The organism is Candidatus Palauibacter scopulicola, assembly GCF_947581915.1.
Lineage (GTDB): Bacteria > Gemmatimonadota > Gemmatimonadetes > Palauibacterales > Palauibacteraceae > Palauibacter > Palauibacter scopulicola.
The window spans coordinates 1-57,671 of sequence record NZ_CANPWG010000067.1; the positions used below are offsets into that span (position 1 = coordinate 1).

At 69.7% G+C, this 57,671-nt stretch carries 49 protein-coding genes, 5 tRNA genes and 1 pseudogene (1 of these 55 running past the window's edge); 20 read left to right on the top strand and 35 right to left on the bottom strand.

Annotated features, from left to right (window positions below; genetic code table 11):
* Window positions 1-316: pseudogene (locus tag RN743_RS14000) on the top strand (hypothetical protein); the annotation flags it as partial.
* Between the two features lie 257 nt (window positions 317-573).
* Here the strand turns inward: RN743_RS14000 and RN743_RS14005 are convergent.
* From RN743_RS14005 to RN743_RS14050, 10 genes are all read right to left on the bottom strand, one after another.
* Window positions 574-661, bottom strand: a tRNA-Ser gene (locus RN743_RS14005).
* Window positions 662-695: 34 nt separating this feature from the next.
* Window positions 696-781 (bottom strand) — tRNA-Ser (locus RN743_RS14010).
* A 34-nt stretch (window positions 782-815) separates the two neighbouring features.
* Window positions 816-888, bottom strand: a tRNA-Gln gene (locus tag RN743_RS14015).
* A gap of 104 nt (window positions 889-992) precedes the next feature.
* Window positions 993-1,244 carry a hypothetical protein gene (locus RN743_RS14020; RefSeq protein WP_310780744.1) on the bottom strand — a complete coding sequence of 84 codons (252 nt, stop codon included), beginning with the start codon at window positions 1,242-1,244 and terminating at the stop codon, window positions 993-995.
* 131 nt (window positions 1,245-1,375) lie between these two features.
* Window positions 1,376-2,383: a GntR family transcriptional regulator gene (locus tag RN743_RS14025; protein WP_310780746.1), complete on the bottom strand. Its 1,008-nt coding sequence runs from the start codon at window positions 2,381-2,383 to the stop codon at window positions 1,376-1,378.
* An 80-nt stretch (window positions 2,384-2,463) separates the two neighbouring features.
* Entirely contained in the window at window positions 2,464-4,239 is a 1,776-nt protein-coding gene (polX, locus tag RN743_RS14030; RefSeq protein WP_310780747.1) for a DNA polymerase/3'-5' exonuclease PolX, read from the bottom strand.
* Window positions 4,239-6,362: an NAD-dependent DNA ligase LigA gene (ligA, locus tag RN743_RS14035; protein ID WP_310780748.1), complete on the bottom strand. Its 2,124-nt coding sequence runs from the start codon at window positions 6,360-6,362 to the stop codon at window positions 4,239-4,241. Before ligA ends, polX begins: the two co-directional genes overlap by 1 nt.
* The gene (locus RN743_RS14040) at window positions 6,362-7,045 is read right to left on the bottom strand and encodes a hypothetical protein (RefSeq protein WP_310780750.1); all 684 of its coding nucleotides are present in this window, start codon (window positions 7,043-7,045) and stop codon (window positions 6,362-6,364) included. The genes ligA and RN743_RS14040 overlap by 1 nt, the downstream gene beginning before the upstream one ends.
* Entirely contained in the window at window positions 7,023-10,238 is a 3,216-nt protein-coding gene (locus RN743_RS14045) for a hypothetical protein (RefSeq protein WP_310780751.1), read from the bottom strand. The genes RN743_RS14040 and RN743_RS14045 overlap by 23 nt, the downstream gene beginning before the upstream one ends.
* 3 nt (window positions 10,239-10,241) lie before the next feature.
* Window positions 10,242-13,067, bottom strand: coding sequence for a prolyl oligopeptidase family serine peptidase (locus tag RN743_RS14050; protein ID WP_310780752.1), 2,826 nt, complete (start codon window positions 13,065-13,067; stop codon window positions 10,242-10,244).
* A gap of 245 nt (window positions 13,068-13,312) precedes the next feature.
* On the opposite strand from RN743_RS14050, the gene RN743_RS14055 reads away from it, so the two are divergent.
* From RN743_RS14055 to RN743_RS14070, 4 genes are all read left to right on the top strand, one after another.
* Window positions 13,313-13,567 (top strand): type II toxin-antitoxin system Phd/YefM family antitoxin, encoded by a 255-nt coding sequence (locus RN743_RS14055; protein WP_310780754.1) that lies wholly within the window; start codon window positions 13,313-13,315, stop codon window positions 13,565-13,567.
* Complete coding sequence (locus RN743_RS14060) at window positions 13,567-13,995, top strand: type II toxin-antitoxin system VapC family toxin (protein WP_310780755.1); 429 nt, start codon at window positions 13,567-13,569, stop codon at window positions 13,993-13,995. The genes RN743_RS14055 and RN743_RS14060 overlap by 1 nt, the downstream gene beginning before the upstream one ends.
* Window positions 13,996-14,105: 110 nt before the next feature.
* Window positions 14,106-14,366, top strand: a complete 261-nt coding sequence (locus tag RN743_RS14065; protein WP_310780757.1) for a type II toxin-antitoxin system VapB family antitoxin — start codon at window positions 14,106-14,108, stop codon at window positions 14,364-14,366.
* Entirely contained in the window at window positions 14,363-14,749 is a 387-nt protein-coding gene (locus tag RN743_RS14070) for a type II toxin-antitoxin system VapC family toxin (RefSeq protein WP_310780758.1), read from the top strand. Before RN743_RS14065 ends, RN743_RS14070 begins: the two co-directional genes overlap by 4 nt.
* On the opposite strand, the gene RN743_RS14075 is transcribed toward RN743_RS14070, so the two are convergent.
* The 3 genes from RN743_RS14075 to RN743_RS14085 are packed head-to-tail and all read right to left on the bottom strand — an operon-like array spanning window position 14,727 to window position 17,825.
* Window positions 14,727-15,425 carry a uracil-DNA glycosylase gene (locus tag RN743_RS14075; RefSeq protein WP_310780760.1) on the bottom strand — a complete coding sequence of 233 codons (699 nt, stop codon included), beginning with the start codon at window positions 15,423-15,425 and terminating at the stop codon, window positions 14,727-14,729. The two genes, RN743_RS14070 and RN743_RS14075, sit on opposite strands and share 23 nt — an antisense overlap.
* The gene (locus tag RN743_RS14080; RefSeq protein WP_310780762.1) at window positions 15,422-16,123 is read right to left on the bottom strand and encodes an HAD hydrolase-like protein; all 702 of its coding nucleotides are present in this window, start codon (window positions 16,121-16,123) and stop codon (window positions 15,422-15,424) included. Before RN743_RS14080 ends, RN743_RS14075 begins: the two co-directional genes overlap by 4 nt.
* Window positions 16,124-16,148: 25 nt before the next feature.
* On the bottom strand, window positions 16,149-17,825 hold the full coding sequence (locus RN743_RS14085) for a DUF885 family protein (RefSeq protein ID WP_310780763.1): 1,677 nt from the start codon (window positions 17,823-17,825) through the stop codon (window positions 16,149-16,151).
* A 137-nt stretch (window positions 17,826-17,962) separates the two neighbouring features.
* On the opposite strand from RN743_RS14085, the gene RN743_RS14090 reads away from it, so the two are divergent.
* Both RN743_RS14090 and RN743_RS14095 read left to right on the top strand, forming a co-directional pair.
* Complete coding sequence (locus RN743_RS14090) at window positions 17,963-18,289, top strand: hypothetical protein (protein WP_310780765.1); 327 nt, start codon at window positions 17,963-17,965, stop codon at window positions 18,287-18,289.
* Window positions 18,290-20,443: a TonB-dependent receptor gene (locus RN743_RS14095; RefSeq protein WP_310780766.1), complete on the top strand. Its 2,154-nt coding sequence runs from the start codon at window positions 18,290-18,292 to the stop codon at window positions 20,441-20,443.
* A gap of 24 nt (window positions 20,444-20,467) precedes the next feature.
* On the opposite strand, the gene RN743_RS16055 is transcribed toward RN743_RS14095, so the two are convergent.
* The 3 genes from RN743_RS16055 to RN743_RS14105 all read right to left on the bottom strand — a co-directional run bounded on the left by RN743_RS16055 (window position 20,468) and on the right by RN743_RS14105 (window position 21,437).
* Window positions 20,468-20,746: a S8 family serine peptidase gene (locus RN743_RS16055; protein WP_343219045.1), complete on the bottom strand. Its 279-nt coding sequence runs from the start codon at window positions 20,744-20,746 to the stop codon at window positions 20,468-20,470.
* A 76-nt stretch (window positions 20,747-20,822) separates the two neighbouring features.
* The gene (locus tag RN743_RS14100; protein WP_310780768.1) at window positions 20,823-21,101 is read right to left on the bottom strand and encodes a hypothetical protein; all 279 of its coding nucleotides are present in this window, start codon (window positions 21,099-21,101) and stop codon (window positions 20,823-20,825) included.
* 262 nt (window positions 21,102-21,363) lie between these two features.
* Window positions 21,364-21,437, bottom strand: a tRNA-Arg gene (locus RN743_RS14105).
* 50 nt (window positions 21,438-21,487) lie between these two features.
* Between RN743_RS14105 and RN743_RS14110 the strand changes: the two genes are divergently transcribed.
* On the top strand, window positions 21,488-22,819 hold the full coding sequence (locus RN743_RS14110; protein ID WP_310780769.1) for an amidohydrolase: 1,332 nt from the start codon (window positions 21,488-21,490) through the stop codon (window positions 22,817-22,819).
* A gap of 7 nt (window positions 22,820-22,826) precedes the next feature.
* Here the strand turns inward: RN743_RS14110 and RN743_RS14115 are convergent, their stop codons facing one another.
* From RN743_RS14115 to RN743_RS14155, 9 genes are all read right to left on the bottom strand, one after another.
* Window positions 22,827-24,032 (bottom strand): serine hydrolase, encoded by a 1,206-nt coding sequence (locus tag RN743_RS14115; RefSeq protein ID WP_310780770.1) that lies wholly within the window; start codon window positions 24,030-24,032, stop codon window positions 22,827-22,829.
* 23 nt (window positions 24,033-24,055) lie between these two features.
* Window positions 24,056-26,125 carry a bifunctional aldolase/short-chain dehydrogenase gene (locus tag RN743_RS14120; protein ID WP_310780772.1) on the bottom strand — a complete coding sequence of 690 codons (2,070 nt, stop codon included), beginning with the start codon at window positions 26,123-26,125 and terminating at the stop codon, window positions 24,056-24,058.
* A gap of 85 nt (window positions 26,126-26,210) precedes the next feature.
* Window positions 26,211-26,597, bottom strand: coding sequence for a type II toxin-antitoxin system VapC family toxin (locus RN743_RS14125; protein WP_310780773.1), 387 nt, complete (start codon window positions 26,595-26,597; stop codon window positions 26,211-26,213).
* Window positions 26,594-26,842 (bottom strand): hypothetical protein, encoded by a 249-nt coding sequence (locus tag RN743_RS14130; protein WP_310780774.1) that lies wholly within the window; start codon window positions 26,840-26,842, stop codon window positions 26,594-26,596. Before RN743_RS14130 ends, RN743_RS14125 begins: the two co-directional genes overlap by 4 nt.
* 90 nt (window positions 26,843-26,932) lie before the next feature.
* A complete protein-coding gene (locus RN743_RS14135) occupies window positions 26,933-28,987 on the bottom strand; it encodes a S9 family peptidase (protein ID WP_310780776.1) in 2,055 nt (684 codons plus the stop codon).
* Between the two features lie 101 nt (window positions 28,988-29,088).
* Window positions 29,089-30,201: a hypothetical protein gene (locus tag RN743_RS14140; protein WP_310780777.1), complete on the bottom strand. Its 1,113-nt coding sequence runs from the start codon at window positions 30,199-30,201 to the stop codon at window positions 29,089-29,091.
* Window positions 30,198-31,064, bottom strand: a complete 867-nt coding sequence (locus RN743_RS14145) for a carbohydrate-binding family 9-like protein (protein ID WP_310780778.1) — start codon at window positions 31,062-31,064, stop codon at window positions 30,198-30,200. The genes RN743_RS14140 and RN743_RS14145 overlap by 4 nt, the downstream gene beginning before the upstream one ends.
* A 6-nt stretch (window positions 31,065-31,070) precedes the next feature.
* The gene (locus tag RN743_RS14150) at window positions 31,071-31,556 is read right to left on the bottom strand and encodes a hypothetical protein (RefSeq protein ID WP_310780780.1); all 486 of its coding nucleotides are present in this window, start codon (window positions 31,554-31,556) and stop codon (window positions 31,071-31,073) included.
* 32 nt (window positions 31,557-31,588) lie between these two features.
* Window positions 31,589-32,071, bottom strand: coding sequence for a hypothetical protein (locus tag RN743_RS14155; RefSeq protein WP_310780782.1), 483 nt, complete (start codon window positions 32,069-32,071; stop codon window positions 31,589-31,591).
* 186 nt (window positions 32,072-32,257) lie between these two features.
* Between RN743_RS14155 and RN743_RS14160 the strand changes: the two genes are divergently transcribed.
* From RN743_RS14160 to RN743_RS14175, 4 genes are read left to right on the top strand one after another with little or no spacing between them, the layout of a single operon-like run.
* Window positions 32,258-34,213, top strand: a complete 1,956-nt coding sequence (locus tag RN743_RS14160) for a PQQ-binding-like beta-propeller repeat protein (protein WP_310780783.1) — start codon at window positions 32,258-32,260, stop codon at window positions 34,211-34,213.
* A 40-nt stretch (window positions 34,214-34,253) separates the two neighbouring features.
* On the top strand, window positions 34,254-35,462 hold the full coding sequence (locus tag RN743_RS14165) for an aminomethyltransferase family protein (protein ID WP_310780785.1): 1,209 nt from the start codon (window positions 34,254-34,256) through the stop codon (window positions 35,460-35,462).
* Entirely contained in the window at window positions 35,459-37,066 is a 1,608-nt protein-coding gene (locus RN743_RS14170) for an NAD(P)/FAD-dependent oxidoreductase (RefSeq protein ID WP_310780787.1), read from the top strand. The genes RN743_RS14165 and RN743_RS14170 overlap by 4 nt, the downstream gene beginning before the upstream one ends.
* A complete protein-coding gene (locus RN743_RS14175) occupies window positions 37,063-38,649 on the top strand; it encodes an NAD(P)/FAD-dependent oxidoreductase (protein ID WP_310780788.1) in 1,587 nt (528 codons plus the stop codon). The genes RN743_RS14170 and RN743_RS14175 overlap by 4 nt, the downstream gene beginning before the upstream one ends.
* A 95-nt stretch (window positions 38,650-38,744) precedes the next feature.
* On the opposite strand, the gene RN743_RS14180 is transcribed toward RN743_RS14175, so the two are convergent.
* Both RN743_RS14180 and RN743_RS14185 read right to left on the bottom strand, forming a co-directional pair.
* On the bottom strand, window positions 38,745-39,167 hold the full coding sequence (locus tag RN743_RS14180) for a bleomycin resistance family protein (protein WP_310780790.1): 423 nt from the start codon (window positions 39,165-39,167) through the stop codon (window positions 38,745-38,747).
* A gap of 2 nt (window positions 39,168-39,169) precedes the next feature.
* Window positions 39,170-40,150 carry a malate dehydrogenase gene (locus RN743_RS14185; RefSeq protein ID WP_310780791.1) on the bottom strand — a complete coding sequence of 327 codons (981 nt, stop codon included), beginning with the start codon at window positions 40,148-40,150 and terminating at the stop codon, window positions 39,170-39,172.
* A gap of 223 nt (window positions 40,151-40,373) precedes the next feature.
* Here RN743_RS14185 and RN743_RS14190 point away from each other — a divergent pair, with 223 nt between their 5' ends.
* The 6 genes from RN743_RS14190 (at window position 40,374) to RN743_RS14215 (ending at window position 47,397) form a co-directional block, all read left to right on the top strand.
* Complete coding sequence (locus RN743_RS14190; protein WP_310780793.1) at window positions 40,374-40,910, top strand: hypothetical protein; 537 nt, start codon at window positions 40,374-40,376, stop codon at window positions 40,908-40,910.
* 6 nt (window positions 40,911-40,916) lie between these two features.
* A complete protein-coding gene (locus RN743_RS14195) occupies window positions 40,917-42,413 on the top strand; it encodes a hypothetical protein (RefSeq protein WP_310780794.1) in 1,497 nt (498 codons plus the stop codon).
* Between the two features lie 164 nt (window positions 42,414-42,577).
* The gene (locus RN743_RS14200) at window positions 42,578-43,774 is read left to right on the top strand and encodes a Fic family protein (protein WP_310780796.1); all 1,197 of its coding nucleotides are present in this window, start codon (window positions 42,578-42,580) and stop codon (window positions 43,772-43,774) included.
* 136 nt (window positions 43,775-43,910) lie between these two features.
* Window positions 43,911-44,786, top strand: coding sequence for an ABC transporter ATP-binding protein (locus RN743_RS14205; protein WP_310780797.1), 876 nt, complete (start codon window positions 43,911-43,913; stop codon window positions 44,784-44,786).
* On the top strand, window positions 44,783-45,580 hold the full coding sequence (locus RN743_RS14210; RefSeq protein ID WP_310780799.1) for an ABC transporter permease: 798 nt from the start codon (window positions 44,783-44,785) through the stop codon (window positions 45,578-45,580). Before RN743_RS14205 ends, RN743_RS14210 begins: the two co-directional genes overlap by 4 nt.
* A complete protein-coding gene (locus RN743_RS14215; RefSeq protein WP_310780800.1) occupies window positions 45,577-47,397 on the top strand; it encodes a CIA30 family protein in 1,821 nt (606 codons plus the stop codon). Before RN743_RS14210 ends, RN743_RS14215 begins: the two co-directional genes overlap by 4 nt.
* A gap of 10 nt (window positions 47,398-47,407) precedes the next feature.
* On the opposite strand, the gene RN743_RS14220 is transcribed toward RN743_RS14215, so the two are convergent.
* On the bottom strand, window positions 47,408-48,874 hold the full coding sequence (locus RN743_RS14220) for an amidohydrolase family protein (protein WP_310780802.1): 1,467 nt from the start codon (window positions 48,872-48,874) through the stop codon (window positions 47,408-47,410).
* A 108-nt stretch (window positions 48,875-48,982) separates the two neighbouring features.
* On the opposite strand from RN743_RS14220, the gene RN743_RS14225 reads away from it, so the two are divergent.
* Entirely contained in the window at window positions 48,983-50,305 is a 1,323-nt protein-coding gene (locus tag RN743_RS14225; protein WP_310780803.1) for an amidohydrolase family protein, read from the top strand.
* An 18-nt stretch (window positions 50,306-50,323) separates the two neighbouring features.
* Here RN743_RS14225 and RN743_RS14230 read toward each other — a convergent pair whose 3' ends face one another.
* The 4 genes from RN743_RS14230 to RN743_RS14245 all read right to left on the bottom strand — a co-directional run bounded on the left by RN743_RS14230 (window position 50,324) and on the right by RN743_RS14245 (window position 53,982).
* Window positions 50,324-52,087, bottom strand: coding sequence for a solute carrier family 23 protein (locus tag RN743_RS14230; protein WP_310780804.1), 1,764 nt, complete (start codon window positions 52,085-52,087; stop codon window positions 50,324-50,326).
* Window positions 52,088-52,201: 114 nt separating this feature from the next.
* The gene (locus tag RN743_RS14235) at window positions 52,202-53,497 is read right to left on the bottom strand and encodes a type II toxin-antitoxin system HipA family toxin (protein ID WP_310780805.1); all 1,296 of its coding nucleotides are present in this window, start codon (window positions 53,495-53,497) and stop codon (window positions 52,202-52,204) included.
* On the bottom strand, window positions 53,494-53,751 hold the full coding sequence (locus RN743_RS14240) for a helix-turn-helix transcriptional regulator (RefSeq protein WP_310780807.1): 258 nt from the start codon (window positions 53,749-53,751) through the stop codon (window positions 53,494-53,496). Before RN743_RS14240 ends, RN743_RS14235 begins: the two co-directional genes overlap by 4 nt.
* A 158-nt stretch (window positions 53,752-53,909) precedes the next feature.
* A tRNA-Gly gene (locus tag RN743_RS14245) sits at window positions 53,910-53,982 on the bottom strand.
* A gap of 95 nt (window positions 53,983-54,077) precedes the next feature.
* On the opposite strand from RN743_RS14245, the gene RN743_RS14250 reads away from it, so the two are divergent.
* Window positions 54,078-54,434 (top strand): cupin domain-containing protein, encoded by a 357-nt coding sequence (locus tag RN743_RS14250; protein ID WP_310780808.1) that lies wholly within the window; start codon window positions 54,078-54,080, stop codon window positions 54,432-54,434.
* A gap of 54 nt (window positions 54,435-54,488) precedes the next feature.
* Here the strand turns inward: RN743_RS14250 and RN743_RS14255 are convergent, their stop codons facing one another.
* The 3 genes in view from RN743_RS14255 to RN743_RS14265 are tightly spaced (at most 22 nt apart) and all read right to left on the bottom strand, a layout consistent with a single transcriptional unit that may run on beyond the window.
* A complete protein-coding gene (locus RN743_RS14255; protein ID WP_310780810.1) occupies window positions 54,489-55,535 on the bottom strand; it encodes an alcohol dehydrogenase in 1,047 nt (348 codons plus the stop codon).
* A gap of 19 nt (window positions 55,536-55,554) precedes the next feature.
* Window positions 55,555-56,709, bottom strand: coding sequence for a DegT/DnrJ/EryC1/StrS family aminotransferase (locus RN743_RS14260; RefSeq protein WP_310780811.1), 1,155 nt, complete (start codon window positions 56,707-56,709; stop codon window positions 55,555-55,557).
* A gap of 22 nt (window positions 56,710-56,731) precedes the next feature.
* Window positions 56,732-57,671, bottom strand: partial view of a hypothetical protein gene (locus RN743_RS14265; protein WP_310780812.1) — the end only. It continues 2,318 nt past the right edge of the window; only the last 940 of its 3,258 coding nucleotides appear in the window; the start codon falls outside the window, past its right edge — the gene reads right to left on this strand; it ends in the stop codon at window positions 56,732-56,734.

Sequence of the window (57,671 nt, forward strand, 5' to 3'; positions counted from 1 at the left end):
CGGACGAGAACTAGCTAGCGTGCTGCCCTATCCCGGCTATTACGAGCCGAGACTCAAGCTTGCGGTGAAGATCGGCGGCGAAGCCCGTCTCGGATACGTCCAGGTGAGGCACTGGAAACGTTTCGCCAACGAAGCGGGGCTCCCCGTCTCGGAGGTGCTCGCGTTGTGCGACACCGTCGCCGTCGGCGTAGCCGACCGGTTGCATGGAATCGTCTTGGCCGCTCGCACGGAAGGCCTCGACGATGCGATCCTGGATCGCCTGGAGGAGAAGATTGGTGCGCGTGCGACGGCTTGCCTAACGATCTTGCGCGCGTGAGTCGTGGACAAGGCTAAACGGACGGGGTGGGATTGGCTTCCCGCCGCTCCGCGGCGCTCCCCGAGCTCGCGCCCTGCGGGCGCTCGGTTCGAACCCGCGCCGGGCGGGCATGTTCTTACTGCCTCGTGGGAACTGCTAAACGGACGGGGTGGGATTGGGTCGCCGCTGCGCGGCTCCCCGAGCTCGCGCCCTGCGGGCGCTCGGTTCGAACCCGCGCCGGGCGGGCATGTTCTTACTGCCTCGTGGGAACTGCTAAACGGACGGGGTGGGATTCGAACCCACGAGGCAGGGTTGCTGCCCACACGCTCTCCAGGCGTGCGCCTTAGTCCGCTCGGCCACCCGTCCGGAAGCCTCCGGGGGGAGGCCGGAAGCAGATAGGCGGAGGGGGTGGGATTCGAACCCACGAGACTCTTTCGAGTCAACGCCTTAGCAGGGCGCCGCCTTAAGCCACTCGGCCACCCCTCCGCAGGGTGCTGCTGTCAGGTTGCTGCTGTGCTGATTGGCCCGCCAGGACTCGAACCTGGAATCTTCTGGTCCAGAGCCAGACGTGTTGCCAATTCCACCACGGGCCAACGTCCCCAACATCCTGCGAGTTGGGCCGTCGATAATACTTGAGCCGGCGCGGCGCTTCAAGCGACCGATCCTCGAGCCGCGGCGGGTCCGCGGCAAAGGTGGGTCAGTCTTCGGAAACGGACGCTTCCCGGAGCTTGCGGAGGCGTTCCGCTTCGTCCGCCGCCGCCGCGATCGTTGGGAAGCCTTCTCCGGAACGGGGGGCGTCGCGGTCTCCCAACGGTACGGCGTACCAGCGGTCGGCCCGATCGTCGGGCCGATCCATGTAGTGGCCGCGTTCGAGTCGGAATCCATCGAGTTTGGCTCGGAAGCGGAGCGCTCTTACAACCACGCTGCGGTCGAATTTGGCTGGAGACACAATCACAACTCGGCGTCAGAGTCCATATCAGAGTCCATAGATGTATGGAACTGCTTACTCATAGTCCCGGCAACTCCCTGGCGGGGCGACGGCAGAACCTCGTTCAATCTAGGGGTGAAGGCGCGCATGGGCTACGGTTGCCCCGGGCGTGGCGGTTCGTACGAGGCGGAGCCGCCGCGGTCGCCCGCGCGCCGGTCCGTCCTGGACAGGTAGACGCGGAGCCGTTCGACCTCTTCCAGCGGGAGGAGCGTGATCGGCACCGCGGGAGCACTTCCGTGGGCATAGCGAGCCATCGGGACGAGCCGGTCGTGAAAGATGATCGTTGCCGCCGTCACGGCCCGGCGCACGGCCGGCGCGTCGCGGTCGGGGTCGAGGGCCTTGAAGCCGATTCCGAGCGCGAAGTCCCGGGCGGCGAGTTCCGCCGCGAACACGCGCACGGTCTCGCTCCGGGAGAGCAGCACGACGAATCCGCGGCGTATTCGGCGTCGGACGAGGTCACGTTCGCGGGTGCCCCCGGCGAGTGAAACGGGAACGCACTCGACGGTGCCGGACCGGCGCATGCGTGACTGCAGCTCGCGCCGCAGGATCACCGGCGAGTTTTCCGGTATCCCGCGCGCGGAGTCGACTGCCTGAACGATGAAGCCGCAGGCATGCTGGAGTTCCGCGGCGAGCACGGCCCGCAAGCCGGGTCGAGGTTCGCACAGCGTCACGAGGGGCGGCTTCGGGTTCCGGGCGCCATCCGGGCTACGGGCTCCGTCCACGATGCGCTCCAGCTCGTTGAGCAGCCGCCAGCGCGAGAGTCCCCCGGCGTGCGCGCGGCGCAGCAGGTCCAGCGCCGCGGTCCTCGGCGCCATCTCCACGGCCGGGGGCGGAGGGAGGGCGCGCGGGCGAATCGACACGCGCGGACGCTGTCCCTTCCCGACTTCGATGAGGTTTCTCCGGCGCAGCCGCGCGAACGCGGCGCCGACCGTCCCCCGGTTTATGCCGAGGCGCCGCGCCATGTCCCTGGCCGACGGAAGCCGGGCCCCGGGCCGGACGTGTCCATCGCGAATCCCGGCTTCCAGATCCGCCGCGAGTTGCCGGCGGAGCGGAATGTGGTGTTCCCGCGAGAAGGGTGAGAGTCCGCATCCACGCGTCATGTGTCCGAGTCTCCCTGCCGTGAGGTCCCACCTGTGGCTGCTTGTCGACGGGAGTATGGGGACGGGCTCTCAACGGGGAATCAACTCGCCCGTTTTCTCCCAAGGGCCGCCAGGAAATCGTCCACGCCACGCGTGTTGAGGACGTGTTCGGGGGTGAGCCATGCGCGGCGCGCCTGCTCGATGCCGTAGTGCGCCAGATCGAGGTCGTCCGGCCGGTGCGCGTCCGTCGCGACCACGACCGGCACGCCGAGTTCGCGGGCGCGCCAGAGGTGGCTGTCCTTCAGGTCCAGACGGTGGGGGTGGGAGTTGACTTCGACGGCGACGCCGAACTCGGCGCAGGCGTGCAGGATATCGTCGATGTCCACATCGATCGGACCGCGCCGGTTGATGAGCCGTCCCGTCGGATGCCCGAAGATCATCGAGCGGGGGTGCGCGAGCGCCTTCAGCACGCGCGCCGTCTGCCGCGCCCGGTCCAGCCCGAGGAAGGAATGGACCGAGATGATCACGACGTCGAGCCGCTCGAGCATCTCGTCCTCGAGGTCCAGCGATCCGTCGCGGAGGATGTCGACCTCCAGCCCGCGCAGGATCCGGATCTCGGGGTGGGCGGCCTGCACCTCCGCGATCTCGTCCCACTGGCGTCGAAGCTTGGCGGCATCGAGACCCTCGACCATCGCCAGCGCCTTCGAGTGGTCGGTGATCGCCATGTACTCGTAGCCGCGCGCCGCGCACGCCCGGACCATCTCCTCGAGTGAAGCGCGGCCATCGGACCACGTGCTGTGCATGTGGACGTCGCCGCGCAGGTCGGACGTCTCGACCAGGCGGGGCAGTTCCCCGGCATCGGAAGCTTGGAACTCTCCCCGGTCGCGACGCAGTTCCGGCGGCAGCCAGGAGAGATCGAGCGCCCGGTAGACCTCCTCTTCCGTCGCTCCCGCGACCATCTCTCCCTCGGAGGCGATGCCCCGCTCGCCAAGCGCATCGCCGAGGGACTCCTCGGGGATCGTGAACACGCCGTACTCGGACACGCGCAGCTTCCGTTCGAGCGCGCGGCGGCGCAGGCGGATGTTGTGTTCCTTCGACCCCGTGAAGTAGATGAGCGCGGCTCCCCAGCTCTCGGGCGGCACGACCCGCAGGTCGACCTGCAATCCGCTGCGGAGACGCACCGATGTCTTCGTCCCGCCGGCGCCGATCACGCTCTCCACGCCGGAGAACCCGACCAGGGCGTCGGAGGCGGCGCGCGCGTCGTCGGCGAGGACGAGGATGTCGATGTCGCCGACGGTTTCCTTCCGGCGCCGATAGCTCCCCGCGACTTCCAGGCGGGTGATGCCGGGCGTCGCCCGCAGGTGTTCGATCAGGGGCGGCAGGAGCTTGTCGACTTCCCCGAGGCGGAAGCGGGTCGTGCTCGTGCGATAGTTGCGAATGCCGCGGAGGATGCGGTCCTGCGTCTTGACGCCGAAACCGGGGAGTTCGGCCACGCGCCCCTCGCTCGCGACCTCCTCCAGGTCGTCGATCGATTCGACGCCCAGCTCGTCCCACAGCTTGCGCGCCTTCTTGGGACCGACCCCCGGCAGCCGCATCAACTCGACGAGTCCCGGGGGGATCTCGGCCGCCATTTCGTCGAGCATCGCGAGGCGCCCGCTCTCCACGAGTTCGCGGATGTTGTCCGCCATCCCCTTCCCGATCGACGGCAGCGCGGTGAGGTCGGCGCTTTGCTCGACGAGTTTGCGCAGGGGCGAGGCGTGCGCGTTGATCGTGCGCACCGCGTTGCGGTAGGCGCGGACGCGGAACGGGTTCGCCTGCTGGATCTCGAGCAGGTCGGCCACCTCGTTCAGGACGCGGACGATCTCGATGTTCTCCATCAGGGCGCGGTCTGGTCTGACGCGGTCGGGTCGGACGCTGGCTCGTCGGGCGCGGAGAGCGCGCCGGGTCCGCCGCTCAGGAGTGCGAGGAGGCCCGCTTCGTCCAGGATCTCCACGCCGAGGGTCTGCGCCCGCTCGAGCTTGCGGCCCGGGTTCTCGCCCGCGACGACGTAGCTCGTCTGCTTGCTCACGGATGACGTGACCTTCGCGCCCAGCGCCTCGAGCTTCTTCCCGGCCTCGGAGCGGCTCATGGAGTCGAGCCCCCCGGTGAGGACGATCCGGAGCCCGGCCAGGGTGTCGCCCGCGCGCGGCGGGGGCACGGGCTCGACGCGGGCGCGTAGTTCGTCCACAACCTTCGACACCTCGGGGCGGGCCAGGAAGGCGGTGATCTCCTCCGCCATCCGGGGCCCGATCCCGTCCACTTCCTGCAGCGCCTCCCCTTCCGCCGCGGCCTGTCCTTCTGCCGCGGCCTCCCCTTCTGCCGCCGCCTCCCCTTCCACTGCCGCCTCCCGGAACGCCTCGAAGGACAGAAAGTGCGAGGCGAGTTCCCGCGCCACGGTCACCCCGACTTCGGGGATGCCGAGGCCGTAGATGAAGCGGGCGAGTTCGGTCTTGCACGCGGCGTGGATCGCCCCGACGAGGTTCGTGGCGGACTTCTCGGCGAAGCCTTCCAGCTCCATCAGCGTCGCCGCATCCAGGTCGAACAGCTCCGGAACGCGGCCGATCACCCCCTTGCGGACGAGGAGGTTCGCGGTTTCCTCTCCCAACCCTTCGATGTCGAGGGCATGCCGCGACCCGAGGTGTTGAATCCGCCCGGCGAGCTGCGCGGGACAGGCGAACAGGTTGGGGCAGAAGGTGTACGGGCCGCGCGGCTCCAGGACGGCTTCGCACGAGGGACACTGGGTGGGCATGGCCCACGGCTCGGCGCGCTCGCGGCCCGGCTCCTCGATCCGCTCCAGCACCTGCGGAATCACATCTCCCGCCCGCTGCACCCGCACCCGGTCGCCCTCGCGAATGTCCTTGCGGGCGACCTCTTCGCGGTTGTGCAGGTTCGCCCGGCTCACGGTCACGCCGCCGAGTTCCACCGGGCGCATGAAGGCGATGGGCGTCACCACGCCGGTCCGCCCCACGCTGGGGAAGATATGAAGGAGGCGGGTGATCTCCTTCCGCGGGGGGAACTTGAAGGCGAAGGCCCAGCGGGGGTGGTGCGAGGTCTCGCCGACCTCGTCGCGCGCGGCGATGTCGTCGAGCTTGATGACGATGCCGTCGATCTCGTACTCGAGGTCGTCGCGGCACTCCTCGATCTCCGCCTGGAACGCGAGGATCTCTCCGACATCGGCCGCGGGCCGGCAGCGCTCGTTCACCGGCAGCCCCCACTCGCGCAGCGCTTCCAGCGTGGCCCGCTGCGTGGGGGGCGGGCGTCCGTCGACCGCGAGGATGTCGTAGACGTAGATGTCGAGCGGGCGCGCGGCGGTGATGCGCGGGTCGAGCTGCCGCAGCGATCCGGCCGCCGCGTTGCGCGGGTTCGCGAACGGAGCGCGGTCGCCTTCGAGGAGCCGGGCGTTCAGCGCCTCGAATTCGCCCACTCTCATGATGACCTCGGCCCGCAGCGACAGGAGCCGCGGCACCTCGCGATCCGCGGCCCGCAGGCGGAGCGGCACCGAGTGGATCGTGCGGATGTTCTCCGTCACGCCTTCGCCGCGCATGCCATCGCCCCGGGTCACGGCGCGCGACAGCCGGCCGGATTCGTAGACGAGTTCGATCGAGGCGCCGTCCAACTTCGGCTCGACGACGTATCCGATGTCGTCCCCGAGCGCCTTGCGCATCCGCTCGTCGAACCGCTCGAGCGGCTCCACATCGGCGGATGAATCGAGGCTGAGCATCGGCGCAGTGTGCTCGATGGTCTCGAAGGCGTCGAGGGGCTCCGCGCCCACGCGCTGGGTGGGCGAATCGGGCGTGACGAGTTCCGGGTGGGACGCCTCCAGCACCTTCAGTTCGCGGAACAGTTCGTCGAAGTGCTCGTCCGAGATCTCGGGCTGGTTGCGGACGTAGTAGAGATAGGCGTGGTGCCGCAGCTCCCTGCGCAGTTCCCGGGCCCGCCGCTCGGGCCCGCCGGGACTCATCAGAAGGTGACCCCCAGCAGGGCTCCGGCAATCAGGTGGCTGTCCTCGGCGGTCGTGAACGCGACGTACGGCCGGGCGTGAATGCTGCCGATCTCGACCGTGACGCCGCCGCGGATGACGGCGCTGACTTCCCTGTCCCCCTCCACGATGTCGTCGTAGAGCCGGTCGACCGAGTAGTTCTCGATGCTCACGGTCGCCGAAGGGATGATCGCGAGGCCGGAGCCCGGCGCGCCGAAGCGTTGCCCGACCGCCACGCCGACCCCGTAAACGGTCTCGCTCTTGTACGGGAGCTCGTCGAAGTTCCTCGACAGGACGCCTCCGACCCCCACGGTGGCGAGGGGACAGACCGACAGCACGGGCAGCGGGAGCTTGAGGGCGACGCTCGCGCGCGCGTCCTCGAACTCGAATTCCTGATCGAACTCGTCCGCGCCGGAGAACTTCACGTAATGACCTGTCGCGGCGACGAGACCCAGGTCGAACCCGGCCGCGCCCCCAAGGCCCGTGACGTCTTCGGATGACTCGCGCCACACGGCGCCCGAGCCGCTGAGGAACCCGTTGCCGCTGAATCCGAGGCACGCCTGCGCCTCGAGCGCGCCCGGCGCCGCGATTCCAGCCAGCGCCAGCCACGCCAGCTGACGCGGCGTGGCGGCCTTCGGGTTCCTATCGATCGGTTTCCTGTCCATCCCCTTCTCCGTCCCGGTTGGGCGGGGCGCCGACGCCCGCCAGATTCTGCAGCGCTTCGAGCGCATCCGCCGCGGCAGTCATCCGCGCGGACGCGGCCTCGACTGTCGCGCGAATCACCTCGAGCCGCCGCCGGTGGTCGTCGGAGGGGCCCGTCAGCGATCCAGTCGTGGAGGGACCGCCGTCGAACTTGCCTCTCAGGCCGGTCCACCAGTTGCGGATGTCGCCGTTGATCGAACGCCACTCGTCGGCGACCTCCTCGATCTCGCCCACAAGCTCCCGGGCGCGTTCGAGGTCCCCGACGGCCGCATCCTCCGTGCCTTCCAGCGCCTCGAGCGACTCGGAAGCCCGGCGCTCGATATCGTAGGCTTCGCTGCCCTGCCTGTAGGCCACCCCCTGGAGCTCGAAAAGAGCCATCGTGAACTCGTAACGCGCCAGGCGCTCCTCCGCGGACACCGGCAGTTCGGGATCGGGACGCACCTCCAGCGACTGCTCGCGCGTCTCGCCTCCCGCGGTCAGGCGTACCGTGAACGTCCCCGCCAGGACCAGCGGACCCTCGGGGCCCGCATCGAGGCTGGGCACCTCATACCGGGTGGTGTCGTGCGGCAGCGGATCGTGCCGCAGATCCCACGCGACCCGGTTGAGGCCGGCCGCCCCCGGGCCCTCGAGCCTCCGGACGTCACGGCCGGCGGCGTCCAGCACATCGATCGATACGCCGCCCGGCACCTCCGCGGCGAGCCGGTAGTCGACGTTCGCGCCGAACGCGGGGTTTTCGGCCCGGAACGTTCCCTGGCCCATCGACGGCACGTCGTTCCGGTACAGGAAGAGCGTGGCCGGACGCGGGGCGAACAGCTGCACGGCGCCGTCGCCGGTCGCGGCGGTGGCCGACCGCTGCGACAGCGGCGTGATGTCGTCGAGAATCCAGATGGCGCGGCCGTGCGTGCCGAGGACGACGTCGTTCTCGCGCGGGTGGATCTCGACGTCGTCGACCGGAACGGCGGGGAGGCCCGAGCCGAGCGCGGCCCACATCGCCCCCCGGTCCAGTGAGGCGAAGGCGCCGTTCTCCGCGCCGACGATCAGCAGGTCCGGATTCTCCGGGTGCTCGCGGATCACGTTCACGCTCGCCATGCCGCCGCCCGTCGCCCGGCCCGTGGCCGTCACGGCCGCTGCCCCGTTCAGCCCGTCCGCAAGCGACCGCCAGGTTTCGCCGAAGTCTTCCGTCGCGACCGCGAGGGGCCCGTAGTCGTCGTCCCAGTGCCCGTCCAGGCTCACGTATGCGCGCCCCGCCTCCGCGTGCGAGGCCTCGACCCAGCTCACGTAGTACGGGAACGGCAGCCCCGCCGCCGCGGTCACCCGGTCGGTCAGATCCTCCCAGTTCTCCCCGTCGTCCCGGCTCACGCGCACCGATCCGTCATCCGCTCCGATCCACAGCACCCCCGCCTCGACCGGCGACTCCGCCACGGCCGTGATCTCCCCGTACCCGGAGGCGCCATCGTGCTTCGAGAGCGTCGTCGAGTCCGGACGCACGCCCATCAGCTCGAGGCTGTCCTGGTGAATCTGCCGCGTGAGATCCTCCGTCGCGCGCCAGCTCTCCCCGCGGTTGTCCGAGATGAAGAGCCGGTTGCCGCCCAGGTAGACCCGGTTCGCGTCGTGCGGGGACACCAGGATCGGCGACTTCCAGTCGAAGCGATACTCGACCGTCGTGTCCGGCGGGAAGGGTTTGAGCGCCTTCCGGTCTCCGGTGGCGAGGTTCACGCGCACGATCCCGGCGTTCTGCGACGTCACGTAGACGGTGCCGAGATCGGACCAGTCCGTCTCCGTGTACATCCCGTCGCCGTAGTCGAGCACCTGCCAGTCGCGATTCATGATCCCCTGGTAGCGGCGCGTCCGGCTGGGGCCCCGGTACGAGTTGTTGTCCTGCAGTCCTCCATAGACGTGGTACGGGTCCGCCAGATCCAGGTCGATGTCGTAGAACTGGGCGATGGGGATGTTCCCGATGAACGTCCAGTGGTCGCCGTCGTCCCACGTGGAATAGAGTCCGCCGTCGTTCCCGAGGATCATGTGGCGCGAGTCCTCGGGGTCGATCCACAGGTCGTGGTGGTCCACATGAACGCCGGTGTTGTATTCGATCTCCATGGGGAGGGCCTCGAAGGTGTCGCCGCCGTCCTCCGAGCGGTGCAGGCTGCCCGCCACCAGCCAGACCCGATCCTCATCGTTCGGGTCGATCCGGAGCTGGCTGTAGTACATCGGACGCTGGTTCAGTTCGTTGACGCGCATCCAGCTCTCGCCGCGGTCACGGGAGATGAAGATGCCGCCCTCCGCCGCCTCCACGACGGCCATGACCAGTGCCGGATCCCGCCCGGAGACGGCGAGCCCGATCCTTCCCTTGTCCCCCTCCGGCAGGCCCTCGGTCACCTCCCGCCAGGAATCTCCGCCGTCCGTCGACTTGTAGATGCCGCTTCCCGGCCCGCCGCCCGCGAACCCCCACGCGCGCCGCCGCCGCTGGTACGCGGCCGCGTAGATGACGGATGGATCCGCGGGGTTGAGGGCGAGGTCCACGAACCCCGTGTCGTCGTCGATGTGGAGGACCTTCGTCCACGTCTCGCCGCGGTCGGTCGTCCGGTACACGCCGCGCTCGGCGTTGGGGCCGAACAGGTGCCCCAGCGCCGCCACCCACACGATGTCCGGATCGGTGGGATGGACGGCGATGCGCCCGATGTGCCGGGTCTCCGCCAGCCCCGTGAGCCGCCACGTCTTGCCGCCGTCGGAGGAGTGGTAGACGCCTTCTCCCCACGGCGTGCTGTTGCGGTTGTTCGGTTCCCCGGTCCCGACCCACACCTCCAGCGGGTCCGACGGGGCGAGCGCGATGTCCCCGACCGAGAGGTTCGCCGCGTCGTCGAAGATCGGCTCCCACGTCGTCCCGTGGTTGACGCTCTTCCACACACCGCCGGAGGCCGCCCCGACGTAGATGTGCGACTGCGTGCCGGGCACGACTTCGAGATCGGCGATGCGGCCGCCGGAGATTGCCGGTCCGATCAGGCGCCAGGTGAATCCTGCCGCGATTCTCTCGGGGGACTGGGCCTCCACGCGAGGGGACGCGGCCGCGAGGACCGCGTGCAGCGCCGCCGCCGTCAGCAGCGCGCGGATGGAGACCCGGTGCAGGACAGCCGGAGTACGGTCGGGACCCGGAATCATGGTTCAGCTCACTTTCTTCTTCCTGAGGCCGTCTTTCTGTTCCAGCCAGGGGACGCCGGTGGTGATCCACTCCGGGGCCGGTTCCCCCTTCAGGTAGTGGGCGAACCACTGGAGGATGCGGCTCTGGTAGTCGCGCTGGTTCGGTTCCCTCGCGAGCCCGTGGTTCTCCCCTTCGTAGACGAGCATCACCACGTCCTTCCCCGCGCGCCGGGCCGCGTTGTAGAACTCGACGCCCTGGTTGAACTCCACGGCGCCGTCGTCCGTCCCGAACTCGATGAGGAGGGGCGTGTTGAGATTCTGAATGTGATGGAGCGGGGAGTTGTTGAAGTAGGAGTCCCAGTCCTCCCACCACGGCACCTGCATGCGGCCCTGGCTGATCTCGAAGATCCGGGCGTCGGTTCCCCCGGAGTTCCAGTAGAAAGAGAGGTACATGCTCATGAGGTTCGTGAGCGGCGCGCCCGCCACCGCGGCCGCGAAGAGATCGTCCTGGGTGACGAAGAACGTCGTCTGGTATCCGCCCCACGAATGGCCGATGAGTCCGACGCGGTCGGCGTCGATCATCCCGGTCTCGACCGCCGCCGCCACCGCCGGGCGCAGCGTCTCCACGTTCGACTGTCCCGGGCGCCGGTCGCGATAGACGACGTCCGGCCGGAAGACGAAGTACCCTTCGTGGCTCCAGATCTGGAGGTTGTAGTAGCTCGTGGGGTCCGGAACGACGTACTGGTGGAGATTCTGCGAGAGCAGTTCGTAGTGGTTCACGATCATGGGATACGTTCGACCCGGATCGTAGTCGGCCGGATAGATGAGCGCGCCCTGGAGGGGGCGTCCCCATTCGTTCTCATAGTCGATGAGTTGCGTGCGGCCCCAGGCGTAGTCCTCCTGGAAGGGGTTCGTGCGCGTGACCTGCCGGGCTTCGCCGAGGTCCGGTCCGGCGACGAAGTAGTCGGGCGAGTCGTCGAACCGTTCGCGGCGGAAGGCGTACACGTCGGCGTCCTCCGCCTTGAGGAGGCCGCCCTGGAAGCGGGCGTCGGCCCAGACCAGCGGCTCGGGCGTCTCGCCGCGGCGGGCGCGGGAGAAGCCGGCCTTCTTGGTCCACTCGCCGTAGGTCGAGTAGTAGAGCGGTTCATCCGGGGCGAAGGCGTCGGCCTCCCGGTCGACCCGCACCACGCGGTGCCGGATCGAGTCTTCCGCCCCGTTCGTGAGCCGCCTCCCGCCCGACCCGTCCGGGTTCACCTCCCACACGTCGAAGCGGTCGTTCACGAGCAGCGCCGCGTCGTCCTCCAGCCAGCCGGCGATGCCGAAGGGAGGCATCTGCTCGCGGGTCGGCGTCCGGTCGAGGTCCACGAAGGTGCCGCCGAGTCCGGAGGTCACGTTGCGGGTCTCGCCGGTGGCGAGGTCGTGCGTCCAGTAGTCGGCGTCCTCGAACCAGACGGCGTAGCGTGCGCCGGGGCTCGAGCCCATGTCGATCGTCACCCGCTCCCGGACGAGTTCGCGGCGCCCCGTTCGCGCGTCGACGGCGTAGATGTCGTGGAACTGCTGGCGGAACATCGCGTTGACGTCGTACGGCGTCTCGTCGCGGGCCAGCACGTGGCGCCCGCCCTCCGCGATCTCGACCTGGTCCGCGTGGTCGCCCCCGAGGAGGAGGAATCCGCCGTCGGCCAGCTTCCATGCGCCGAGATCGTGTTCCTGCCGCAGCCGGTCCTCGCGCACGCGCTGCTGGGGGATCGGATCGACATCGAGGGAATGCCAGATCTCGACGCCGGGGCTCTCCTCATCGTCGCGTGCGGCCCCGTTCTCCTCTTCGGCGGCTCCGCCGTCCTCCCCTTCGCCCTCCCCTTCGCCCTCCCCTTCCGCGTCTTCGGCGGCGGTCTCGACCGGGATCCGCTCCTGCAGGCCGAGGAAGATCGTGGAGCCGTCGTCGGACCAGGAGGGGGCGCGGTGTTCGACGATCCGGGCGCCTCCGGGGAGTTCGGAGGGTTCCCGCGGGTCGAGCGCGAACGCGCGGGGGCTGTCGGAGGCCAGATCGCGCCACGCCAGAACCACGTGGGCGGTGTCCTCATGCCGTTCATCCTCGAACGTCTTGAGGACGGCGAGGTCGGGGGCATCCTCGCGCCACGACAGCTCTCGGTAGGTCGCCTCGTCGGCGTCGAGCGAGCGGATGCGACCGGACTCCGGATCGTAGAGCCGGACGCCGTTGCCGACCCGATCCTCGGCGTCGACGGTCATGGCCAGCAGGCTCCCCTCCTCCTGCCACGCGAACGCCGAGACGTTGCCGAAGCTCATCGACCCTCCCCGGGTCAGATCCCGCACGAGGACGTCGGCGCCGTCGCTCTCGCTCTCCGCGGAGCCGTAGCGGCGGAGCGCCAGGTATCTCCCGTCATCGGAGAAGGAGAACGACTGCATCGCCTCGATCTCCTCCATCTCTCCCGTCCGCAGGTTGAGGAGGCCGACGCCGTTGCGGACGGGGTCCCCCCGCTCGCGCAGCCGGTCGCGCTCGTCCGGGGAGACGCCGATGGCGTAGGCGAGCCAGCTTCCGTCCGCGCCGAACCCCGGGCGCGCGCCTTCCGCGGCGACGACGACCGAATCGGAATCGGTGCGGTGGATCCGAAGCTCCGAGGTCTCGTCCACGCGACGGACGACGACGGCGAGCCAGAGGCCGTCCGGCGAAAGCGATGCCTGGCCCAGGCGCTCCCACTGGTCGTAGTCGTCCGCCCCGAGCGTGGGCCTGTCCTGCGCGGCCGCCCTCGATGGGAGGAACGCGAGGGTGGCGGCGAGGGCCAGGGCGAGGAGGGCGTGGAGGGTGGGGATCCCTCGGGACGTGTTCGGCATGGGTGCTTTTCTCCTGACTTGCGGTGACTCCGCGGTGGCTCCTGCGCGGACGGCCGGCGCGCTGCACGGGTCCGCGTCCCCTCAAAATGCGCGGACAGCCGCCATGCTCGGCAAGGGTGTCGCTCGTGGATTGAGGAGCGATTGATGGGTCGAGCGATCAACGACGTAGCGGGAGCGGTGATCTTGACGCAGTTTTCTGGCTAGAAATATGATCTAGATAGATAGATTAGACATGGAGAAGATCGATGACCGAATGGCCGCTGCATGATGCCAAGAACCGATTCAGCGCCGTCGTTACCGCCGCCGTGGCGGGCGAGCCGCAGCGCGTGACCCGACACGGCAAACCGGCCGTCGTCGTGATCTCCGTCGGGGAATACGAGCGGCTCCGACGCCTGGAAGGGGCGACGGCCCCGACCTTCGCCGAACTTCTGCTCTCAATGCCCGGCGGTGGCGAAGACGTGGAGCGACTCGAGGTGGCCCCGCGACCTGTGGAGTTGTGATGTTCCTTCTGGACACGGACGTGCTGTCCGAGCTCCGCCGGCCGGATCGCACACCGGCCATCGCGAACTGGCTCTCCAGCCGGCGAACCGTGGACCTCCATCTGAGCGTGGTCTCCATTGGCGAGATCGAGCGGGGCATCGCCCGGCAGCGCGCCCGCGACGCGGCGTTTGCCGAGGCGCTCGCCTCCTGGCTGGACCGCGTGCTCCGGCTGTACGGGGACCGCATCCTCGGCATCGACGCTCCGACGGCGCGGCGCTGGGGCCATCTGTCGGCCTCGATCGGCCATCAGGGGGCGGATCTGCTCGCGGATCTGCTCATCGCGGCGACCGCCCTCGAACACGGTCTGACCGTGGTGACGCGCAACGTCGGCCACTACGAACCGACGGGCGTCTCCGTGCTCGACCCGACCAGGCCGCCGTCGGAATAGTGTCCGGCGCGGCGTGGTTGCGACCCCGGAAGAGGGCCTCTAGGGTAGAATCACGGTGCGGCTTTCTACCCTGCCCGTGAGTGGTGTCTACCCTGGCGGTTGAGAGGTGGATGATGAGCCTCAACATAAAGAACGAGGAGACGTGCCGGCTGGCCGACGAGCTGGCGCGGCTGACCGGAGACACGAAAACGGGAGCGATCACGATCGCATTGAAGGAACGTCTGGAACGCGAGCAACGACGGCGCGACGCGGATGCGCTCATGCGGGAGATGCGCGCCATCGGTGAGCGGTGCTCGAAGTTGATCGGTCCGGGGGTCTCCTCCACCGACCACGGCGATCTGCTGTATGACGAGCACGGCGCGCCCAAGTGATCATCGACTCATCCGCGATTCTCGCGATTCTGCTGAATGAACCCGATGGCGTTCGCTATCGGCGGGCCATCGCAGAGGCTACGTCGCGTCGCATCTCCGCCGCGACGCTCCTGGAGACGGCGATCGTGGCCGAGGGCAAGGGCGGGATCCGGGCCGGCCATGAACTCGACCGGTTCCTTGAGCGCACGCAGGTAGAGGTCGTTCCGGTCACGGCGGAGCAGGCTGCCGTCGCGCGGGATGCGTGGCGGTGCTACGGAAAGGGGAACCACCCGGCCGCGCTGAACCTGGGGGACTGCTTCGCGTACGCGCTCGCGAGGACTGCCGGCGAGCCGCTGCTGTTCAAGGGCAACGACTTCGGGCTCACGGACATTGAGGTGGCGTGACGAGTTGGGCGGCGCGGGTCCAGATGGCGTCGAACATGGGTTCGGTGAGGGTGCCGGTGAAGGTGTTCTGCTGGCTCGGGTGGTAGGAGCCGATCAGCAGGCGGCGGCCGACCTCGACCTCCACGCCGTGGCCGAAGCGGGGCGCGGGGCGCGGGACGGCTTCGTCGCGTTCGCGGAAGATCCTCAGTAGCGCGGCGAACGAGAACCCGCCCAGGGCGACGATGACGGGGGCGGCGGCGAAGAAGTCGAGTTCGCGCTCGAGGTAGCCCCGGCACCGTTCGCGCTCCCCGGCGGTGGGCTTGTTTGCGGGCGGGGCGCAGCGCACGGCGGCGGTCACCCAGGCGCCCCGGAGCACCAGCCCGTCGTGCCGGGCGGTCGAGTCGGGCTGCGAGGCGAACCCGGCGCGGTGCAGGGCGCGGTAGAGCCAGTCGCCGGACCGGTCACCGGTGAACATGCGCCCGGTGCGGTTGGCGCCGTGCGCGGCCGGGGCGAGCCCGACGATGAGGAGGCGCGCGGCCGGATCGCCGAAGCCCGGCACCGGACGGCCCCAGTACGTGTCGTCGCGGAAGGCGGCCCGGCGTTCCCGCGCCACGCGCTCGCGCCACTCGACGAGCCGCGGGCACTTCCGGCAGGCCGTGACCTCCCGCTCGATCGCGGCGAGGACCGGGTCCGTCAAGCGCCGCCCGGCCGCGGAAGGCCGTGCTTCAGCCGGTAAAGCACCGCCTCGAGCCGCTGCGACCAGCGGACCGGGGCCGGGAAGCTGGCCCGGTGCAGGGTGGGCACCTTCGCGGAGCGAACGCCGGCCAGGTTCGCCGACGCGATGTCCGTGAAGTACTGGTCCCCCACCATCAGCGCCGCCTCCGGACGGTCCGCGATATCCAGCTCCTCGAGCGCGGCTCGCACGAGCCGGCGGCTCGGCTTGCGGATCGGCCGCAGCTCCCCGGGGGTCCCGTCGCCGGTGGAGGAAGCCGCCGCCGCGCCGGGGCCGCGCCACGACGCGCGCGGTCCGCGGCGGACGCGGAATGCCGCCCCGGCCCCGGTCTCGTATCCGAGCAGCACCGGGACCGCGGGGAAGATCTCCCCCAACTCGGCGAAGCGCGCCTCCTGGCAGTTGGAGACGATCGCGTGCCGCAGCCCCGGCGCCCGGAGCAGGTCCTCGAACCCGGCCGCGAGCGCCGGATCCACGCGTCCGGCGTGGTGCGCCATCAGCGTGCCGTCGACGTCCCACAGGACGGCCTCGACGCCCAGGTCGCGCACGCGCCCGGCGCTCAGGCCGTTCACCGAGTCGAGGTGGAACGTGGGCCGGATCCGGCGCGACAGGCTCGCGAGCCGCGGGAGGAGCCGTCGCGCCGTCTGCATCCACGTCGCGCTCACGGGGCGTCCCGCGCCATCGGCGGCGTCAGTTCGCCCCCAGGACGGGATCCTTCTCTCCGATCATCTCCCAGCGGGTGAGGACGATGGGGATGACCCCGATGTCGTAGAAGGCATCGAAGAACCGCTTCACGCTGAAGTCGCCGCCCTCCTGGATGGCGTACTCCGAGAGCAGTTCCTCGATCTGGATCTTCCCGGTCACGTAGCTCGTCCCGTACCCCGGCTGCCGCAGGTAGAGGCTCTGCTCGCCGCGCACGAGGGCGCCGTCCGGCAGCCAGCCCCGCGGCGTCCATTTCATGGCATGGGCCACGGCCTCCTCCATGTCGAACACCTCGCCGTGCAGGTAGAGGCCGCTCAGCGCCCGCGCCGCCCGCTGGGCCAGCATGATCCAAGTGAGTTCGCGCGACCGTGGCGAACCCTCGAGCAGCCCGAGGTGCATGAACATCTCCTCCACCCCCGTGGCGAGTCCCTCCGAGCGGGAGTCGAAGATGTTGTAGAGGGATGGCGTGGCCCGGATCGGGCTCGCGTGCGGGTCCACCCGCATCTGCGCGAGTTCGATCCAGTGGTGCATGTGCGGCCGGAAGGCGTCCGGGTCGCGGTAGTTCACCTCGGAGAAGAAGTTCCGGATCTCGCCGGGTTCGGCGGGCGTGAAGCTCCCGTTCACGGCGCGGAGGGCCGGCGCCATCCACTCCTCCGTCGTCTGCACCTCCTCCTCGTCCAGGAAGCGCATGTAGCGGTCGACGGATTCGTTCAGCCTCCGGTCGTATTCCTCCGCCGAGGCGATGCGCTCGAGTTCCGGCAGGTGCCGGTTGCGGTTCTCTTCCAACCGCATGGAAGAGTGGGCGCGGGCGAGTTCGCGCCGCATGATCGTGACCTGTTCCTCCCACGAATACGGGACGAGGTGCACGTTCTGCATGTACCACGTGTAGTTCTCCCGTCCCACGCCGGAGGGTCCGGTGCGGGAGGGCGCCTCCTCCTCCAGCCAGGCGATGAACGCCTCCGAGGCGGCGCGGGCGTCGGCGATGGACCGGTCGAGCGCGGCGCTCGTCCCGGCCACCCGCGCCGCGAGGTCGTCGAGGTCCCGCACCTGGCCCCGAAAGGCCCGCGGGCCGGCAAGCCAGAGGTCGCGCGCGTTCGAGTCCGCGAGGTTTTCGCGCGCCTGCTCGAGGAGCGCGGGCGTCGCGCCGATGCGGCCCGCGAGTTCGGCGGCATCCGCCTCCGAGAGCGGGTAGTCGTAGGTCCAGAGGTCGATCCAACCGTGGATGACCGCCCCTTCGTGGGCCGGCACGTCGCTCTCCGCCGCGAAGATCGTCACGTAGAAACCGGGGTCGCGCGCCCATGGACGGCGCACGCGGTGATCGAAGTCGAGCCCGTTCATCTCGGCGCGGACCAGGTGCCAGTCGATCTGCTCCGGCACGGACCAGCCCTCGGGGGCGCCGCTGCCCAGCCGCGCCTGCCACCGTGGAAGTGCCTGCCGCTGGCGCGCCATCGCCGGCGCCGAGTAGTCGGGCACGCCATCCGTGAACGCGGGGCGCTCGAATTCCCGCCATTCGTCGAATAACGCGACGAGGTCCGCGTGCGAGTCAGGGCCTCCCATCGCTCCCGAACCCTCCCGCTCCGGCGCCACCTGCACGAGAAGGTAGGCGACGGCGAGAACCGCGATTCCCGCAAGGATGAACGAGGGACGGAGTCGGCTGCGTGCCATGGTGCCTCCCTGGGGGTGTAACCCCCGGATCGTTTGATGCATAATGACACGTTGTGTGGTGTCTCAGAAATCGGTGAGCCTGCGGCGGGTGTCGCGGCGCCGTGTCCCGGAGGGTGCCTGGACGGGGGAGAATGACCATGAAAACTCAAACTTCGTTCCTCGCTGCGGCGGTCTTCGCAGTCCTTGCTTCGACGGGCCCGGCCTCCGCCCAGGAACCGCCGGACACGGTGGTCGTGGTCCAGGAACTCGAGGTCGTGGTGGGGTCGCGGGCCGGGGTCGCGGATCCCGCCACGCTTGCCGTTCCCGTGGACATCTACGGCGCCGAGGAAATCGCGCGCATGGGAGAAATCGACCTTGCGGAGGTGCTCGGCCGCATCGCGCCCTCCTTCAACTCCACGCGGTTGTCCGCCGGCGACGGCGCGGCGCTCCACGTCGCCACGTTGCGCGGCATGAACGGCGACTAGGTGCTCGTCCTCGTCAACGGCAAGCGGCGGCACGGCGTCGCCTTCGCGAAGCTGCTCGCGGCGGCCGGGCAGGGGACGACGGGCACGGATCTGCGCGCGATTCCGGTCCACGCCATCGAACGGATCGAAGTCCTGCGCGAGGGCGCGGCTTCGCAGTACGGCTCCGACGCGATCGCCGGCGTGATCAACATCGTGCTCAAGGACGACGCGAGCGGGGTGAGCGCGGCCACCTTCCTCGGTCGAACCTCGCGGGGCGACGGATTGCGGCTGTTCACGTCGGCCAACGCCGGGGTGCCGCTCGGCGACGGCTTCTTCAACATCACGATGGAGGTCGCGCGGCAGGAGGTCACGAACCGGGCGGGCGTGGCTCCCACCTGCTTCGGCCCCGATCCGTCCTACGGTCCCTGCGCGGATGGCGGGAAGGTCATCCAGTTGCAGCGAAACGGCGAGCCGGACTACCGGGGCGCGGCGTTCATGGCCAACGCCGCCGTCCCGGTCGGAGAATCGGCCGAGTTCTACGCGTTCGGGGGATACTCCGCGCGCGAAGCGGTCTCGGACGGCCTGTACCGCAAGGCGGACTGGGTGCCCCGTTCGGTCAGCTACGTCTATCCGGACGGCTTCTTCCCCGTCGAGGAGTCGGACCTCATGGACAAGTCCGCCGTGGCGGGGCTGCGGGGCGACGTGGGCGAGTGGTCGGGAGACCTCAGTCTCGGGTTCGGGCACGGCCGGTTCGCCTTCGGCGCCGAGAACTCGATCAACCCGTCGTACGCGGCCGAGTTCCTGGCCATGAATCCCGGCGCCGACGGAGCCTCCATCGCGGCCAACGCCGGACCGAGGAACACGTTCAGCGGCGGACTCAACGTGCGGCAGTGGACGCTGAACGCCGACGCGACGCGGGAGCTCGAGGTGGGTTCGACCCCGGCGTTTCTGGCCGTCGGCGGCGCCTTCCGGAGGGATTCGTACTGGATGGAAGCGGGCGACCGGGCCTCGTGGGCGTGCGGGCCGAGCGATACGCCCGGCAGCTTCCCGGCGGCTCATCATCAGAACGACGGGACGGCCTACGCGAGCTGCGGGATGCAGGGCTACCCCGGATACAGCACAACCTCGGCTTCGCTGAGCGAACAGGACCGCAACAGCGTCGGAGCGTACGCCGACATGGAGTTGCGCTCGCCGAGCGGTCGCACGCTGGGCGGCGCGCTCCGTTTCGAGCACTACACGGACGCCGGAAGCTCGGTGACCGGCAAGCTGGCCGGCCGCGTGGGACTGGGCGAAACGGGCGCCGCGCTCCGCGCCGCCGTCTCCACCGGCTTCCGGGCGCCGCGACTCCCGCAGCGGGGGTTCAACACGATCGGCTTCGTGGGCGGCAGCGAGGGCCTGGTGAGCGCCGGATTCCTGCCCGAGGGCGATCCGATCGCGTGTTCCGATTTCGGGGCCTGCTCGCTGGACCACGAGACGTCGCTCAGCTTTACGGGCGGACTCGTCTATTCCAACGACGCCGGTCTGCTGGTGACGGCGGACTACTACCGCGTCGCCGTCAGCGACGCGATCGCCCTGACCCGGAGCCTCGATCCGAGCCACGGGCTGCGGCCCGGCGCGCAGTTCCAGGGTCGGCCGGTGGACGCCGTGGCGTTCTGGACCAACGCGATCGACACGCGCACGCAGGGGTTCGACGTGGCGGCGACCTGGCGCTTCCGCGGCATGGACTGGGGGGCCGCGGACCTGGGGGCCAGCCTGCACCGGAACAGCACGAAGATCACCGCGAACCGCAACGAGGACTTCATCGGAGACACCCAGCGCACGCTGATCGAGGACGCCCAACCCGGGCAGCGGATCGGCGTCAGCGCCGACATCCGGTTCGCTCAGGGTCTCGGCGCGAGGTTCGGCCTGAACCGGATCGGCTCCGTCACGACCCCGTTCATCTTCGAGGAGAACGTCACGATCGACGCGGCGACCATCGCCGACCTGGAAGTCAGCTTCCGGGTGGGCGACCGCATCCGGGTGGGCGTCGGCGCGAACAACCTGCTCGACCGCCTGCCGAACCGCCTCCCGGACGACGCCGTGGCCCAACTCTGGACGATGGAGTACCCCTCCGAGTCCCCCTACGGCGTGGCGGGCCGCCTCTGGTACGTGCGAGTGAACCTGACCGGCAACTGAACGCGGTGATGGGCTGGTCAGCGTTCACTGGTTGGACGGGGGCGCTCCGAAGGCTTCGAGCTGAGGCCCTCGTTGCACCAGTGCAGCATCTCCCGCGATGATCCCCGCGATGTGAGTACCGTGCCCAGCGTAATCGTCGAGACCGCGGGTAAGCCCGTAGTTCTTGCTTGCGTCCAGATCGATCCTGCCGTCGAGATCAGGGTGTGTCGCATCCACGCCCGTATCGATTACGGCGACGCGAACTCCCTTACCCGAAACAGAGATGTCTTCAGGTATGCCGAGGGCGGCGCGGACGCGATCCACCCCTAGAAGGAAACGAGCCCGGGTCGGCGGTCAGCGCCCCCGGGCTCGTCGAACCCATCGCGGCCGCGGAACTGGATCAGCACGTAGCGTGCTTGACCTCGACAGGTTGGGCCATTTCGAGTCCGATCACGAGATCGGATTCCATGAAGCTCCGAAGACGGCCCACCGCTACCCAAGCCGACAGCGCGTGCAGTCGATCCAATGAGCTACGAATCTGCTTTTGCTTGAGCTTCGCACGCACCAACGCGAGAGCGTCCGGTCCGCTCGTGTAGATGATCACAGGAACCTGCTCGGCAGGATCGAGGATCTCGATGATCCTCGCGAGTTCCGAGTCAAGCCGGACAGGATCAATCATGGTTCCCCCTTCGGTCCTCGGCGCCCCCGCCCCGTCCCCCACAGCAACAAGTCTGACACTTCCCGCGGCTCGCCGGTTTCCCGGCGACCTCACCTCTGGAGAGTTACAGGCAATCGAAAGGTCGTGCCCTCACCCTGCAACGCCGCCGGTAGCCTGGTTGTGACGTGGGATCACGTTAACAACGAGAATCATGTGGATCTCGACGTCAACTGCCGACCTGGAACGCCTGCCGGATCGGCCATCCGACGGGCGTGCCTGAGAGTGACCCCGGCTGGACTCGAACCAGCGGCCTCGGGATTAGGAATCCCGCGCTCTATCCGCCTGAGCTACGGGGCCGTGCCGGAAAACTAGCGGGCGGGCCGGAGGGCGGCCAAGATTGCCGTCCCATGGAACCTGTAGACACGCTCATCCTCGGCCCGCTCGTCGTCACGATGGACGCCGGGGAACGGATTCTCGACACCGGCGCGGTCGCGGTGCGGGAGGGGGAGATCGCCGCCGTCGGGACCCGCGAGGAACTCGCGGGCTGCGAGGCCGCCGAAACGATCGACGCGACCGGGCGCCTCCTCATGCCGGGGCTCGTGAACGCGCATACGCACCTGGGCGATTCCCTCTTCCGGAGCCTGGTGGAGGAGTTGCCGCTCGAGGCGTGGCTGGAGCGTCTCTGGATCTCCGAGCGCGAGTTCGTCAGCCGCGAGAGCGTCGAACTGGGCGCGCGGCTCTCGCTGGCGGAGATGATCCGGAGCGGGACGACGTGCGCGCTCGACATGTTCTGGTTCCCGGAGGCCGCCGCCGACGCGGCGCTGGGGGCCGGCTTCCGGCTCGTCACCGGGCCGATCTTCTTCGACTTCGACGGACCCGACGGCGTCTCCGTGGAGGACAGGATCGCGACGGGCGAGCGCTGGCTGGACCGCTACGCCGAGGAGCCGCTGATCACACCGTGCGTGCAGCCGCACAACGCGCTCACGGTGTCGCCGGACGGCATGCGGGCGGCGCGCGGCCTCGCCGACCGCGACGGGATCCTCTTTCACACGCACTGCTCCGAGACGGCCACCGAGGTGCGGCAGACGATCGAACGTTTCGGGCGTACGCCGGTCGCGCACCTCGACGAACTCGGCATCCTCGACGCGCGCACGGTGCTCGCGCATTGCGTCCACCTGGACGACGACGATTTCGTGCGCCTGCGGCGGGCGGGGGCGGCGGTCCTTCACAATCCGCTCTCGAACCTGAAGCTCGGGTCTGGGATCGCGCCGGTCGCGCGCATGCTGGAGGAGGGCATCCCGGTGGCGCTCGGCACGGACGGGCCGGTGAGTTCGAACGATCTCGACATGTGGACCGCGATGCGCTTCGCGGGGCTGTTGCAGCGGGGCGTTCACATGGATCCGGTCATCACGCCCGCGCTTGAAATCGTCCGCATGGCGACGACGGTCGGGGCGGAGGCGCTGGGGCTGGGCAACCGCGTCGGGCAGCTCGCGGAAGGCTACCGGGCCGACCTCATCCTGATCGACCTCGACCGCCCGCACCTGACGCCGATGTACGACGTGTACGGACATCTCGTCTACACGGTGGGCCGCGACGACGTCCGCTCGGTGATGGTCGACGGCCGCTGGGCGATGCGAGACCGCGCGTTGGAAACGATCGACGAAACCACCGTCCTCGCCAAGATGGAGCAACTGGCCGCCGAGATCGAGCGCCACGCCGCCCGCCTCGAACCCGCCTGAGCCGCGTTCAGGGGGAGGCGTCGTCCGCGGGGACGATGGCGGGGAGGATGCGGTCCTGGAGGGCGGTCCAGCTGAAGAGTTCGGGCTGCTCGTGGAGCGTCCAGCCGTTGAAGACGGAGATGAGGTCGTGTTCGGGCACGATGTGGATGAACTGGCCTCCGTAGCCGTTCCCCGCGAATACGCGCGTTTCGCCGTCCTCGTGCACCGGCACCCACCACTGGTATCCGTAGCCCGTGTCGGGCCGGTCGTTGTCGGGGGCGACGTCGGGCACGACGGGTGAGGTCGAGGTCTCGACCCATTGCCGGGAGACGACCTGCCGGCCGTCCCATTCCCCGCCCCGGAGCATGAGGTAGCCGACGCGGGCGAGGTCGTGGGTGGACAGGTAGAGGCCGCCCTCGCTGTCGACTTCGCCGTCGGGGGCGATCTTCCAGTAGTACTCGTCGATCCCGATGGGACGGAAGAGGCGTTCCTCCGCCCACGCGTCGAGCCGCTGCCCGCTGGCCTCGCGCACGACCTTCCCCAGCAGGACGCTCACGCCGTCGTTGTAGTCGAAGCGGGTGCCGGGATCCGTCCCCACGGGTTGCGCGACGACGTAGTCGATCCACCGGTCGCTCGCCTCCAGTACGACTGTGGGGTGGGTACCGTCGTCGTACGTCTGGCCGGGGACGGCCCAGTCGATCCCGCTCCGCATGGTGAGGAAGTCCTCGAGCGTGGTGGCGGCGCGGCGAGGGTCGGCGAGATCGACGCCGTACGCCTCGAAATACGGCCAGGCCGACGCTTCCGCGCCCGGGATGTGGCCCTCGTCCACGGCGATGCCGAACGCGACCGAGGTCACGCTCTTGGTCACGGACTGGAGCGAGTGCAGGTCCGTGTCCCGGTAGTACGGGTGCCATGAGGGGTGATCGTAGTTGTACTGGTGGTCGGCCGTGTCCTCCTGCGCGGTGAGAAGTTCGGCGTAGCGCGCGCCGTGGTCCCAGCGGCGGTCCGCGATCACGCGCCCGTTGCGGATGAGGAGAAACTGGTCGATGAGGCCGTACCGCCCGGCGTCGATGTCGGCGATCAGCGAGTCGATCGCGACCGGGTCCACGCCCTCCGCCTCCGCCGTGGAAACGGGCCACGTCTCGCCCGGCCAGCCGGGCCCCTCCGCCTGCGGCGCGCAGGCGGCGAGGACGATGCATGTCGCAAGCGGGACAACTCGGCCGAGGAGCTTCATGCCCGGTCCTTTGCGTTTCGCGGTCAGCGGAGGGCGGCGGCGACGTTGCCGCCGTCCACGGTGAGGATCGCGCCCGTCGTCGCGCGGGCGAGGGCGAGGGAGACGAAGGCCCCGGCAACATCCTCGGCTCGGACCTCGCGGCCGAGGAGGTTGCCGCGCATGTAGGCGTCCTCGGTCACGCCGCGCGCCTCGGAGCGGGCCGCGATCATCTCGTCGGTGAGCACGCCGCTCCGGATGCGGTCGGCGTTGACCCCGTTCGACCGGATGCCCTCCCAGCCGTGTTCGATGGCGTACTGGCGCACGAGTCCGAGGGTCGCCGCCTTCGGCAGTCCGTAGGGGCCGAAGTCCGGGCCCGGGTTGACGGCCTGCTTGGAGACGTTGAAGAGGAGGCAGCCGCCCGTCCCCTGGGCGCGCATGGTGCGCACGGCCGCGCGGGTGACGCGCTGGTGGGCGAAGAAGTTCAGCTCGAAGCTCTCCCGCAGCACGTCGTCCGTCACGTCGGCGATGGGGCCGCGCCAGGCTGCCCCGGCGTTCGAGACGAGGATGTCGACGCCTCCGAAGCGGGCGGCGACGATGCCGAACGCGCGGTCGACGGACGCGTCGTCCGTCACGTCGCATGGGACGGCGAGCCCCGCTCCGGCCTCACCGGCGGCGTCGAGCGCGGGGCCCGGGAGGTCGAAGAGGGCGACCTCGGCGCCGGCGGCCCGGAACCCGGCGGCCGTGGCCCGGCCGATCGCGCCCGCGCCGCCCGTGACGACCACGACGTGACGGGCCAGCGCCTTCTCCTTCGCGCCGGCCAGCTTCGCCTGTTCGAGCGACCAGTACTCGATGTCGAACAGTTCCGCCTCGGTGATGCTCTCGAAGCGGTCCATGCTCTCCGCGTCCGTGATGACGTCGACCGTGGTCTCGGCGAGGTCGGCCGCCGCGGCCGCCCCGCCTGCGTCACGGCCGCTCGCGAAGAGGCCGACGCCCGGCACGAGGACCACGCGCGGGCTCGGGTCGAGCATGCGCTTCGTCCCGTCGTAGCGCGGGTTGTGGCGCTCGAAGTAGGCCGTGTACGCCGTTCGGTAGGCTTCGACCGCGGCCCGCGCCTCCCGGGTCCAGGCGGCGAGGTCGCCGGCGGGCGGCGCGGGGAGCACGACGGGCAGCGGCTTCGTGCGGATCGCGTGGTCGGGCGTCACCGTGCCGACCTGGCTGTAGCGCGACAGCTCCGAGCCGCCGACGTAGGCGAGGATGGCCGGGCTTGTGCGGTGTTCCAGAATGAAGCGCTCGAACGCAGCCGTCTCACCCTCATGCGCCTCGCCGCGCTGCCGGTTCGTCAGCATGCCGCGGATGGCAGGCGCGATCTCGCTCGCGGAGGCGACCGCCCCGGGCATCGCGGCAGCGGCAAACACGCTCCCACGCCCGCGCTCGATGCGGGCTTCGGCGAGGCTCACCCACTCGATCATGAGTTCGTACGCCTCCTGCGCCGTGTCCCCAAACGTGAACAGCCCGTGCTTGAGGAGGACGAGTCCTTCCGCCTCCGGGTGGGCGTCCGCCGCCGCCTTCGCGGCCTTCGCGAGGTCGAAGCCGGGCATGATGTAGGGCACGATCGCGGCGCGGTCGCCGTAGACCTCGCGGCAGATCTCTTCGCCGTGCGGCTGGTCCGTGAGGACGAGCGCCGCGTTCGCGTGCGTGTGGTCGATGAACGTGCGCGGCACCCACGCGTGCAGGAGCGTCTCCACGGACGGGTTTGGCGCCTTCGAGTCGAGCAGGTTGCGGCGCTGCAGGTTCACCATGTCCTCGTCGGACAGGGCGTCGATCTCCGCCAGCCCCAGAAGGGGATCGAGTTGCACCGCGGGGAGGCCGGGCGGCTCGATCGTCCCCATGTCCCACCCGCTCCCCTTCACGTACAGCACGTCCAGGTCGGTCCCGGTCACGTCGCGCGCGCGGCCCTTGACCGACGTGTTGCCCCCGCCGTGCATCACGAGCCGCGGCTCGGACCCCAGGAGCCGCGTCGTGTACACCCGCAGCGCGAGATCCTCCCCGATGCCGTCGGCGGCGTACCGTTCGACGAACTCCGCCGCCTCGCGCTCGCTCCACGCGCTTTTCATCTCATGATTCCCCTTGTCGAGCCCTGCCGGACAGCCGGCGAAGACGGTACCGACCTCGCGGCAAGCCGTCCAGCACCCGAGATGGTCACCAGAGGACGGGAGCCGGATACGAGGAGATCGCCTCGTCGGGCGTGACGATCGTCAATCCGTTCACGATCGCCTGCGAGACGAGACCGCGGTCGAAGGGGTCCGCATGGAGCACCGGCAGGAGCACTTCGGGGACCGCCGACGCCTCATCGAAGGGGAGCGGTTCGAGTTCCAGCCACTCGCGCCGGCTCGAGACGTAGCGGACGGGCGACTCCGGGAGCGGCAACCGTCCGAGGCGGTGCTTGATCGCGATTTCCCAGGCCGAGAGAGCGCTCAGGTACACGGTGTTGCCCGGATCCCGGCACGCCGCCTCCGCCGCCCGCGAAAGCCGGGAGTCCGCCGCCGCCAGCCACAGGAACGTACACGTGTCGACGAGCAGCCTCACGGCTCGTCGCCGACTCCTCCGAAGGCTCGGAGCAGGTCGTCCGGGAGAGGCTCAAAGAAACTCTCCGGCACCTTCATGCCTCGGTCGATGCCGATCGGCCGTTCCCGGACCGGCGTCGAGGGCAGGGGGCGGATCTCCGCGATAGGCACGTTGCGCCGGCACAGCGTGACGGTCTCGCCGCGCTCCACGCGGGCGAGATACCGAGCCAGATCGGCCCGGGCGGCGGCAACGTTGACCCTGATCATGTACAAGAACCTATACAACTACTTGTACAGATTCAAGGTCCTTCCGCCCGGGCTGCCCGCCGGCTCCTCGGCTGCCCGCTGGCCCCCAGGCTATCCGCCAGCGGTGGTAACGGCCGCTTTCCCGTCGGGGTGGACGGGGGAGGTCTCCCACTCGTATTCCTCGCCCAGCACCCAGCGGTAGTACCAGTCCAGTTCGACGTTCGCCTTGAACAGGCGCTGTTGCAGTTCGACCCAGCCGTGTCCCTGCTCGGGCGCCACGTAGAGGTGTGTCGGGACGCCGTTGTGCTTCAGCCCCTGGTACAGTTCGACGGACTGCGGCATCGGCACGCGCTCGTCGTTCTCCCCGACGAGCACGAGGGTCGGGGTCACGACCTTGTGGAGGTCGAAGAGCGGCGAGTCCGCCATGTACTGCTCGATCGGGGCGTCCTCGGACCAGGGCGTGCCGCCGAACCACGGCGTGCGGTAGATGCGGACATCGGACTGCGCGTACATCGACATCCAGTTCACGGCCCCCGCGCCCGAGGACGCGGCTTTGAAGCGGTCCGTGTACGTGATGATCTTGTTCGTCATGTGGCCGCCGGCGCTCCAGCCCATCTTCGCCATGCGGTCGCCGTCCACGAGTCCGCGCTCGACGAGATAGTCCACGCCGGCCATCACGTCCTTGTGGGCCTGGTCGAAGTAGTTGCCGATCATGTTGCGCAGGAAGTCGTCGCCGTATCCGGTGGACCCGCGATAGTTGGGCTTGAAGACGAACCAGCCGCGGGCGGCGAGCACGGTTTCGTAGTTGCTCGAGCGCGCGAAGCGGAACTTGTCGGAGGACGGGGGGCCGCCGTGCGTCTGCACGACGAGCGGATAGCGCTCGCCTTCCCGGTAGTCGATGGGATAGAAGATGAGACCCTCCACCTCGACGCCGTCGTCGCCCGCGTACTGAACGGCCTCCATGCGCGGCAGGAGGAACTCCTCGGCGAGGTAGTCGAAGAGATGGGTGACCTGCCGTGGCTGGCCGGATCCCGCGTTCGCCCACAGGTCCCCCGCGTTGGTCGAACTGCTGACGGAATAGAGGTGTGCGCCGGATGAGGGGTGGTAGTCCCAGGCGCCGACCGAGTGGTCTCCCTCGGTGACCGCTTCGGCCCGCCCCGCATCCGAGGCATCGGCGGGCACGCGGTAGATCTGCTGGCGGACGCCGGTGTTCGCGCGGAAATAGATCGAGCGGCCGTCGCGGGACCACACGGCCGCGTTCACGTCGAAGCTTCCGCCGGGCACTACCGAGACGGGGTCGCCGCCAGCGGTCGGGACGACGAACAGGCGCTGGTTGAAATAGAAGTCGCTCAGTTCGTCGTTGGTGTTCGCGACGAAGAGCACGTGGCCGTTGTCGGGGGAGAGCGAGGCTCCCACCTCCCCCACGTGATTGTCGGTGATCCGGCGCGGGCCCGTCCCATCGGGGCCCATCACCCACAGCTCCGAGTTGAGCAGGTCGTCGAACATCGGAGTGGGCGCCAGCTGCACGAGGAGGAGCGTCCCGTCGCGGGAGACCGAATACCCCCGGACCATCAGGCCGGGCTCCGTCACGCGCTCCGCCGCCCCGCCCTCGCTCGAAACGCGCCACAGTCCGGTCGGGAGCTTGTCCTCCTCATAGCGGAACACGTTGTCGTTGACCGCTTCGCGCGCCTTCTCGGCCTCGGACTTCTCATCGACCGCCGTGAAGTAGATCCAGTCGCCATTGCCGGACCACGAGATCGAACTCACGGGCGTCGGGTGTTCGCTCACGGCGCCGGCCTCGCCGCCGCCAGCCGGCATCACGAACACCTGGTTGTGTTCCGTGTCGTGCCGGTTCGCGACGAAGGCGATGCGCGAGCCGCCGGGCGACCACCGCGGGCTCGATTCGCCGCCCTCCCCGTTCGTCATGCGCGTCGTGCCGGAGCCGTCCATCGCGACGCGCCAGATGTGGGAAACGGTGCCGTTGGCTTCCCAGTCGGTGTCCGTCCTCACGTAGAGCACCTCCGATCCGTCGGGCGATATCCGGGGGTCGGCGAGGCCGGGGATGTCGATGAGATCCACGATCGTCATCGCGCGGCGCTGGCCGGAGGCGGGGACGGCGGAGACGAGAACGGCGAGGATTCCGAGTCCGAGGATGCGGCGAGACATGGCAGACTCCTGCGGTTGGCGGTGGCCCGTCGCGGTCCATCGATGTTGGTGGGCTCGTCCCCGGCGGACAAGAGCCCGATGCGGGGCCCTTGCGCGGACTGCTACGTCGTGGCGTCGCGGAGGGCGGCGAGGTGTTCGTCGGTGAGGCCGTCCATCTCGAACGTCGACACGCCGGCGGCGCCCGCCTCGCGCGCGGTCGCGACGGCCTCCGCCAGCGCGGCGGGATCGAGCGCGGGCAGGTAGAGTCCGGCGTTCAGCGGCGGGGCGTCGCGCGTGCCCGCCGTGGAAGCCGCCGCCTCGAGGGCCGCGATCCCCTCGCGCACGCCGGCGCCGATCCAGGGGATGTCCTCCAGGTAGAAACTCTGGTAGAGCATCGGGAAGAAGCGGTCCAGGGGCCACCGGTCCCAGTCCTGGCGGACCAGCGTGCGGGCGATGGAGGGGGTCGGGAAGACGGCGGCCGTGATGGGCTTCCCGTGCTCGTGGGCCGCCTCGGCGAGTTCGCGCACGGCGCCGGTCACGGAGTCCCACCGGAAGCGGCGCCAGGCCTCGTCGGCGGGCGGATCGGGGATCTCCAGCGGATCCCGCCCGTCCCGGGCGCGAAACTGCTCGCGGCAGACGTCGCAGTAGCAGAAGTCGAACTCCGGGTGCTCGACATCCTGCACGAGGTCATAGGTCTCCCAGAGGGCGCGGGGGAGGATGACGTCGCAGTGGCGCACGTAGTCGAGGTGGACGCCGTCCACCGCCGGGTCGGCGGCGAGCTCCGCGATGCGTCCGCGGAGGTATTCGCGCACGGGGCCGCGCGAAGGGCAGACCCACTTGTAGTACCCGACGTACGGGGGATGATCGAGCGAACTCTCCAGGTTGCGGCTCACCGTGAACCACTCCGGATGGTTCTCCTGCACCCACGCGTCGCCGTTGCGGTTCATCGTCCAGAACCAGCGGTGATACTCGAGTCCCTCGGCGCGGGCGGCTCCCGAGACGAGATCGATATCGCCGCCACCCACGAGGACGGCGTGGAAGCCGGCCTCGCGCAGCCGGGCGAACCGTTCGCGCCAGCCGGCGGCGTCGCGGTCGCGGTCGCCGTGCACCCACGTCCACAGCGTGAAGGACGCTTCGGGGGGCGTCTCCCGGTCGGGCGGGAACGCGCAGGCGGGGAGCGCCGCCCCCAGCGCCGCCGCGCCGCCGGCGGCCCGGACGAACTCCCTGCGCCTCACGGGGACGCGTCCCGGTCGGTGACGAAGCGCACGACGCCCCACCTCTCGGGTATGTGCATGTCGATCTCACCCTGCGGCGACCACACCCAGTTGTCTTCGGGATGGTCGCTCCAGTCCGCGGGCTCCCGCAACTTCCGGTATCGCCCGTCCTCGACCCCGAGCGGCCACTGCACGCGCGAGAAGTTCACGCGCCAGACATCGCCGGGGTGCGGGGCCGCGACCGCCGCCTCCGCGGGGGCGCCGGGCGGACGCAGCGCCGACCAGGGAATGGCGATCTCGACCGACCAGCCGGTGTCTTCGTCGGAGGGGTCGTTCAGCGTGCCGTCGAGGCGCACCGCGGTGCGCAGCCCCTCGATGTCCCAGGCGATGTCCGCGCTTCCCTTTCGGCGGTACGGTTTATCGAGGAAGAGGTCGAACTCGGTCCCGAGCGCGTTGATCTCGAGTTCGTAGTAGGCGAGACCGTCGCCGTCCGGATCCAGGAAGACCTCGAAGTCGTGTTCCCGGTAGAGGATGGCGTCGCGCTCGGCCAGCGTGGCCCAGAGGTGCGGTTCCTCGAGTTCGGCACCCACGTAGAGGAAGCGTTCATCCCAGACGATCTTCGCGCGCGTCGCCAGGTGGGGTTCGGGCCAGCCCTCGCCCCGGATGTCGACGAAGGGCTCCGTCCACGGGACAGCCCGCCAGGCCGCGTCATCGAGCGCTCCGTCGATCGCAGGCGGTGAGACGGCGGCCAGCGCATGGTATTCATGCGGCGCGGCCGGCGCCTGGCCCGCCGAAGGCGCGGCCGCCGGGAGCCCCGCCGCGGCGAGCGCGAACAGGAGCGCTCGCGACGGGTGGGCGCGAAGCAGGCCGGCCGGGTTTGCCACGGGCACCTACTCCCCTACGGAGGGGAAGACCTGGAAGATCCCGCTCGCCGCCGGAGTGTCGACCGCGAGGTCCCCTTCCGCATCCAGCAGCCACACGTTCACGCGATACCAGCCCTGGAAGGAGAAGAACGGGAGCGTCACGGTCTCCCGCGTCGAGGCGCCGGGTTCGAGTTCGACCATGTGCTCGAGGATGTCGGCGCGGGTGGCTCCTCGGCCGCAGTGCAGCGTGGGGTTGTAGAACGCCTCGAACTCCACTTCGAGGTTGGTCACGCCCACGGGCTTGGTCGCGCACGAGTCCTTGAAGATTCGGGCGCCGGACACGTTGCGTGTGGTGACGGTGATCGACTCCCTGGGTTCGTATTCGGACCGGTCCACGCAGACCTCGAGGCCATGCTGGGTCGCGCAGAGCGAGCCCACGGGGCCGGTGGCGTCCTCACCGCACGACAGCGCGAAAAGGGCGACCGAAAGGGAGAGGAGCAACCCGCGCGACAACTTCGGTCTCCGGAGGCTCAGGGGTTCCTGGTTCAGTTGTTCGCTCCCGGGAAGATGACGAACACGCCGCTCGTCGCCGGCGTGTCGAAAGCCAGCTCCCCATCCAGCGTCAGCAGCCATACGGTCACATGAAAGAAGTCCTGCGGGGAGTAACCCAACCGGAGGGTCTCCCGGGTCGATGCTCCAGGTTCGAGTCTCACCATGCGCTCCACGATTTCGGTTCGCGTGACCGTCGCACCGCAGCGCCGTCGCGGATTGTAGGCCGGCCTGAACTCGTCCTCGGAGTCCGGCGCGGGGACGGCGGTCGTACCGCAATCCTTGAAGATCGAACCGTTGGACACGTTGCGCGTGGTGATGACGATGGCCTCGCCGGACCGGTACTCGGGCCGGTCCACGCACACCTCGGTCCCATGCCGCGTGTCGCACAGGCTGCCCCGAGGGCCGGTCGCCCCACCGCCACACGACATGACGGACGCCATCGCCGCCGTCAGTACCGCCAGACCTCGAAGCTTCATGGATCTCCCGTGCTTCCGACGGCGCGAAATCTAGTGTCGTGTCCCGGGAATCCGCGAGCTTTCGGCCGAGCTGTCGAGACGGGCGAAGTGTTGCCCGCCGGAGCGTCGCATCGGACTGTAGGGCGTTGCCGGAGAAAGCCCCGGGGGTCGCTTGGAGCTTCGCACACGTCACGCGGAGTGGAACGGATGAAGGGAAGCCACAGGTGTTTCAGCCTGGTCCTGCTCGGCATGGGGCTCGGCATGGGGCTCGGCGCCGGGCCTTCGGCGCTGGCCGCGCAGTCCGGTACGACGGACGGAGAATGGCGCTACTGGGCCGGGGACGCCGGGTCCACGCGCTACGCGCCGCTCGCCCAGATCGACGCCTCGAATGTCGCTGACCTGGAGATCGCGTGGCGCTGGCAGGCGCGCAACTTCGGTCGGACCCCCGAGGGCTACTACCGCGTGACCCCGCTGTACGCGAACGGGGTCCTCTATGCGACGGCGGGATTCCGGCGGGCGGCGGTGGCGATCGACCCGGAGACGGGCGAGACGCTCTGGATGTATCGGCTCGACGAGGGCGAACGCGGCCGGAACGCCCCGCGCGGCAACTCCGGGCGCGGCGTCGGCTACTGGACGGATGGCGCCGAGGAACGGGTGCTTCTCATCACCCCCGCCTATCACATGGTCTCGCTGGACGCGAAGACCGGCCTCCCCGACCCGGCCTTCGGCGAGGACGGAATCGTGGACCTCAAGCTCGGACTCGGGCGGGAAGTGGACCTGGTGAACGACCGCATCGGATCGAGTTCTCCCCCGGTCGTCGTCGGAGACGTGATCGTCGTCGGCGCCGCGCTCCCGCAGGGGGGACGTCCTCCGACCAAGGAGATGCCGCCGGGCCACGTGCGGGGCTTCGACGCGCGGACGGGCGAGCAACTGTGGACCTTCCACACCATCCCCCAGCCGGGCGATCCCGGCCACGAGACGTGGGAAGAGGGATCCTGGGACTACACGGGGAACGCGGCGGTGTGGACGCCGTTCACGGCGGACCTCGACCTGGGCTACGTCTATCTGCCGGTGGAGGCGGGGACGGGCGACTACTACGGGGGCCACCGCCCCGGCGACAACCTCTACTCCCAGAGCCTCGTGTGCGTGGACGCGAGCACGGGCGAAGTCGTGTGGTACTTCCAGACCGTGCACCACGGGATCTGGGACTTCGATCCGCCGGCGGCGCCGGTCCTCATGGACATCACGGTGGATGGGCGGGAGATCCCGGCCGTCGCGCAGGTGACGAAGCAGGCCTTCACGTACGTATTCGACCGCGTGACGGGCGAGCCCGTGTGGCCGATCGAGGAACGGCCCGTGCCGGCCGGCGACGTGCCGGGGGAATGGTACGCACCCACGCAGCCCTTTCCGACGCTCCCCGTACCGTTCGACATGCAGGGCGCGACCGAGGACGACCTGATCGACCTCACGCCGGAACTGAAGGCGGCGGCGCTCGAGATCGCGAAGAACCTCACGCTCGGCGAGTTGTTCACGCCGCCGACCGTGCTCGTCGAGGGCGGGAACCAGGGGACCCTCATCACGCCCGGCAGCCTGGGCGGGGCGAACTGGCCGGGCGCGGCGTACGACCCGGAGACGCAGCGGCTCTTCGTGGGGTCCGCGACGCGCGGCACGGTGATCGGGCTCGTGAATGATCCCGAATCGTCGAACATGCGCTACATCGCCGGACGGCCCCGCGGCGTCGGCGGCCCGCAGGGACTGCCGATCCTGAAGCCGCCGTGGGGACGGATCTCGGCGCTCGACATGAATACGGGACAAATGGTGTGGCAGGTCGCGAACGACCACACGCCGTCGTTCGTGGAGGAGCACCCGGCGCTGGAAGGCGTCGACGTCCCGCGCACCGGGCGGCCCAGCCGGGCGGGACTCCTCGCCACGCGCACGCTGCTCTTCGCGGGAACGGGCGGGGGGACGATGTCGGCGGACCTCACCGGCCTCCTGCGCGCGCACGACAAGGAGACGGGCGAGATCCTGGCCGAGATCGAACTGCCGTCGCACCAGACCGGCGTCCCGATGACGTACATGCACGATGGTCGTCAGTACATCGTCGCGGCGATCGCGGGGCGCGGCGTGCCGGCGGAGCTCGTCGCCCTGCGACTCCCGGGCTAGCCAGCCGATCCCGCGGCCGGCCACCCGCGTCAACACCACGGTGCCAGCGCCTTCCGTCGTCCGGGGCACGCCCTTTCACGAGCGGACCGGCCCGCTCTGCCAGGCCGGCAACTGGCGGCGCTGGGCCGGGCATCTCTCGGCGGGCTCTTACGAGCCGACCCACGAGCACGAGTACCAGGCCATCCGCTCGGCGTGCGCGCTCATCGATGTCTCGCCGCTCTACAAGTACCGGCTCTCTGGCCCTGGCGCGGCGGCGCTCGCGAACCGGGTCGTCACGCGGGATGTCGACCGGCAGGACGTGGGGCAGGTGTACTACACGCCGTGGTGCGACGCGGCGGGGAAGGTGCGGGACGACGGTACCCTGCACCGGCTCGGCGCGTCCGACTTTCGCCTCACGTCGGCCGAACCGACGCTGAAGTGGCTGCACGAGAACGCCCGCGGACTCGACGTGACCATCGAGGAGGAGACGGAGCGGGTGGCCGCGCTCGCCCTCCAGGGGCCCCGTTCGCGCGATCTGCTCAAGCGGATCACCGACGGCGACGTGGCGGGACTCGGCTATTTCCGGGTGGTGCCGGCGCGGATCGCGGGGGTCGCCGCGGACATCTCGCGCACGGGGTACACCGGCGACCTCGGGTATGAGATCTGGGTCGGCGCCGCGGACGCGATTCCGCTGTGGGACGCGCTCACGGCGGCGGGTGAGCCGTTCGGCCTCGCCCCGGCGGGCATGCTCGCCCTGGACATGGCGCGCCTCGAGGCCGGCCTGCTCCTCGTCGACGTCGACTTCGTCCCGGCCCACCGTACGGTCATCGAGGACCAGAAGTCGTCTCCGTACGAACTCGGCCTGGGCTGGACCGTGTCGCTCGAGGCGTCGAACTTCGTGGGCCGGGCGGCGCTCCGCGCCGAACGGGCCCGCCCGCCCGCCTGGCGCTTCCGGGGCATCGCCCTCGACTGGGAGTCGCTCGAGGCGGCGTACGCGGCGGTCGGCCTCCCGCCGCAACTGCCGGGCACGACGCTGCGCGACAGCGTGCCGCTGTACGCCGGCGGACGGCAGGTGGGATACGCCACGAGCCGCGGCTGGTCGCCGACCCTCAAGACCTACCTGGGACTGGCCCACCTCGAAGCGGAGTCCGCGGCCGTCGGCACCGAACTCGAAATCGAGGTGACGGTCGAGCACAGGCGGCGCCGGGCCCGGGCCACGGTGGCGAAGACGCCGTTCTTCGACCCGGACAGGAAGCGGGCGACCCCGTGAGCGGGACGAACGCGTACGACGCGATCATCGTCGGGGGCGGGCACAACGGCCTCATCAACGCCGCCTACCTCGCCCGGGCGGGCCTTCGCGTGGTCGTGCTCGAGCGCCGGCACCTGGTGGGTGGCGCCGCGGTCACGGAGGAGATCTTTCCCGGCTTCAAGTATTCCGTCGCCTCCTACGTGGTGAGCCTGCTGAGACCCGAGATCATCCGCGACCTGCAACTCGCGCGGCACGGACTGGAGATCCTTCCCCTCGAGAGCACGGTCACGCCGCTCCCGAACGGCGACTACCTCGGGCGCTGGGCGGACCACGATCAGACGCGGCGCGACCTCTATCGCCATTCCCCGAAGGACGCCGAGGCGTACGACGATTTCGCGACGCTCATGTACCGGCTCGCGTGGGCGGTGAAACCCCTCCTCGGCATCGTGCCGCCCGACCCGCTCTCTCCCGGGCTGCGGGACCTGAAGACGCTGGTCATGCTGGGGCGGCACGCGCGCGGCCTCGACGAGCAGCAGTTCCACGCGCTCTTCAAGCTGGGGACGATGAGCGCGGCCGACTATCTCGACGAGTGGTTCGAGTCGGATCCGCTCAAGGCGACGATGTCGGCGAGCGGAATCATCGGGACCTTCCTCGGCCCCCGGTCTCCGGGGACGGCGTACGTCCTTCTCCATCACTACATGGGCGAGATCGACGGCGTGTTCCGGGCGTGGGGATTCGCGCGGGGCGGGAACGGGATGGTCAGCGAGTCCATCGCGTCGGCGGCCAGGTCCCACGGGGCGGAGATCCGGACGGGGGCCACGGTGGAGCGGGTACTCACAAGGAACGGGCGGGCGACGGGCGTCGTCCTCGAGGGCGGCGAGGAGCTCACGGCGAAGACGGTCGTGTCGGGGGTCGATCCGAAGCGCACCTTCCTCGGCCTGCTCGACCCTGAGGAGCTGCCGGACGATCTCGTGGAGGCGATCCGGCGCTTCCGGATCCGCGGATCCTCCGGCAAGGTCAACCTGTCGCTCTCGGAGGCGCCGGAGTTCTCCTGCCTGCCGGGCGGGGGGCCGCACCTGCGGGGCGCCTTCTCCATCAGTCCGGGCATGGACTACCTGGAGCGCGCCTACGACGACGCGAAGTACGGAGGATTCTCGCGGCAGCCGTACATGGACATCGTGATTCCATCCATGATCGACCCGGGGATGGCGCCGCCGGGACGGCACGTGATGTCGATCTTCGTCCAGTATGCCGCCTTCGACATCGAGGGCGGCTGGGACGACGCGAAACGGGAGGCGTTCGGAGACGCGGTGGTCGACACGCTCTCGGAGTACGTGCCGAACCTCAAGGACTCCATCCTCCACCGGCAGGTGCTCACCCCGCTGGACATGCAGGAGCAGTTGGGGCTCACGGAGGGCAACATCTTCCACGGCGAGCTGACGCCGCAGCAACTCTTCTTCTTCCGTCCCTCGCCCGCGTGGGCCGACTACCGGACGCCGGTGCGCGGGTTCTACCAGTGCGGCTCCGGGACGCATCCGGGGGGAGGCGTGTGCGGGGCGTCGGGGCGGCTCGCCGCGCTCGAGATCCTCCGGGACCTGCGGCGGCGGCCGCGGGGGGGGCCGTGAGCGCCGTCGACGCGGTCGTCATCGGGGCGGGCCACAACGGTCTCGTCGCGGCCGCGTACCTGGCGCGGGCCGGGCTCCAGGTGATCGTCGTCGAGCGGGGCGAGGTCGCGGGGGGATGCGCCACCACGGAGGAGTTGTGGCCCGGGGTTCGCGTGGACACCAGCGCGCACAGCCTGACCGGGATCGATCCGCGCGTCATGAAGGAGCTGGATCTCGCGGGCGCGGGCCTCGAGTTCCTGTCCCCCGACCCGTGCGTCGTGTCGCCGCAGCCGGACGGGGGAGCGCTCGTCCTGGAGAGGGATCCGGCCCGGACGGCGGACCTGATCCGGCCCTTCTCCGCGCGGGACGCCGCCCGCTGGCCGGAGTTCGTGGCCGCGATGTCGCGGGCGAGCCGGGCCCTCGCCGTCTTGTACAGCGCGCTGCCGCCGCGGATCGCGGGCGCGGACCGTGGCGACCTGTGGGAACTCGTTCGCCTCGGCGCGAAGCTGAACCGCCTCGGACGGCGGGACGCCCTCGAGCTGATGCGGCTCATCCCGATGACGGTGGAGGAACTGCTCTACGAGTGGTTCGAGAGCGAGGCGCTCAAGGGTGTGCTCGCGGCGGACGGCGTGCGGGGGATCTGTCAGGGGCCGCTGGCCTCGGGCACCGGCTACATGTTCCTCCACCACATGGTGGGCGCGGGCGGCGTTGTGCGGCGAAGGCGCCAGGTGCGCGGCGGGATGGGCGCGCTCGGCGCCGCTCTTCAGCGCGTCGCCGTGGCGGCGGGGGCGGAGGTCCGCCTCGGCCACGAGGTGGCCTCGATCCGCGTCGAGGACGGGCGCGCGACGGGCATCACGCTCGCCGGGGGCGGCGAGATCGCGGCGTCCCGCGTCGTCTCGTCCGCGGATCCCGGCCGCACGCTGCTCGGCCTCGTCGACCCCGGCGAACTGGCCCCCGAGTTCGTCCGCGCGCTCGACAACATCAAGTACCGGGGCGTCGTCGCGAAGGTGCACCTCGCGCTGGGCGAGCCCCCGCGCCTGCGGGCCGGGGATGACGCGGCCCAAGCCGCCGTGCTTGCCGGCGCCGCGATCACGGTCGCCCCGAGCATCCACTACATCGAGCGCGCGTACGACGACGCGAAGTACGGCCGTCCGTCCGCGCGGCCGGTCCTGGACGCCGTCCTCACGACCGCGCTCGATCCGTCGCTCGCGCCGGAAGGGCGTCACCTCCTGTCCGTAGCGGCCCAGTACGCGCCCTTCCGACTGGCCGACGGATCATGGAACGACGAGCGCCGCGACGCGCTGGGGGACGCGGTCGTCGCGACGCTGGCCGAGCACATCCCCAACCTCGAAGCGGCGATCCTGCACCGGCATGTGCTAACGCCAGCCGACCTCGCCGACCGGTTCGCGTTGCCGGAGGGGAACATCCACCATGGCGAGATGACGCTCGACCAGGTCTTCTTCGGGCGCCCCGTCGCCGGCTGGGCCCGATACCGGACCCCGGTCGACGGACTCTACCTGTGCGGCGCCGGCACCCACCCCGGCGGCGGCCTCAACGGCCGCCCCGGCGCCCTCGCCGCCACCCGCATCCTCCGCGACGGCTAGCCCAACGCCCGAACCGGCTACGCCGTTCCGACGAGACCCCACTGAGGGCGGCATGACGGCAGCCTGAGGGTCGCCGACGCACCCGGTATCTACAGCTAGTCCAGGTCGACGCCCCGGCTGACGCGGAAGACGTGGCCGTCGGGGTGGCGGACGTGCATTTCGCGCACGCCCCACGGCATGTTCGTGGGGGGCCATGTGACGTCGAGTCGCTGTTCGACGCACCGCGCATGCACGGCGTCGACGTCGTCCACCCAGATCGACATCCAGACGCCCTTGTCGGCGCCGTCATCGCCCCCCGGGCCGAACGTCCTCTCTACCTCGCTGCGGCCCCGGCCGCCCTGCGCGTTCTGACACAGGAAGATCTGGCAGTCGCCGGAGACGACGCCGCCGAAGTCCGGCGGATCGCCCCATTCCCAGCTCTTGCTCCAGCCCCAGCGCTCGAACCAGGCGAAACTCTCCTGCAGGTCCGAGACGTTCAGGATCGGCGTCAGCCCCTTCGCGAATCCGTCGGCGTTCACGGCTACCCGAGGAGGTCGGCGACGGCGTCGCGTTCGGAGCGCAGTTCCGCGTCGGTGATCTGCATGCGCTCGCGGCTGAAGTCGCTCGGGTCGAGGCCGTCCACGACGGAGTAATCGCCGTCCGCGCACGTCACGGGGTGCGAGTAGACGACGCCCTCGGCGACGCCGTAGCGCCCGTCCGCGTGAACGGCCATGCTCGTCCAGTCGCCCTCCGGCGTGCCGTGCACCCACGTCCGCACGTGGTCGATCGCGGCCGAGGCCGCCGACGCCGCCGAGGAGGCGCCGCGCGCCCCGATGATCTCGGCTCCCCGATTCTGGACCTTCGGGATGAAGGTGTCCCGGTACCACGCTTCGTCGACGAGGTCGGCGGCCGGAGCGCCCGCCACCGTGCACTGGCTGATGTCGGGGTACTGCGTCGCAGAGTGGTTGCCCCAGATCGTCATGCGCCGGATTCCCGTCGCGTGCGTCCCCGTCTTCTCGGCGAGTTGGCTGATCGCGCGGTTGTGGTCGAGACGGGTCATGGCCGCGAACTGCCGGCGGTCGAGCTTCGGGGCGTTCGCGGCGGCGATGAGGCAGTTCGTGTTCGCCGGGTTTCCGACCACGAGGACGCGCACGTCGGGCGACGCGCGGTCGCTGAGCGCGCGACCCTGCGGGCCGAAGATCCTCCCGTTGTCGGCCAGCAGGTCGCCCCGCTCCATCCCCGGCCCCCGCGGCTTGGCGCCCACGAGCAGCGCGTAGTCGACGCCCTCGAAGCCCTCGTTCACATCCGCGGTTCCGACCACCCCGTGCAGGAGCGGAAAGGCACAGTCGTTGAGTTCCATCTCGACGCCGCGCAGGGCGTCGAGCGCGGGCGGGATCTCCAGCAGTTGAAGCGTGACCGGCCGGTCCGGCCCGAGCATGTCCCCGGCCGCGATCCTGAAGGCAAGGGCGTATCCGATATTTCCTGCGGCCCCCGTGATGGCGACCCGCGCTGGTGCAGTCATGTCGTCTCCGCGCTTTGTGTGGGAACGTCGTGTGCGAACGTTGGTTGAATGGGAGGCGCCAAACTCACAGGAGCGACCCCTCAAGTCCAGCGGGGATCCGGACGGGCGCGGCGGAAGCGGCGCGGCGGAAGCGGCATGGCGCGGTCTCGCGCCGGGGTTCACGGCGTGGCAGACTTCGGCCCTGCTTGAACCCGAGGGGAGACCCATCCGCGACAACGCTCACATGACCCGCCTGATGGCGGTGCTGCTCGCGCTCTGCGCCGCCCTGCTCGGCTTGCTCCTGGTGGCGGCCGCAACCGGGGCCGGCCGCGCCACGCCACTGCCCCACGCGGAGCACGCGCCGATGCTGGTGGGGGTCGACGCGGGCGAACTCGGGGCACCGACATGGGCGGCGTACGTCGCGGGCATCGCCATGCTCGGGACCATGTGGGTCGCGATGCTGATCGGGTTCCGCGAGGGACACTGGATCCGGCGGGCGGTCAACGCGTGGATGGTGGGCTACGTCCTCCTCTTCGTGGTCCTCATGTGGTCCTTCGACGCCTATGCCGCAGGGCACACGACGATCATCCTCGGGTTCACGGCACCGACTTCCCTGCTGGTGTACGGGCTCACGCTCGCGCCGTGGGTCCCGCTGGCCGCCATCACGTGGGCGTTCGAGAACGCCTACTTCGGCCCCCGTGAGCAGATCCGTTTCGACGAGATCGTCGCGGAATCGAGGGGGAGCGGCGACTCCGACGCCACCCGCGGCGGCGAGGGATAGCGGTCGGTGGAGGCGAATCGCGCCCTGATCACGCTGCTCGCCGTGATCGCATACCTCGCGCTCTGCGTCGGCGTCGGACTCTGGTCGCTCCGCCGCACGAAATCGGCGAGCGACTTCTTCGTGGCCGGCCGCAATCTGGGGATGTTCGTGACCGCATTCGCGATCTTCTCGAGCACGATGAGCGGGTTCGGGTTCGTGGGCGGTCCCGGCCTCATGTACTCGATGGGGACGAGTTCGATCTGGATTCTCGGGACGATCGTCATCTCCAACATCATCGTCCTCAACCTGGTGGCGAAACGCCTCCGCCTCGTGTCGGAGCTTCGCGAATGCGTGTCGCTGCCGGACATCGCCGCGGCCCGGTACGGCTCGGAGTCGGTGCGGGCCTCCGTGGCCGTCGTGATCCTGCTCGGCGTGCTGGGCTACCTCGCGACGCAGATCCTCGCCATGTCGATCGTACTGCAGGGGGTGCTCGCGGACGCGGGGGTGATCGCAAACCCGAGCCTGGCCCTCTGCGTCGCCATCTCGTGTTCCGTCCTGATCTTCTACTCGGTGACCGGCGGGATCGTGGCCTCCGTCTACACCGACGTGATCCAGGGCGCCATCATGGTCGTCGCTTCCGTCTTCGTCTTCGTCACCGTGCTCGGGACGTTCGACGGCGGGCTGACCGAGATCAGCCGGATCGTGGCGGCCGACGACCGCGCGGCGAGCGGGCCGTGGGGAACGATCGGGCTGATGGGAGGGCTCGCCTGGTTCTTCGTGTTCGGCATCGGCGTGGCCGGGCAGCCGCACATCATCACCAAGTTCATGATGCTGCGGCGCATGAAGGAACTGCGCTACGTGATACCGGTCGGCGTCATCGCCTACAGCTTCGCGGCGCTGCTCTGGATCGGGATCGGCTTCGCGATGCGGGCGCTGGTCATCACGGGCGGGCACCCCGCGCTCGCCACGCCGGACGCGGCCTCGCCGGAGTTCCTCCAGACCTTCACGCACCCGCTGCTCGCCGGCGTCGTGTTCGCCGCGCTGCTCGCCGCCATCATGTCCACCGCCGACGCGTTCCTGAACATCGGGACCGCCGCCATCATGCACGATCTGCCCAACGCGATCCGCGGCCGGTCGCTGGGCAACGAACTCGCGTGGGCGCGAATCATCACGGTCCTGCTGGCGATCTCGGCCGCGCTGGTGGCGCTGTATTCCGGCGATCTCGTGGCGCTGCTCGGCGTGTTCGGCTGGGGCACGTTCGCCGCGGGTCTCGTCCCCGTCATCGCGATCGGACTCAACTGGAAACGGGCCAACGTCCTCGCGGCCAACGTCGCCGTCGCCAGCAGCCTGCTCGTCAACTTCGGGCTCCGGTCCGGCTTCGGGTTCGGCACCGTGCGTCTCCCGTACGGCGTCGACCACGGCGCCGCGGCGCTCCTCGTCTCCCTCGTCCTCTTCCTCTCCATCTCCTTCCTCACGAAACCCGACCCCATCGACCGCGACATCCAACGCGTGATGGAACTCTGACCCCGAGACCTGATCCGCGAGGAGGGCCGGAGCGCGTTGAATCGGCGGTTTGCACATGGCGCGAGACGAGAACATAATCTGGACATATCGTTGGACATATCGTTGGACATATCGTTGGACAAAATCGACACATAATCTCCACACGACATGGGCAGGAAGGCAGGATGACAGACGAGCGTCCGTACGAACGGAGTCACGCGTGGATCAGTTTTCGCGCGCGTCTGGAGCGGGCCACGCCGCAGTTGTGGTCCCTGCTCGGACAGGTGGCGGCTCGCTGCGAGCAGGTCGCCCGGGCGGTTCTGCCCCCCGCCGCAGCAGCGGAGATGCACAAGCTCTACCTCATCAAGGGGGCCCGCGCGACGACGGCCATCGAAGGGAACACGCTTACCGAAGCACAGGTTCGGGACAGACTCGACGGACAACTCGAACTTCCAATCTCGCAGGAGTACCTGGGTCGGGAAGTCGACAACGTCCTTCGTGCCTGCGAGGACATTTTTCGAAGGATCACCGCCGGCGAACCGCCACGCCTCACTCCGGACTGGATCCGGGAAGCGAACCGTCTCGTCCTCGCGGGGTTGGAAGAGCACCTTGAAGAAGGAGTCGTTCCGGGAGAGGTGCCCACGTTCTCCGTTGGCGTGGGAAGATATTCGGGTGCGCCGCGGGAAGACTGCCTGTTTCTCCTCGAACGGCTGTGTGAATGGCTGGAGGAAGACGTAGTCTGGCCGGACATCGAGGAGCACCTGGACAGTGCGATCGCAGTGGCGGTTCTGCGGGCGGTCCTCGCACACCTGTACATCGCCTGGATCCACCCCTTCGGCGATGGGAACGGTCGCACGGCGCGGCTCACCGAGTTCCTCATCCTGGCCCGCGCCGGAGTCCCCTCGCCCGCCACGCATCTCCTGAGCAACCACTACAATCTCACGCGCGCGGAATACTACCGGCAGCTCGATCGTTCGAGCCGCGCCAACGCGGGCCGCGGGGACGCGCTCGGGTTCATCGTCTATTCGCTTCAGGGGTTTCTGGACGGCCTCGAAGAACAGTGTCGTTACGTGGAAGGGGTCCAGTCATGGCTGGCATGGGAACACTACGTGTATTGGACGTTCGGACAGCGGCGTCGCTCACCCGCCATGAACCGTCGCCGGGAGGTGGTCCTCGTCCTGGGCCGGCACGCGGAGCCGGCGAGGAAGCGCGACATTCCCGACCTCGCTCCCGCCCTGGCGCGTCTCTATTCCACGAAGACGACGAAGACCCTCACACGGGACCTGAACTGGCTCCTGGCCAATGATCTGCTCGAGAAGGACGGGGGCGAATACCGCGCGCCCGTCCACAGGATGCAGCAGCTTCTTCCCGTCCGGGCCTAGCGCCGCCGCGCAACCCGAAACCTCCGGCGGCGGGGTGCGTACGCTCCGCTGAGAGTCCGGCCCGTTGCGCCGTCCCCAACCCCCTGCGCCATCTCTGACGAGGATGCCTGAAGAAGCCGTCGCCCGACTGTCGGGCGTGACTCATCGATACGGACCTGTCGTCGCGTTGGAGGAGGTGGACCTGGAGGTCCGGCGCGGCGAGGTACTGGCGGTGCTGGGTCCCAACGGGGCCGGCAAGACCACCGCGATCAGTCTGCTGCTGGGGAGCGTGGCCGTGCAGACCGGAGAAGCGACCGTCTTCGGGCAGCGACCGGGCGCTCCCGGGGTTCGAGCGCGCCGGGGCGCGATGCTCCAGATCTCCGGCGTACCTAATACGCTGACGGTGGGCGAGCACATCGACCTCTTCCGAGCCTACTATCCCGCGCCGGCGCCGGCTTCCCGTCTGCTCGCCATGGCGGGGCTCGAGGGACTGGAGCGACGCAGGTTCGGCAAGCTTTCCGGGGGACAGAAGCAGCGGGTGATGTTCGCGCTCGCTCTGTGTGGCGACCCGCAGCTTGTGTTCCTCGATGAACCCACGGCGGGCCTGGACGTGGAAGCGCGGCGCGGGCTGTGGGAGGAGATTCGCGCACTCAGCGAGTCGGGGCGGACCACGGTTCTGACGACCCACTATCTCGAGGAGGCGGACGCGCTCGCGGATCGAATCGTCGTCCTACATCGCGGGCGGGTCATCGCGGAGGGCTCGCCGGCGACCATCAAGTCGCATACGGCCGCCCGCCGGGTCCGTTGCGTCACCGGGGTTCACCGCGACCGCGTGGCCTCCCTTCCGGGCGTCGTGAGGTCCGAGGCCCGGGGCCGGTACCTGGAAATCCTGACCTCACGACCGGAGGATCTTGTGCGCGCCCTCCTCGACCTGGACCCGGACCTGCACGACCTGACCGTCGTCGGCGCCGGACTCGAAGAGGCCTTCCTCGCCCTGACGCGAGCACCCGACGCCTCGGAGCCTGTCTCATGACGACGGCAACACTCGCCAGACGCGGGCGCATCTACGTGCTGGAGGCCCGGTATCAGTTCCTGATGGTGCTGCGAGAGCCCGCCTTCGCGATCCCGACGCTGCTCTTCCCGCTGATCTTCTACCTGTTTTTCGGCGTGGTCATGGGCGGGAGAGGCTTTTCGGTCGCGGCACCCACGTACATGCTGGCGACCTACAGCGTCTTCGGCGTCCTGGGACCCTCGCTGTTCGGCTTCGGGGCCGGACTGGCGACGGAACGCGACTCCGGCGCTCTGCTGCTCAAGCGTACCACGCCGATGCCCGCGGCGGCCTACCTGCTCGCCAAGGTGGGGATGGCGTTGACCTTCGGGGCGGCCGTCGTCCTGGGGATCTTCTTTACCGGCGCCTACGGGGCCGGCGTGATGCTGTACCGCTGGCAGTGGTTCGCTCTGGCCGGGGTCGTACTCGCCGGGGTGATCCCTTTCTGCGCGCTCGGGTTGGCCGTTGGAGCGTGGTCGAAGAGTCGCGCCGCGGTGGCCATCACGAATCTGGTCTTCCTGCCCATGGCCATGCTGTCGGGGCTCTGGATCCCGATCACGATGTTTCCGGCGGCCCTGCAGGACTTCGCCAACGTGTTGCCCGCCTATCACCACGCGCAGCTCGCACTTAAGGTCATCGCGATGGACGGTGGACAGGCGACGGCCCTGCACGTCGCCGTGCTTGCCGTGCAATCGATCGCCTTTCTCGTCGTCGCCGCGGTCGGGTTCCGGCGGGCGGAGAGCGGCGCCGTCTCGATCCGTGGGGGAGGGATGTCATGAACACGGAGAACCGCACCGCCCTGCGAAGCGTGTGGATTCTCCTTGTCGCGGTGGCGGGATTCATCGGCGCGCTGGCGACGCTCCCGGTCCCGGGTGACGCGGCCGCCCCGGAACAGGAGGCGCCGGAGGAGAGCTTCGCGATCGTGGACGTGACGTTGTTCGACGGCGAGGCCTTCAGGCCAAACCAGGATGTGTGGGTGGAGGACGGACGGGTGCGGCGGGTGGGCGCGAAGCTCCGGCTGCCGGACGACCTGCCTCGCGTCGATGGCCGCGGACATACGCTGCTCCCGGGCCTCATCGACGGCCACGTCCACACGTTCGGCGGGACGCTGGGCGATGCGCTTCGCTTCGGCGTGACAGCCGTGCTCGACCAGTTCACGGACCCCGGCCTCGCGGCCGCCGCGCGGACGGCCCGAGACGAAATCGCGCGGACGGCCGAAGCCGATCTCTTCTCCGCCGGCATGCTGGCGACGGCGCCCGGCGGTCACGGCACGCAGTTCGGGCTGGCGGTGGAGCCGCTCACGGGCCCGGAAGGCGCCGACGCCTGGGTGCGGGCGCGGAAGGCGGAAGGTTCCGACTGGATCAAGATCGTCTCCGAGGATGGAGCCGCGTACCGCGGGGATATCCCTTCTCTGGAGCGCGAGACGATTGCGGCGCTCATCGGGGCCGCCCACGCCGAGGGGCTGCTGGCCGTCGTCCACGTCAGCGACCTTGAGGCGGCGCTTGAGGCGGTCTCGCTGGGAGCCGACGGCCTGGTCCACACCTGGTTCGACGCCGCGATTTCCGAGGAGGGCGCTCGCAGCTTCGCGGAGGCGGGCGTCTTCGTCGTCCCCACCCTTTCCGTGATCATGGGACTGTTCGGCGACTCCACCGGTCTGCGCATCCTCCACGAGACGGAGGAAGCGCTGGTCTCGCCGATGCAGCGGCAGACGCTGAGCAACCGGTTCGAGATGCCCGAGGGGCCGGACTCCGAGGTCGCGCTGGAGAACGTGCGGCGGCTCCATGCGGCGGGCGTGCGGATCGTCGCGGGCACGGATGCGCCGAACCCCGGGACGGCGACCGGCCTCTCGATGCACGGGGAGCTTCGGCTCCTCGCGCGGGCCGGCCTGGAGAGCCACGAGGTGCTCGCCGCGGCGACCTCCGTTGCCGCGGATGCATTCGCCGTCCCCGAGCGCGGCCGCATTGCCGAGGGCACCATCGCCGATCTCCTGCTGGTGCGGGGCGACGTGGAGGAGGACCTCGCGCGCACCGCCGACATCGTCACGATCTGGAAGGACGGCTATCCCGTCGTCCGTGAAACCGCCTCGACCGCCTCGTCGCCCGAGATCCCACCGGCGCCCGAGGGGCCGGTCATCGTCGACTTCGAGGACGGGCTCGACTCGGGCTTCGGGTTCGGCTGGCAGGTGACGACGGACGCGATGAACGGGGGCGCCTCCACCGCGGACCTGGCCGTGGAGGACGGGGCGCTCGTCGTGCGGGGAGAGATCCGGGCAGGGTTCGCCTTCCCCTGGGCAGGCGCGATCTGGTTCACCGGCGCCCAACCGATGCAGGCGGTCGATTTCTCCGGCCGCAGCGTCCTGCGCTTCCGCACCCGCGGAGACGGCCGGAGCTACACCGTGATGCTGTTCGGCGCGGGAGCCGCGGCCGCCGTGCCGCCCACGGTCCCCTTCGTCGCCGGACCGGAATGGGCCGTGGTCGAGATCCCGCTCGAGAGCTTCGCCACCGCCGACCCGTCGGTCATCGCCGCCCTCGCCTTCGTGGCCCAGGCCCCCCTCGGATCGTTCACCTTCGAACTCGACGACGTAGAAATCCGCTAGCGGTGGGGGGTCAGCGGACGCCGACCTGGCCGGCGACGGCGGCGGTCAAGCTGTCCGGGTCGTAGCCGAGGCCGTCCTTGAAGACGATGCGGACATTGCGGATGTCCGAGGGCCGGAGTTCGATGTCGCCCTCGATCACGATCAGGTCGGCGAGTTTGCCGGTGGCGACGGTCCCGAGTTCGCCGTCGAGGCCGAGAATCTGCGCTCCGTTCGCGCTCACGATCCGTACGGCGTCGGCCGGCTCGAAGCCCGCTTCGACCAGAATCTCGAAGTTCCGCTGGTCGCCGTAGCCAGGTAGCGCGCCCCAGGCCGGGTCCACTCCCGCCGCCAGCACGCCTCCCGCCTCCACGAACGCGAGTTCGAACTCGAGCATGTTCTCGAACAGGTCGATCATCCACGGCATCTCCGTCGTCCGGAAGATCGACCGCCGCTCCATCTCGGCCTCCACGACGTGATCCGGGAGCGCCGCCAGGTCGCGCTCCGTCAGGTCCGGCACGAGCGGCGTGGCCTGCTCGGCGACCGCCAGCGTGGAGGTCATGGCGACATCGGCGGCGACCATCTCGGAGATCGTCTCGGCCACGCGGGGGTCGTCCATGTCCAGTTCGGCGATGCTGCGCTGATAGTTGGGACTGCACCGGTCCGGCTCACGCGTGGTGTCGTACTCGGAGTTGGCCCACAGGCCGTGTTCGAGGTTGTCGATCCCCATCGCCGTGGCCTCGCGAAAGCCCACCGAGCAGAGGTGCGCGGTCACCTTCATCCCCTGGCGGTGCGCCTCGTCGATGATCGTGGCGAGCGCCTCGCGCGTGATCTGCGTGTAGGCCTTGATCCACTCCGCTCCCTCCGCGGCCCAGTAGCGCACGTACCGGCGCGCCGCTTCCTCGTCCCGGATCGCGTACATGCCGAGGTCCCTGAGCCGCTCGTCGGGACCGGGGCTGATGACGTACGGGGCGGTGATGAGGAGCCGCGGGCCCGGCGTCTCGCCGCGCTCGATGGCGCCCTTGAGTGAGAGATCCTGATACGGGGCCACGCTCCCCGTCGTCCGCACCGTGGTGACGCCGGCTCCCAGATAGAGCCGGGGACCCGAGTACTGCATCTGCGAGGCGCGCGGCGTGGACTGGTAGTAGAACATGTGGTTGTGGAGCCCGACCATGCCGGGCATGACCGAGTGGCCCTCGAGGTCCAGCCGCTCCGCCCCCGAGGGGATCTCGACCTCGCCCGCCGCGCCGACGCTCTCGATCCGGTTCCCGCGGATGACGATGGTCTGCCCCGCGCGCGCGGGTCCGCCGGTGCCGTCGAACAGGAGGACGTTCTCGAGCGCCACGACCGGCGCGGAGACGCTGAGATGGGACCGGACGTCGTCGGAGAGGGCGTCGCGGTCCTGCGCCGCGGCCTGGCCGAGGCTGCACAGGGGCGCCGCGAGCGCCGCCAGGAATCCGCGACGAAGCCATGCGCCGCGAAGAGACGCGCCTTCGGGCATGATGTTCTCCTTGTGCCGGGTCGTGATCTTCCTCAGCGTAGATGCGGGCGCCGGGGCCGGAAAGACCCGTATCCCCTCGAGAGTCCTCCCGACCACAGGAGCTTCGCCGTGCGCGTTGCCAGAGCTTCGTTCGTTCTCTGCGGGATGTTGGCGGGAGCCGCTTCACTTCAAGCCCAGGAACGGTGGCTGGCGATCGAGGGAGGCACGGTTTTCGATGGCACGGGCGCCGTTCACGAGAACGCGACCGTCCTCGTCCGGGGGGACCGGGTCGAGCGCATCGGACCGGCGGGGCAGGTCGAGATCCCGGCCGGGGCCCAGCGCATCGATGCGAGCGGCAAGTTCCTCACGCCGGGGTTCATCGACCTCCACTTCCACTACTCCCCGGGTCCGCATGCCTCGATCGACGGGACGGGGACCGACGCGAACCCGGAACTTCCGCTCCTCTTCCTGGCCAACGGCGTCACCACGCTGCGGGAGATGGGGCAGTGGATCGCGGACAACGAGGACTGGCTCGGCACCGTGGAGGCGAGGGAGCTCCCGGCGCCGCGGCTTCTCTATTCCGGGCCGATCCTCGACGGGTTCAACACGGCCTATCCCACGATTTCGCGCGTCCTGCTGGACGAGGCGGACGCCCGGATGGCGGCGAACGAACTGATGGATCGGGGCGCGACGTCGCTGAAGGTGTATTTCCGGCTCTCGCTCGCGCAGGTGGCGGCCGTCATCGAGGAGGCGGACCGCCGCAAGGTGCCGGTCCACGGCCATCTCGAGATCGTCGACCCCGTGGCCGCGATCCGGCTGGGGCTGGACGGCATCGAGCACACGAGATCCCTCGGCCGGTCCCTCGTCGCGCCGAAGCAGGCGGAGGAGTTCCGGCAGGCGGTACTGCGCGAGAGCATCCACCGGGGCGAGGGGGGATTCGCGCTGTGGGCGGCGCTGGACCCCGCCGGGCCGCGCGCTGACGCGCTCATCGAACTCATGCTCGAACGGAACGTTAACCTCGATGGCACGCTGGCCGTCTTCGAGCCGGAGTTCAGCGAGGAGGGCCGCGACGTGCAGTGGGCGGCGATGCGGAACATGGCCGCGTTAACGGTGCGCTACGCGAAGGCCGGCGGTCCGGTCACCATGGGGTCGCACGGCCTGGTCGCGAACGCACCGCCGGGGCTCGCCTTCCAGCGCGAGATGGAGTCTCACGTGGAGGCCGGCATGACGCCGTCGGAGACGCTGATTGCCGCGACCCGGGCGGGCGCCGAAGCGCTCCGGCTGTCCGACAGGGGCACGCTGGCGCACGGCATGCTGGCCGACATCGTGCTGTTCGACGCCAGCCCACTCGAGGACATCGCCAACGCCCGCCGCGTCCACGCCGTCATCCTCGGCGGCGAGTTGCTCGACCGCGACCGGCTGCTCGCCACCGCGGACGGCCTCGTCCCCTGATCCAGTGTCGCGTCGCAGCTAGTCTCCGCCGCCTCCGCGCGCGGGGCCTTCGATGTGGACCGTGACGATGTCGGCGTCGTGGTACTTCTGGTGCCTCACGGACGTGGCCAGGTGCTGCAGAATGCGGAGCGAGATCTCGTGCTCCTGCGGTTCCGCCGTGCCGTGGCTGGCCAGGACGGCGATCTGATCCTCGATGTTCCCGGCGCCGCCAGCCGAGATGAACTCCAGTTCGGCCCCGTTCTCCCATTTGCGGGCCACGACGCGCAGGCGCCGATCTTCGGCGTCTTCCCCCTCCTTCGCCTTCTCCAACAGGAGCAGCAGCGTCTCCTCCGCCGCCTGCAGCAGCCGGTCGCTCATCTCCATCGGCCACTTGCGCCGGATCGAGAACTTGTCGAGGAAGTTCCGGATGGTGGGGAGCGCCTCCACGTTCAGCGTCGTCTCGACGCGCAGGGGCCGCGAGCCCGTGAGCTCGAGCAGCGCCGTGAGGAGGATCGCGACCAGGCCGCCCGCCGTCATCCCGTTCTCGAGCAGCGGCGCCAGCCCGGGGCTCAGGTACTCGTTGAAGAGCGCACCCTCCTGGAAGGCGACGCCGGCCCAGAACGACACGCCGACGATCGCCGCCTTGCGATAGTCGATGCCGTCCTGGATGACGACGCGCGCTCCGATGACGAACAGGATCGAGATCAGCACGAACCCGTAGGCGGCCAGCACGGGGTCCGGGATGGCGAGCACGACCGCCGCGATCTTGGGCAGGAACGCCAGCACGACGAAGGTCAGGCCGATGCACACGCCCACGCGGCGCGCGGCCACGCCGGTGATCTCGGCCAGCGAGATGCTCGACGAATAGGTCGTGTTGGGGACGGTGCTCAGCAGCCCCGAGAGCAGGTTGCCGAGCCCATCGGCGGCGACCGCGCCCTGCACCGCTCCGAAGTCGGTGGCTCGGCTGCGCCGCCAGGAGACGCGCTGAATGGCCACCGCGTCGCCCACCGTCTCGATCGCGCCGATCAGCGTCACGAACACGAACGTCGGCAGCAGCGCCCAGAAGGCGGGGCCGAAGCTGAAGCCGAAGCCCGGCCAGCCGGCCGCGGGGAGACCGACCCAATCCGCGGCCGCCACGCGCTCGAAGTCGTAGATGCCGAACGAGACCGCCGCCACGCACCCGACGAGGATGCCGATCACCGGACCCCACAGCCGCATGACACCGCTGGCCCGGAGCACGATGAGCAGCGTCGCGACGACGGTCGCGCCCGCCGTCACCGGCGCCGCCAGCGACCAGGCGCCCTCGGGGACCTGGCGCAGGAGGTCGAACAGGAGGGGCATGATCGTGACGGCGATCAGCATGATCACGGTCCCCGCCACCACGGGCGTGATGATCCGCCTGAGGAGCGCGAGGTGCCGCGAGAGCCCGAACTGGAAGAGGGATGAAGCGATGACCAGCGACGCGAGGAGGGCGGGACCGCCTTGGACGAGCGCCGTCACGGAGGCCGCGATGAACGCGCCCGATGTCCCCATGAGGAGGACGTACCCCGCCCCGATGCGCCCGATGCGCGCGGCCTGCACGGCCGTGGTCAGGCCGCTCACGATCAGGACCGCGAAGCTCCCCCACGACAGGTAGTCCTCGGAGCCGCCGGCCGCCCGCACCACGATCGCCACCGTGATGACGATGGCCGCGATGGTGAGCACGACGTACTGGAGCGCGAGACCGATGGCGATCCGGTACGGCGGAGTCTCGTCGGGCTCGTACTGGATCGCGTGGTTGAAGTCGCGGGGTTCTGACGCCATCGGTCACATCCATCGTTGGGGAACGGAGATGCCGAACGCACGCGCTCGAAGCTCAAGCCAACGGCAGCAACCCGCAAGACGGTAGCACGCGCCACCCGGAGCGCGAAGTCGTCCTTACGAACCCGTGGATTTCCCGCTGAGCCGGTCGGCTCCGGCGGCGGTCGACGCCATGCATCGCTCGGCGCGGGCGGTGACCGTGCGGCGGAATCGCGAGAGCGCCTCCGAATCCAGCCCCGGAATCGATAGCTCCTCCGCCACGTCCCGTGCCTTCCGGATCACTGACTCCCCGAGTTCGGCGACCCTCCTCCGGATGAGCGGGAGTCCGACCGTCGTTTCTTCGGCAAAGGCCACCCAGTGGCGAGCGTCCATGTCGGCAAGCCTGCCGCACCCCCCGAGGGGCATGGCGAGCGCCGTTGCCAACTCCGGGTAGGCGGCCGTCATGACGAGGTCGTAGAGCGGCGCAAGGCGAGGTCGGGCGGTGTCGTACAGGAGTGAGAAGTTCTTCCCGTGCGCGTCGGCGTTGCCGACGATCAGGTTGAAGATCGTGGCGTCGAGGAGCTTGAGAACGTCGACGGCGGGGCGGAGGGCAACCCGCCGCAGGAGTTCGAAGCCATCCTTCAGACCCGGACCGCCCTCACCTGCGTATTTGACTTCGGGCGGTATCCCGAGCGCCTGGCAGAAATCCTCCTGATGGACACGGCGGACCCGACCGTCCGGACCCGTGGATCGATCATACCGCGCGACCAGCAGGAACGTTCGGTCCCCGACTCTTCGCGGCTCCACGGATGCGACGTCCAGGCCCACTGACCGCGCGAGCCGCATCGCGAAGGCTTCGTTCTCCGTCGTGTGGGGGAAGTCGGGGATCGCCGGTTTCAGGATGTGGGTCGTGGGCTGCCCCGGCGCCGGAAGAGCGATCCGACCGTCGACCGTGACGACGGGCAGTTTCGACTGAGCGCCGGCGAGCGACAGGCGAAGGCCTGCCTCGCCGGCGAGCAGGGGACGCCACGGCAGCTTGTCGAGCACCTCGATCAGTGCCGCGTCGTCAAGCGGTTGAGGCGAATAGTCCGATTCGAGATCGGTCGGCGATTCTCCGGGCGACAGGAGCTGGAGGGCTCCCGCCACGTCGCCGCCGAGCCGATCGAGAAGGGCGAAGTCGTTCAGGGGAGAGACGCCCAGCGACCGTGCCACCCGGTCCCGCTGGATCTCCTCAGGCAGGAGGCCGGCAAAGAAGGGGCGGCATTCGCGGCGGGGGTACGGTTCCGCACGCCTGGGGAGCGATGCGGACAGCGCCGGGGCCCGGTCGTCCCGCAGCCAGTCCTCCGCGTACGCGAACTCCAGGGCGGCGGGCCGGGGCTGCCTCAAACGGCCGACGAGCCGCCCATCCCACCAGATGTCGAGGACGCGGTTCATGTATCGCGAACGCTGGCGGGTGCGGTCGCGTCAGCTTCGGGTGGGGGAACGATCTCGACGGAACAGCCGAGCGCCGCCAGCACCTGAAGGACCTTTCCGATCTGCGCGGTCGGTTTTCCCGCTTCAAGATCTACGATGAAGCGCAGACCCACTCCCGCGACACCCGCAAGCTCATGCTGGCGCAGCCCCGCGCTCTTGCGCGCGTTGCGGACGATTTCGCCGATATCTGAAGGCGTGACGGTTCGTTTTCTCATGATATTCCCGATCGGGAATATCGGGCGTCTTCAAGCCGCTTGTCAACCTTATTTTTCCCGATCGGGAATATTTGCGGGCATTCGGAACCGGCGTGAAGCAGAATTTCCCGATCGGGAACACGGAGGAGAAAAAGCGTCGCAGATTTCGTAATGCGAAAAGCGGGCGACCGGGGTCGAACCGGCGACCTTCAGCTTGGAAGGCTGACGCTCTGCCAACTGAGCTACGCCCGCGAGGCCGTCGAATCTGGCGACCGGGCCCCGCGGCGGGCAAGTTTTCGGGCACACGCAACGACCGCACGGGACGACGAATCCAGGAGGATGATCGAGTGAGCGTTCGACATGTGTCGGAGTTCGGGCTGACGCCGGTCGCCGCCGGGTCGGGGACCGAAACGCAGGTTCTCATCGGGCCGGACCAGGGGCCGAACTTCGCGCTGCGGCGCTTCGTGATGCAGCCGGGCGGGGGGATGCCGCGGCACACGAACGCGGTCGAACACGAGCAGTATGTCCTCCGGGGACGGGCCCGGGTGTCGATCGGGGACGAGACGCACGACGTGAAGGCCGGAGACGTCGTCTACATTCCCGCGGGAACGCCGCACTCCTACGACGCCCTGGGGGATGAGCCCTTCGAGTTCCTGTGCGCCGTGCCCAACCGGCCCGACAAGATCGAGATCGTCGACTGCTGATCTCGGGACAGGTCCCTCCGTTCTCGACGCTCACGCGGAGTTTGCCGCGGGCTGCTAGACGGTAAGGACGACCCTCCCGACCACCCGGCCCGCCTCCAAGTCGCGCAGACTCGCCTCGGCTTCAGCCATGGGCCGCGTCGCGTAGGGAATCGGGTCGACGCGGCCGGCGCGGACGAGTTCCATCAACTCCGCCATCTCGGCGAGGCTCCCGAGATCGGACCCCTGGACGGCGAGATCCTTGAGGACGAGCAGGGGGATAGGGACGGAGAGCGAGCCCCCGAGCAGACCGACCACCACGAGGCTTCCGCTCTTGGCGACCGTCCGGAAACCGAGCGCGGCGGACGCCGAGGAACCGGCGAAGTCGACGACCGCGGCGCAGCCGCCGTTCGTGAGCTTCTTCAACTGCCGGGGCGCGTCGTCCTCGCGGGCGTCCACCACATGCGCGGCCCCCGCGCGCCGCGCCACATCGAGCTTCGCGTCGTCGACCTCGACCACGATGAGTTCGACGTCGAAGAGCGCCTTCGCGAGCTGGATGCCGGCGAACCCGACGCCGCCGGCCCCGATGATGACGAGCTGGTCCTCGAGCCGACGTTCCGCCTTGCGGAGCGCGCTGTAGGCGGTGAGGCCGGAGCAGGCGTACGTACCGGCCAGTTCGGGCGCGACGTCTCCGAAGTCGAAGAGATAGCGCGGGTGCGGGACGACGACGTGATCCGCGAAGCCGCCGTCGAGGTGCGTGCCGAGGGCGCGCGGGCGGTGGCACAGATGCTCCCGGTCGGCGTCGCAGAACTCACACGCGGTGCACCCGATCCACGGGAAGACGACGCGGCGGTCGCCGATGGAGACGCCATCGGCATCCGGCCCGGCCGCAGCGACTTCGCCGACGATCTCGTGGCCGAGCGTGAAGGGGAGTTCGCGTACGGCCCGGACGTCCAGCTTTCGGCCGCCGCCCATCTCGAAGTAGCCCTGCCACAGGTGCAGGTCGCTGTGGCAGAGGCCACAGGCGTGGACGCGGACGAGCACCTCGGTGCCCGTCGGGTCGGGGGTCGGCCGCTCCGCTCGTTCGAGTGGGCCACCGTACTCGCGGAACTGGTAGCTCTTCATCGCCTTCCTCGGTGTGGTTTCAGAAGCGGGGTGTCAGAACTTTCGCGAACGCGTCCACGACATCCTGCATCTGGGCAGCCCCCGCCAGCAGCACCTCGTGCTTGATCCAGACCGTCGTGCGGCACAGCACCTCGCACACGGGCAGCCCGGGCTGGAGCGGCTTGCCGTAGCCGTGGTGTGCCGGGATTCCCTCAGCCCGCAACGCCTCGATCATCCAGCTCTTGTCCCGGCCGTCGCTCGAGCCTGCCCCGAGCCGGGATTCGTCGATCCGGACCATGAAGACGTGGCAGCCGTGCGCGGTGATGCGCGGGTCCGGGTCCGGCGTGCGCAGGCCGTCGATGTCGGCGAGACCCTTCGCGAGCGCGTCCATGGCCTGCCGGCGGATGGCCTGCTCGGCGGGGAGGCGTTCCAGTCCGGCGAGGAGCAACGCCGCCTGGAACTCGGTCATGCGGAGGTTGAGTCCCACGTCGGCGTGCTCGTGCCGGCTTCCCTCCGGATCGCGGCCGCAGTCGTGCCACGACCACGCCCGCCGATAGAGCGCCTCGTCGCTGGTGAGGACCATTCCGCCCTCGCCGGCCGTGAGGTTCTTGCTCGACTGGAAGCTGAACGCGCCCGCGTCGCCCAGGGTGCCGACCGCGCGGCCGCGCCAGCTGGCGAGCCACGCCTGCGCGGCATCCTCGATGACCCGGAGGCCCCGGCGGGCGGCGATCTCGTTCACGCGATCCATGTCCACCGGGCGTCCGCCGATATGAACGGGCAGGATGGCCGTCGTGCGCTCCGTGATCGCATCCTCGATCCGCGCCGGATCCAGGTTGTGCGTGCCGGCCGCCACGTCGGCGAAGGCGGGAACCGCGCCCAGCGACCGGATCGCGTGGGCCGTCGCCACGAAGCTGTACGGGCTCGTGACGACTTCGTCGCCGGGCTGCACGCCGGCGGCGACGAGCGCGGCCTGAAGCGCCATTGTGCCGTTGCAGCAGGCCACGGCGTACCGGGCGCCGTGCAGCGCGGCGAAGCGGGCCTCGAGCTCCGGGACGGCCCCGCCGCCCAGCCCCCAGCGGCCGGACTCGAGCACCTCCGTCAGGGCGCGCCGCTCCGCCGCCCCGGAGCGCGGCCACGCGGGCCACGGCGCCGTGCGGACCGGGGTGCCGCCGTCGATCGCCAGCCGGCCGGTCATGCGCCAGGAAACCGCGCGCGGCCTACGAGACGGCGCGCGGCCGGCTCCGTGCGATGATCGCCGGGACGCCCGAGTCCCGCGCGAGCTGGTTGAACGCGTCGAGCATCTCTCCGAGCACCCGCGAGAGGGCGGCCTCCTCCACCACCCACTCGGCCTCCAGGTCGCCCCAGCGCTCCAGCACGCCGGCGCGGGGAGGCAGGTCGGAGCCATCCACCTCACCCATGAGCGCCGCCAACTGCATGTTCAGCAGCCCTTCGTAGGCGACCATGTCCTGCTGCGCCGCCCGCCGCTTCTGGAACAGACGGTCTTCCAGCACGGTGATCGAATCGGCGAGCGCGGCGCCCGCCGCTCCGAGCGCCTCCGCCCCGGAGAGGCCGGCCTCGGACGCCTGCCCGACTACCGCGTTCACCTGCGCGCGCACGTCCCGGATGTCGTTCAGACCGGTGTGGAGGTCCACGATCGCCCCGAACACCGACTCCAGGAAGCGCCCGTTCGCGGCGAAATCCGTCTCGGAAATCGCGATCCGCGGATCCCCGCGCACCTCGAAGGGCCGGGTCTGTGCCGGCGCGTCGCCCACCGTCAGGCGGGCGCTGTACGCCCCCGGCATGACGCGGTAACCGGGCGCGTCTCCGAAGAAGGCGTACGACTCCGCAACCCGCGGCCCACTCTCCACGCGCAGGTCCCAGTACACCCGATTGTGCCCCGGCGCGGCGGGCGCGCGCGAGTGCCGGACGCCCAAGGCCGTCGTTGCCGTATCGGTGGTGAACGTGCGGATCACCGCGCCCCCCGCGTCGAGGATCTCCAGCACGAGCGAAGAGCCCGGCGAGTCCGGCGCTTCCCCGGCTCCCGGCTCCCGCGGCGGGGCGTCCACGACGTAGTCGATCGCCACGCCCGGCGTCTTGTTCTGTCCCGATGTCGTCGGGCCCACGGGGCCCCCGAGCCCCGCGCTCACGCGGTACGCC

Coding starts and splice junctions, on each gene's coding strand:
- RN743_RS14155 (WP_310780782.1), bottom strand. CDS start 32,071: ATGAAGCTTCGAGGTCTGGCGGTACTGACGGCGGCGATGGCGTCCGTC.
- RN743_RS14190 (WP_310780793.1), top strand. CDS start 40,374: ATGACCCGCCTGATGGCGGTGCTGCTCGCGCTCTGCGCCGCCCTGCTC.
- polX (WP_310780747.1), bottom strand. CDS start 4,239: ATGGAGAACATCGAGATCGTCCGCGTCCTGAACGAGGTGGCCGACCTG.
- RN743_RS14025 (WP_310780746.1), bottom strand. CDS start 2,383: ATGACGCGTGGATGCGGACTCTCACCCTTCTCGCGGGAACACCACATT.
- RN743_RS14110 (WP_310780769.1), top strand. CDS start 21,488: ATGGAACCTGTAGACACGCTCATCCTCGGCCCGCTCGTCGTCACGATG.
- RN743_RS14040 (WP_310780750.1), bottom strand. CDS start 7,045: ATGGACAGGAAACCGATCGATAGGAACCCGAAGGCCGCCACGCCGCGT.
- RN743_RS14055 (WP_310780754.1), top strand. CDS start 13,313: ATGACCGAATGGCCGCTGCATGATGCCAAGAACCGATTCAGCGCCGTC.
- RN743_RS14045 (WP_310780751.1), bottom strand. CDS start 10,238: ATGATTCCGGGTCCCGACCGTACTCCGGCTGTCCTGCACCGGGTCTCC.
- RN743_RS14065 (WP_310780757.1), top strand. CDS start 14,106: ATGATGAGCCTCAACATAAAGAACGAGGAGACGTGCCGGCTGGCCGAC.
- RN743_RS14130 (WP_310780774.1), bottom strand. CDS start 26,842: ATGATCAGGGTCAACGTTGCCGCCGCCCGGGCCGATCTGGCTCGGTAT.
- RN743_RS14185 (WP_310780791.1), bottom strand. CDS start 40,150: ATGACTGCACCAGCGCGGGTCGCCATCACGGGGGCCGCAGGAAATATC.
- RN743_RS14050 (WP_310780752.1), bottom strand. CDS start 13,067: ATGCCGAACACGTCCCGAGGGATCCCCACCCTCCACGCCCTCCTCGCC.
- RN743_RS14235 (WP_310780805.1), bottom strand. CDS start 53,497: ATGAACCGCGTCCTCGACATCTGGTGGGATGGGCGGCTCGTCGGCCGT.
- RN743_RS14200 (WP_310780796.1), top strand. CDS start 42,578: ATGACAGACGAGCGTCCGTACGAACGGAGTCACGCGTGGATCAGTTTT.
- RN743_RS14085 (WP_310780763.1), bottom strand. CDS start 17,825: ATGGCACGCAGCCGACTCCGTCCCTCGTTCATCCTTGCGGGAATCGCG.
- ligA (WP_310780748.1), bottom strand. CDS start 6,362: ATGAGTCCCGGCGGGCCCGAGCGGCGGGCCCGGGAACTGCGCAGGGAG.
- RN743_RS14135 (WP_310780776.1), bottom strand. CDS start 28,987: ATGTCTCGCCGCATCCTCGGACTCGGAATCCTCGCCGTTCTCGTCTCC.
- RN743_RS14255 (WP_310780810.1), bottom strand. CDS start 55,535: ATGAAGAGCTACCAGTTCCGCGAGTACGGTGGCCCACTCGAACGAGCG.
- RN743_RS14210 (WP_310780799.1), top strand. CDS start 44,783: ATGACGACGGCAACACTCGCCAGACGCGGGCGCATCTACGTGCTGGAG.
- RN743_RS14240 (WP_310780807.1), bottom strand. CDS start 53,751: ATGAGAAAACGAACCGTCACGCCTTCAGATATCGGCGAAATCGTCCGC.
- RN743_RS14060 (WP_310780755.1), top strand. CDS start 13,567: ATGTTCCTTCTGGACACGGACGTGCTGTCCGAGCTCCGCCGGCCGGAT.
- RN743_RS14215 (WP_310780800.1), top strand. CDS start 45,577: ATGAACACGGAGAACCGCACCGCCCTGCGAAGCGTGTGGATTCTCCTT.
- RN743_RS14160 (WP_310780783.1), top strand. CDS start 32,258: ATGAAGGGAAGCCACAGGTGTTTCAGCCTGGTCCTGCTCGGCATGGGG.
- RN743_RS14115 (WP_310780770.1), bottom strand. CDS start 24,032: ATGAAGCTCCTCGGCCGAGTTGTCCCGCTTGCGACATGCATCGTCCTC.
- RN743_RS14230 (WP_310780804.1), bottom strand. CDS start 52,087: ATGGCGTCAGAACCCCGCGACTTCAACCACGCGATCCAGTACGAGCCC.
- RN743_RS14220 (WP_310780802.1), bottom strand. CDS start 48,874: ATGCCCGAAGGCGCGTCTCTTCGCGGCGCATGGCTTCGTCGCGGATTC.
- RN743_RS14120 (WP_310780772.1), bottom strand. CDS start 26,125: ATGAAAAGCGCGTGGAGCGAGCGCGAGGCGGCGGAGTTCGTCGAACGG.
- RN743_RS14090 (WP_310780765.1), top strand. CDS start 17,963: ATGAAAACTCAAACTTCGTTCCTCGCTGCGGCGGTCTTCGCAGTCCTT.
- RN743_RS14100 (WP_310780768.1), bottom strand. CDS start 21,101: ATGATTGATCCTGTCCGGCTTGACTCGGAACTCGCGAGGATCATCGAG.
- RN743_RS14260 (WP_310780811.1), bottom strand. CDS start 56,709: ATGACCGGCCGGCTGGCGATCGACGGCGGCACCCCGGTCCGCACGGCG.